Genomic DNA, 42,516 nt, shown 5'->3' with positions numbered 1-42,516 from the left:
GAAAAAGGAATTTTGCAAAGGTCTCAGGCCGTCTAAAACCTATTTCCTAGATTTCAGACGGCCTTTTTTTTATTTAGCCTAATATACTGTCAATCAGATAATTCCAGCATTGGCGGCAACAGCTGTGTCATCATGAACATCGGCCGTATCGACAGACGAGTAGCTCATACGCTCAGTATGCGTATTGACGTCTGACAAATTACTGATATTGCCATTACCTGACAACCTACCCATCAACTCTTGCAGGCTCAATGTACCTTCATCGAAACGGAAGGTATCAATCACGGCATCGTTAATGTTACCGGAAACGAATTGGTCATTGATGGTAATGCTGTCCCCTTCTGACCCCTTAATGGTAATTTTCCAATCGGTATTGCCTCGAATATCAGTGATGGCATCAATATGCAGGTCATTAACAGAGATATTTTGGCCGAATTGCGGTGCATTATGTTCGTCCACATTATCGGTAATCGTATCCTTACCTTCTCCAAGGCTGAAAACATAAGTATCGGCACCCTTGCCGCCTACCAAGTAATCGGTTCCTGGTCCGCCGAACAAGACGTCGTTACCATCGCCGCCATTAAGACGGTCGTCCCCATCATAGCCGAAAATGATGTCATTACCTGAATCACCGTTAATCGTATCATTGCCCAAACCGCCTCTGATACGGTCATTGCCATCGCCGCCGCTGACAAGAGCATGGCTGCTGTCTGTAATGGTGATGATATTATCAGCATCTAAATGATTCGCAGCTTGAGTAAGACTGTGATCATCTACTTCTGCTACATTTTTTGCAGAATTATTTTCTGCTACCGAAAGGCTATGATTATTTTTGATGGTCAATGTAGTCTCGTTTACAGACTCCGGAATATTACCTTCTTTAGGATTACGGGTTTTGGTAATTTCTTGATCGGAAAGATTATTCACAATAGTGTTATTTTCAATTTTGATATTGTTGAGTTCTCCCAAAATATCTTTTTCGGGAGTAGCATAATCCCTGCCTTCTTCCAAATCGATAGAACCTTTAACACGACCATATGTATCTGCATTAGTCCCGTTGTTTACCAGTAAATTATCGTGAACGGAAATACCCGTATCATTGAAATCAAAATTATGGCTTTTTTTGAATACAGTGTTTAAGCGTACACCGCCCCAATTAGCATTATCTTTGATAAGGTTATTGGCTACTTCATGACCTTTGCCGCCAAAGATACCAATACCGGCCGCACGCCAGCCTAATTCAACGGTATTATTCAAAAAGCGGTTGTTTTCAGCAACATGGGCATTAGTATTTTCATGAATGCTCGACCATGTTGCTAAGCCATCATCACCATTGCCACGGATATTGGAATTGATAACGGTGGAATTGCTGGTACCTTGGGCAAAGTTAACTCCGTCTGCAAAGTTGTTGCGAATAGTGGCATTGGAGATAGTCAAACCATCAGTGTAATTTAAAGGTTTGTTTTGAGAATAATCTCCAATCCAAACACCTACTTCAAAATGTTCAATTTTGATATCGTGAATAGAAGAGACAGTACCTAAAGTGCCGGATATCCCTTTGTAATTAGCTTGCTCATTATGTCTTGAATTTAGATTTGAATCCATAGAGAGATTACCCAAATCTATATCTTTACTACCGGGTTCAAAAGTAATACCGCCGCCACCGCTCACATATCCCTTCTCATCATATTTAGCAGCTTCTGTATTCAAAAAATGTAACTTAGTGTGCCATTGCCCTGCACCGGTAATCTTAATGCCATCAGGAACATAAAGAGAAATCGGACGTGAAAAATCAAATTGACCTTCAGGAATGTAAACAGATTTTTTAGACGCTTTGGCAGATTCAATCGCAGACATGAATGCTTGGTAATCATCCGAGCCATCATTGGCGACTGCGCCGAAATCAGTAATGCTGACACTGTTTTCAGGCTGTTTAATGGCATCCGGTGCCTTTTCCAAATCAACCAAATCAATGCCGACTGGCGTGCTGTCGATATTAGTGATGGTAACCTTATCCCCTACCTTGATATTGGCCTCTTTAAATAATTGGCTAACTTCGTCAAATTGGAAGCGGGCAAGCCTATCTGCCGCGGGTGTATCATGAACTTTAACATCGCCATCCGGATGATATTTGTAGTTATCCAAATATTGCCAGTTGGATTTGGAAGATAAATCCAAAGTACCGATCACTGTATTATTGACTTTGACTTCTACTTTACCGCTTTCACCGTCAGGAACGGTATAACGGATGGTTGCGGCATTGGCTTCTGCTTGTGCAACAAATGAAACTGAAGCATTGGTCGGCAAATCGACATATGCCTGACCGCTTGCTTCACGGGCAGTTGCGCGATCTGCTTCTTTAGAAGAAGACTGGTTCTCAACGATACCATTCTTCAACTCGCCTTGTTCTGCCTCGTAAGTCGTATAGGCAAGTTTTGCACCATATTGGGAAGCATTTGGTACTACAGTTTTAAGGTCTACCATTTGATATATTCCTTCAAAAATATCGTATTTTTAAATTAATCTGCGATATAAGCTCCTATTGGTCATAAAATTAGTATAAAAGTTCAGTAATCTATTATTAAGTTTGATAAAAAAAATGCCGTCTGAAAACACAACGGTTTTCAGACGGCATTTCAATACCTTAATAGCTTATCAGTATGGGCTTAAACTAAGCCTTTTTTCTCCAGATAGCTTTCGTAATCACCCGTTTTATATCCATCTTTGTCATCTAATCTGATGAATTATGTGGGCATCTACTACGCGTTAACTTACATTTAGACTACCTGAAACCTTGATTTACTGCGACTTATCCTTCTGCCATGCTTGGTATGAACGAATGGCTAAAAACAGGCAGACAATCCAAATTATACCCAAGAAGCCCCAAACACCGGTTGCACCGAACTCGTTAAATAACCAGGCAACTGCTCGGCCTTTACGAGAAGCGTGTTCAGTATCGACAACATTTACAGTATCTCCAAGCGTAATGTACCAGCCCAGCACTGGCAATACGATTAGCGCAAACAGATTTTGTAGTAGTTTTTTAAGATTTGCATTCATATTGTTTCCTTACAAAACGCCTTTTTTCTCCAGATAGCTTTCGTAATCGCCCAGGTAGTGTTCATATCCGCCTTTGCCATCCAATTCGATGATTTGGGTAGCCAATGAAGATACAAACTGACGGTCATGTGATACGAAAATCAGTGTACCGTTGTATTTTTCCAGCGCCATGTTCAAAGATTCGATGCTTTCCATATCCATGTGGTTAGTCGGTTCGTCCATGACCAAGACATTGGGTTTCAACAGCAACAGTTTGCCGTAAAGCATACGGCCTTTTTCGCCACCGGAGAGAACCTTCACTTTTTTCACGACATCGTTGCTGCCGAAGAGCAAGCGGCCCAAAGTGCCGCGGATGACTTGTTCGTCATCGCCTTCCTGACCCCATTGGCGCATCCATTCGCTCAGGTCCATATCGACGTCGAAGTCGTTTTCATGGTCTTGCGGATAGTAGCCAACACTGGCTTTTTCCGCCCATTTGATGGTACCTTCGTCCGGCAGCAGGCCATCTGAATATTCGGGGTTGTATGCGCCTGCCAAGAGTTTCAGCAAGGTAGATTTACCTGCGCCGTTCGGGCCGATGATGGCGAGGCGCTGGCCTGCTTCAAGGATGAAGTTCAGGTTTTTAAACAACTGGGTTTCAAAACGTTTGGCCAGTTTTTCAACTTCCACAGCCTGGCGGTGCAGCTTGGCTTTTTCATCAGCTTCAAAACGGATATACGGGTTTTGACGGGTAGAAGGTTTGACTTCGACCATCTCCGATTTGATTTTGTCTGCCTGTTTCAGACGGCTGGTTGCCTGACGGGCTTTGGATTTGTTGGCAGAGAAACGGGCGACGAACTCTTGCAGCTCTTGCAGTTTCTCTTTGGCTTTGGCGTTGTCTTTCAGGGCGCGCTCACGCGATTGGGCAGAAGCGAGCATATAGTCGTCGTAGTTGCCCGGATAGATGGTGATGGTGTTGTAGTCCAAATCCGCCATGTGTGTGCAGACTTCGTTCAAAAAGTGACGGTCGTGCGAGATGATGATCATGGTGGAGTCGTATTGGTTCAACACTCCTTCCAACCAGCGGATGGTATTAATGTCCAAGTTATTGGTCGGTTCGTCCAAAAGCAATACGTCTGGCTTGGAGAACAGGGCTTGCGCCAGCAATACGCGCAGTTTGAAGCCCGGAGCGACTTCTGCCATGGTCGCATTGTGCAAATCTTCGGAAATGCCCACGCCGCTCAACAATTCGGCAGCGCGCGCTTCGGCCGTGTAGCCGTCGTATTCGGCGAACTTGGCCTCCAGTTCGGCAGCTTTCATGTAGTCGTCTTCGGTGGCTTCGGGATTGGCGTAAATCGCATCACGCTCGGTCATTGCCGCCCACATTTCGGTGTGACCCATCATCACCACGTCCAGCACACGCATGTCTTCATAGGCAAACTGGTCTTGGCGCAATTTACCCAAACGCACGCCGTTTTCAATCGCTACTTCGCCGGCAGTCTGTTCCAAATCGCCGCCGAGGATTTTCATGAAGGTGGATTTGCCTGAGCCGTTGGCGCCGATCAAGCCGTAACGGTTGCCTTCGCCGAATTTGACGGATACGTTTTCAAACAGCGGCTTTGCGCCGAACTGCATGGTGATGCCGTTGGTAGAAATCATTATTCGTAAAACCTTTATAAATAGAATGTTATAATCGGACGCGATTGTAGCATATTTTTGCAAAGACCTCAGGATTGAGGCCATGGCAAATGTACCCAATGCCGATGTAAGATGAAAACAGGCAACGCTTCACGCAAAAATGAGTTGTAGGCAGCATTTCAGGCCGTCTGAAACGGAGAAACGATATGGAAACGCACAAAATCTATTACGCCGTGATTATTTTGGTATGTGCCGCCTCCATGCTGCTCAGCCCGTTTTTCTATATCCGCCGCACGCGCTCTGGAGCCGAATTACGGCGCGCGCCCAGACAGTGGAAACCCATCCTCTTCGCCAACATCATCATGATTGCGGCTTTGTTTGTTTGGTGGAAATGGTTTTAAGGAAAAATAAAAATGAACAAACTTTGGATCAGCACATTACTGCTCACTTTGACAACTTCGGTTTCCGCCGCGCCCATTTTTGAATGTACCGATTCTGCCGGCCGCAAAGTCTATACCCAAGCCGGCGGCAAAAACTGCAAAGCCAGCAATATCGGCAAACCGTCCGTATATACTTCTGCGCCTGTCTCAACACCGGTAACGCCGACTTCCCCAAGCAAAACCGAGCAAGAAGAAGCTGTCGCCCCGGTCAATCCGTCTGATGTCGGCGCGGCCAAGCGTGCTTTAGATACAGCCAAGAAAAATTTGGAAGAAGGAAAAAAAGTGCGTTATGGCAATGAGCGCAACTATGCCCGCTATCTCGAACGGATCAATGGTTTGGAAAAAGCCGTCCGCTCGGCTCAGGAAAACTATGATGCGGCGCAACACCAGCCTGCATCTCAAGATCCTGTTGCCTATTGATCCTTACCACACCAGCAAGGCCGTCTGAAATTTGATGTTCAGACGGCCTTTTCATCTTTTCAATATAACAAAATCGTCTTTATACCAAACAAAGCATTCTTTCCAGTTTTCAGACGGCCTTGTTAAAGTAAGCGTGTATTAAATTCTGACGGTTGCCATTATGCTGTTACTCAAAACGCCTTCTGTATTGCCGGGTTTCAAGCTCAGCCTGGGTTTGACGGTTTTGTGCCTGTCGCTTTTGGTGGTTTTGCCGTTTGCGATGATGGCGGCCAAAGCGGCGGAAATCGGCTGGAGCGGATTTTGGAACACGATTACCGAACCCAATGTCTTGGCGGCCGTCTGGCTGAGTTTGCGGATGTCGTTTTATGCGATGTTGACCAATATCGTGTTCGGTACGTTGGTCGCCTGGGTATTGGTGCGCTATGAATTTCCGGGCAAAGGGTTGGTAAACGCTTTGGTCGATTTGCCGTTTGCGCTGCCGACGGCGGTAACAGGCATTGCGTTGGCAACCCTGTATGCGCCCAATGGCTGGATAGGCCGTTTTTTCGAGCCTTTGGGTATCAAAATCGCCTTTACGCCCATCGGTATTTGGATTGCGCTGATTGTTGTCAGCCTGCCCTTTATCGTCCGCGCCGTGCAACCGGTATTGGAAGAATTGTCGGGGGAATATGAAGAAGCGGCGGCGACTTTGGGTGCAAGCCGTTGGACTACGTTCCGCCGCGTCCTCTTGCCTGAAATCACACCGGCCCTGTTAACCGGCGCAGGCATGATGTTTGCCCGCTCTACCGGCGAATACGGCTCGGTCATTTTTATCGCGGGCAATATTCCGATGGTGTCTGAAATCCTGCCCTTGATTATTACCGGCAAACTGGAGCAATACGATGCTCAGGGTGCATCAGCCGTTGCTCTGTTTATGCTGATGATTTCGTTTGTCATCCTGTTGATTTTGAACATCATGCAATGGACTTTGAGCCGCCGCGCCGGAGCGAAGGTTTAACAAACAACAGGCCGTCTGAAACATCAAGCAAACATTTTTCAGACGGCCTAAACGGATACAAGAATAAATAGAGGCTTCACTAACATGAAAACCCATTCCACCAATCCAAACCTGAGCGAACCGCGTTGGTTGCGCGTGTTGCTGACTGCTACCGCCTTGGGCTTTCTGCTGCTGATGCTGGTCGTGCCTTTGGTTGCCGTATTCTACGAGGCCTTAAAAGGCGGTTGGGATTTGTACCTGCAATCTCTGACCGATCCCGAAGCATGGTCTGCCATCAAATTGACGCTGATTACCGCGCTGATTGTCGTCCCCGTCAATGCCGTATTGGGTGTGGCGATGGCGTGGCTGCTGACCCGTTTTGACTTCCGCGGCAAGCAGTTGCTGACCACCCTGCTCGATTTGCCGTTTTCCGTATCGCCTGTGGTGGCCGGTTTGATGTTCGTCTTATTGTTCGGCGCGCACACTGCATTGGGCGGCTGGCTCGAAGCGCAAGGCATACAGATTATCTTCGCCATCCCCGGCATTATTTTGGCGACCTTGTTCGTTACCTTCCCTTTTGTTGCGCGCGAAATCATCCCGCTGATGCAGGCGCAGGGCGACAGTGAAGAACAAGCCGCGCTGATACTCGGCGCAAACGGCTGGCAGATGTTTTGGCGCGTTACCCTGCCCAACATCAAATGGGCGCTGCTCTACGGCATCATTCTTACCAACGCCCGCGCGATGGGCGAGTTTGGCGCAGTCAGCGTGGTATCGGGGCACATTCGCGGCGAAACCAACACCATCCCGCTTTTAGTCGAAATCTTCTACAACGAATACAACTTCACCGGCGCATTCGCCCTCTCCGGCGTATTGGCACTTTTAGCCTTGGCCACCTTGCTGGTGCAAAACATCATTACCAAATTACAAGATAAAAAACTCGCCGCCGCCGAAAGGAACGCAGCATGAGCATCACCATCCAAAACTTAAACAAACACTTCGGAGCGTTCCACGCGCTGAAAAACATCAACCTCAACGTCCCCACCGGCAAACTCGTTTCCCTGCTCGGCCCATCCGGCTGCGGCAAAACCACGCTTCTGCGCATTATCGCCGGACTGGAAAACGCCGATGGCGGCCAAATTCTCTTTGACGGCCAAGACGTCACTGCCAAACACGTGCGCGAGCGCAAGGTCGGTTTCGTGTTCCAACACTACGCCCTCTTCCGCCACATGAACGTGTTTGACAACGTTGCCTTCGGTTTGACCGTATTGCCCAAGTCCGAACGTCCGTCCAAAGAACAAATCCGCGCCAAAGTCGAAGAATTGCTCAAACTCGTGCAGCTCTCCCACCTCGCCAAATCCTATCCGCACCAACTCTCCGGCGGCCAACGCCAACGCATCGCCCTTGCCCGTGCGCTTGCGGTCGAACCGAAACTCCTGCTCCTGGACGAACCCTTCGGCGCACTGGATGCCAAAGTGCGCAAAGAATTACGGACCTGGCTGCGCGACATCCATCACAACCTAGGCGTAACCAGCATTCTGGTCACACACGACCAAGAAGAAGCACTCGAAGTTTCCGACGAAATCGTCGTCATGAACCACGGCAAAATCGAACAAACCGGCAGCGCCGAAGCCATTTACCGTAAGCCGGAAAACGCCTTCGTTACCGAGTTTTTAGGCGAAACCGACGCTTTTGAAGGACGCATCGAAAAAGGCATCTGGCATTACAACGGCTTCGCATGGAAATTGGACGCTCACTACAAATGGCAGGAGCAAACTGCTATCGGCTATATTCGTCCGCACGAATGGCAGCTTGCCGCCGAAAATGAAACACCGATGATTCGTGCCAAAATCGAAAAAATCCACGCAGTCGGCGCATTGACGCATATTTTGGTAAAACACGACAAACAAGACGTACATATCACGCTGGCAGGCAGCGATGCAGCGCGTTACCAAATCGCCGAAGGCAAAGAATTGAAGCTGATTCCGAAACAGGTTTATGTCTTTTCTCAAAACGAACTGATTGAATATTCGATTTGAGGCTAAATCATAAGGCCGTCTGAAAATCTGCTTTCAGACGGCCTTTCACTTTATTTAAACCTGCCAATCAATCGGTTCTAAACCATGCGCCTGCAAATAAGCGTTTGCCTGCGAAAAATGTTTGCAGCCGAAAAAGCCGCGATAGGCCGACAAGGGGGAAGGATGCGGCGCGGTCAGTACCAAATGACGGTTGCGGTCGATAAACGCGCCTTTCTTCTGCGCATGGCTGCCCCACAGCATAAAGACCAAATGCTCGCGTTCCTTATCCAATTGTCGGATAACTTCATCGGTAAACGCCTCCCAGCCAAAAGTCGCATGAGAATGCGCCGTACCGGCACGGACAGTCAACACCGTGTTCAACAGCAACACGCCCTGTTCCGCCCAATGCTGCAAATAGCCGTGTTGCGGAATCTGAAAACCCTCAATATCCGTCGCCAACTCTTTATAAATATTGACCAGTGACGGCGGCACCGCAATTTCAGGCTGCACGGAAAACGCCAAACCATGCGCCTGACCTGCGCCGTGATACGGGTCTTGCCCCAATATCACTACTTTTACATTTCCGAATTCAGTCGTCCGAAAGGCATTGAATACATCGCGCTCAGGCGGATAAACGGTTATCCCCGCCTGCCTTTCATGGCGTACCTTCTCCAAAATCGTTTGAAAATACGCCTTTTCTTTTTCCGAACCAATTGCCTCGTGCCAAGTCTGCATTATTTGCCGCTCCGTATTTGAATGGACTTAATTATAACTGAAATAAATTTCAACCTTAGCCTTTTCATTTCAAGCCGCTGCCATTATGATAAGGATTATCAAAAGATTATTAAAAGGATATGCCGCATGACGATATGGTTTGTTGCCGCCGCCGTTGTTCTGATTGTCGAATTGTTTATCGGAACGGTTTATCTTTTGGTTGTCAGCGTAGCGCTGGCCGCTGCCGGAATCATGTACGGATTAAGCGGTCACTTTTCTGCCGCCGTTTTGACCGCCGCCATCATCAGCGCACTCGGTATCTGGCTGGTACACGGCCGTCTGAAAAATCAGTTGTCTCCCCAAGCGCTCAACGATGACTTGGATATTGGGCAAAACGTCCGCATCCTACGCCACCTGCATGACAATATTTACGAAGTCGCCTACCGCGGTACACACTGGCAGGCACAAGCCGAACGGCCTCAAGATACTTTTCAGACGGCCTCAAGCGCTGTCATTACTGCCAAAAACGGCAATCTGCTGATTATCCGCACACTCTCCCAACCATCATCATAAGGAAACATTATGGAATTTCTGCTCAGCCCCATCGTCCTCTTCTTCATCGTCGTTGTTATTTTTGGTTTCAAATCCTTTATTGTCGTGCCGCAGCAGGAAGTTTATGTGGTCGAACGATTAGGCCGTTTTCACAAAGCGCTGACTGCTGGCCTGAACATTCTTATCCCATTTATCGACCGTGTCGCCTATCGTCACTCGCTGAAAGAAGTTCCTTTGGATGTTCCCAGCCAAGTCTGTATTACCCGCGACAACACTCAGCTGACTGTGGACGGCATCATCTACTTCCAAGTTACCGATCCTAAACTCGCTTCATATGGTTCCAGCAACTACATCATGGCGATTACCCAGCTTGCGCAAACAACTTTGCGCTCTGTCATCGGCCGTATGGAATTGGATAAAACCTTTGAAGAGCGCGACGAAATCAACAGCATTGTTGTTGCTGCTTTGGACGAAGCGGCAGGCGCATGGGGTGTGAAAGTCTTGCGTTACGAAATCAAAGACTTGGTTCCGCCGCAAGAAATCCTCCGCTCAATGCAAGCGCAAATTACCGCCGAACGTGAAAAACGCGCGCGTATTGCCGAATCCGAAGGCCGTAAAATCGAGCAGATCAACCTTGCCAGCGGTCAGCGCGAAGCAGAAATCCAACAATCCGAAGGTGAAGCGCAAGCCGCCATCAACGCGTCAAACGGTGAAAAAATCGCCCGTATCAACCGCGCTCAAGGTGAAGCCGAAGCCCTGCGCCTGGTGGCCGAAGCCAACGCCGACGCCATCCGCAAAATCGCCGAGGCTGTCCGCTCCGAGGGCGGTGCTGAAGCCGTCAACCTGAAAGTTGCCGAGCAATACGTTGCCGCCTTCAGCAATTTGGCTAAAGAAAGCAACACGCTGATTATGCCTGCCAACGTTGCCGACATCGGCAGCTTGGTCTCCGCCGGTTTGAAAATCATCGACGGCAACAAGCCTAAAGCCTCATAATAGCGTTCTGACTCAGGCCGTCTGAAAACCCAATACGGCTTTTCAGACGGCCTTTTTATATCGTTCGATTTTTATATGAATACACAAACCATCAAAACCTATCTTGTCGGCGGCGCCGTCCGCGACCATCTTTTAGGCCTGCCCGTCAAAGACCGCGATTGGGTAGTCGTCGGTGCAGATGCACAAACCATGTTGGCTCAAGGCTATCAACCTGTCGGCAAGGATTTTCCCGTCTTTCTCCATCCGGACAGCCACGAAGAATACGCCCTCGCCCGTACCGAGCGCAAAACCGCCAAAGGCTATGCCGGATTCAGCTTTCATGCCGATAAAGACGTTACGCTGGAACAAGACCTGATGCGCCGCGACCTGACCATCAATGCCATGGCTCAAGATTCAGACGGCACGATCATCGATCCTTTTGGCGGACAACAAGACTTGGCGGCCGGCATCCTGCGCCACGTTTCGCCTGCCTTTGCCGAAGACCCTGTGCGTATTTTGCGTATCGCCCGTTTTGCCGCGCGTTATGGTTTTCAAATTGCCGATGAAACCATGTCGCTGATGCGGCAAATGGTAGAAAACGGTGAAGCCGATGCCTTGGTTGCCGAACGCGTCTGGCAGGAATTGGCCAAAGGCTTGATGGAGAAAAATCCGCGCCGAATGATTGAAGTTTTACGCGAATGCGGCGCACTCAAAGTTTTGCTGCCCGAACTTGATGCCCTTTTCGGCGTACCGCAACGCGCCGACTATCATCCCGAAATCGACAGCGGTATTCATACGCTGATGGTTGTACAACGAGCCGCAGAAATGAACCTGTCCCTCGCCGAACGCTATGCCGCCTTATTGCACGACTTAGGCAAGGCAAAAACACCGGCCGACATCCTGCCCAAACACTACGGACACGACGTCAACGGCGTCGAACCCGTCCGCGAAGTCAATCAACGCCTGCGCGCGCCCAAACACTGCGCCGAGCTTGCCGAACTTGTCTGCCGTTGGCACATCATGCTCCATCAAGTCGGGCAGTTCAAAAGCAAAACCATTTTGAATGTTTTGAAAAAAACCGACGCATTCCGCCGCCCCGAACGTTTTCAGACGGCCTTAAACGTCTGCGTGGCCGACAAACAAGGCCGTCTGAACCTTGAAGAAGCCCCCTATCCGCAACGCGAACACTGGCTGGCCTTACTTGAGGCCGCCAACCAAGTAGATGCAGGCAAAATTGCCGCCGAGTGCCGCGCACAAGGCAAAGCCCATTTAATTGCCGAACAAATCGATCACGCACGCTTGGCGCAAATTACACCGCTGCAAAAAGCGTATCAGGCTGAAAAAGTAGGAGGCTATTGATGACATCTTCGCGTTATAAAATTGAACAAACACCTAGCAAAATTACCTTGTCAGCAAAAATTATACGCAACAGACTCAAACTTCTATTAACTTGCAGAGATCTTGTAATCGTACTATTGATATTGGCAAACATTTCAAATTTAAACTTTGAATCAACATTTAATATCATACTCCTCATATTTTTAGGCCTGCTTTCTTGCCAATGTATTTATGACTTACTGTGGCAACTTTTTGGACAAGAATATATCCATGTTCAAAATGGAATACTTTCACACCAATTCGCACTGTTTGGATTGGGAAAAGGTAAAAAATTTTCACTCGTAGAAATATCACAATGGCAGCCACATGAAAACTATGCAAATACTAAAAACACTAAAATCACACTGCGTAACTATTTGAGTCAGAGAAGGAATACATCCACCATCTCCAGCCCCTTACGACAACCAAATAGTAAACAAGGTGCATGGTCATTTGTTTATCATGGGAAAACCATATACATCGGAGAATTTTTTTATAGCGACGATTACCAAGCAATTAACTCTAAATTAAACAACCTAATACCGAAAAAAGCCAAAAAAGGGACACTTTCCGAACCAGAACACGGACTTTGAAACAGCCGCCACAATATCCGCTATAATCCACACCTTGACCATCTTATTTCAACAATAAAAATCATGACTATCCAGACCGATTTACTTCACGAAAAAATCAGCAATGAGGATTATCAACGCCTCATTGTCAAACACAGCGAATCTTTCAGCGATGGCGAAATCCGCCTATTAAACGAAATCCTCGAAAAATTCCGCTTTGATGTCGTACAGGCGCAAGCTTTGGCGCAAGCCGTCATGCAGCAGGTGCGCTTCAATCCGAACGACTACCATATCGACAGCGATGATGAAGATACAACCGGCATCTGTCCGCACTGCATCAATCCACCCATGCCGCCCCTGCGCGATTATTTGGTTTGGCGCGAAACGCGCGGTTGAAAATTTTCCTAATCGATTTTGATAAGTTATTAACTATTCGCTATCGAACAAGGCCGTCTGAACTGGTGTCATCGTTACATTTGTTCAGACGGCCTTTTGTAAATAAATGTTCATGACTAGGATAAATCAGTATAATCTGCGCCGTTTAAATTTTCTTCGGAGCTTTTATGAACCAGCTTAAAACAGCGGTAGCCGGTGCGCAGATTTTGTTTGTCGCATTCGGTGCCATGGTACTTGTGCCGCTACTGACGGGACTGAACCCGGCTTTGGCATTATTGGGCGCAGGCTTGGGCACTTTGTTGTTCCAATTGGTTACCAAACGTAAAGTGCCGATTTTCCTCGGCTCTTCTTTTGCCTTTATTGCGCCGATTATCTACTCCATCGACGAATGGGGCCTGCCTTCTACGATGTTTGGTCTGTTTGCGGCAGGTTTCATGTACTTTGTCTTTGCCGCGCTGATCAGATGGCGCGGTCTGGATGCGGTACACAAGCTGTTGCCGCCCGTGGTTATCGGCCCGGTGATTATGGTAATCGGTTTGTCCGTGGCCGCAGCAGCCAGCAACATGGCCATGGGTCAGGCAGATGGAAAACAGGTCATCGACTATATCGACTCGCTGATTCTGTCGGGCTTTACCTTTGCGGTAACCGTCATCGTTTCCGTATTCGGCAGCAAAATGATGAAGCTGATTCCGATTCTGATCGGCGTGGCTTCCGGCTATGTATTGGCTCTAATTATGGGCTTGGTCGATACCAGCGCCATCATCAACGCTCCTTGGTTTGCCGTCCCTCATTTTGAAACGCCTCAAGTCAACTGGCAGGCTGCTTTGTTTATGTTGCCCGTTGCCATCGCCCCGGCCATCGAACACATCGGTGGCATTATGGCCATCGGTAATGTAACTGGCAAAAACTACACTAAAGACCCGGGCTTGGACAAAACCCTCGCCGGTGACGGCTTGGGCGTGTGCGTGGCCGGTTTGATCGGCGGCCCTCCTGTGACCACTTACGGCGAAGTAACCGGCGCGGTGATGATTACCAAAAACAGCAACCCCGTCATCATGACTTGGGCGGCAATTTTTGCGATTTTCATGGCGTTTTTCGGTAAGTTCAACGCGTTTTTGGCTTCGATTCCCATGCCGGTTATGGGCGGCATTATGTTGTTGCTGTTCGGCACAATCGCCTCTTTGGGCATCAAAACATTGATTGATGCGAAAGTCGATTTGATGCAGCCGAAAAATCTGGTTATCGTCAGCTCCGTATTGACCACCGGTATCGGCGGTATGATTATCAAAGTAGGTACTTTGAGCTTTGCTGGTGTAGGTTTGTGTGCCGTATTGGCGATTATTCTGAACTGCGTTTTGCCCAATACAAAATCAGAAGAAGCATAAATAACTTGTTCAGCGTTCATAAACGCAAAGGCCGTCTGAAAATAAGATTTCAGACGGCCTTTTAATCATTACGCTTTATACAATGAAAAATGCCGGAGACTTAACCATCTCCGGCATTTTTGAATAAGGTGGCGAGCCGAACCCCCGGCACTGGCTCATCAGAGTGGGCTGCTGGCTTCCGCCCCTGACCCGGTGTTCCGAATTACCATGCGGGGAGACCCGCCATAGAAGAAACGCATTATAGCGGTTTTACAGAAAAACTCAAGCGATAAAATCTGTCAGGCCGTCTGAAAACCATTTACACGAAAAGATTGTAAACAATATTACCTAGTTGCAAATCATTCCCATTGAAATGTTTATTGTCTTTTCCGTTGAAAAATATCGAAAATTACACTACATTAACACTTTACGCCATCAATAAGAAATTGCATTTTTCAGACGGCCTTTAATATAAAAACATTACATCCATCAACGGAACACGACCATGACCACGACTACTGCCCCTCAGCGTATTCGAGAAATTCCCTATAACTATACTTCTTATACCGACCGCGAAATCGTCATCCGACTGTTGGGCAACGAAGCGTGGCAAATCCTGCAAGACCTGCGCGGTCAACGGAAAACAGGACGTTCGGCACGAATGCTGTTTGAAGTATTGGGCGATATTTGGGTGGTCGTGCGCAATCCGTATCTGGTCGATGATTTGCTGGAGCACCCGAAACGCCGCGTCGCGCTGGTACGCGAAATGCGCCACCGCTTAAATGAAATCCGCAAGCGCCGCGACGACAATCAGCAAGTGGATGTCTTGGTTGCCGCAGCAGAAAAAGCAGTCGAGCGTTTTGATAGCAGTTTTGATGAAACCAACCAAAAACGCCATCAGATTTTGGAACGCTTAAGCAAAATCACCAAGCCGCACAACATCATGTTTGACGGATTGGCGCGCGTAACGCACGTTACCGATGCGACCGACTGGCGCGTGGAGTATCCGTTTGTCGTCGTCAATCCTGATACCGAGGCAGAAATTGCGCCTTTGGTCCGTGCCCTAATCGAATTGGACTTGGTTATTATCCCGCGCGGCGGCGGTACAGGTTATACCGGCGGCGCAGTGCCTTTAGACGCAAACAGCGCAGTCATCAATACCGAAAAACTCGACAAGCATCGCGGCGTCGAATACGTTGAACTGGCAGGCTTGGACGGCAGACATCCGATTATCCATTGCGGTGCAGGCGTAGTAACCCGCCGAGTGGAAGAAACCGCGCATCAGGCAGGTTTGGTATTCGCTGTTGATCCAACTTCCGCCGATGCGTCTTGCGTGGGCGGTAATGTAGCGATGAACGCAGGCGGTAAAAAAGCCGTACTGTGGGGTACTGCCTTGGACAACCTCGCCTACTGGAACATGGTCAACCCTCAAGGCGAATGGCTGCGTATCGAACGCGTGCGCCACAATTTCGGCAAAATCCACGACGAAGAAACCGCCGTGTTCGACGTACACACGCTGGATTCAGACGGTATTAATATCGTCAATACCAAACGTTTGGAAATCCCCGGCCACAAATTCCGCAAAGTCGGTTTGGGCAAAGACGTTACCGACAAATTCTTGAGCGGTCTGCCCGGCGTGCAAAAAGAAGGCACGGACGGCATCATCACCAGCGTTGCCTTCGTGTTGCATAAAATGCCGAAATACACGCGCACCGTGTGTATGGAGTTTTTCGGTACAGTCGCCACCGCTACGCCGTCCATTGTCGAAATCCGCGATTTCCTGCTTGCCCATGAAAGCGTACGACTGGCCGGTTTGGAACATTTAGACTGGCGTTACGTCCGCGCCGTCGGTTATGCCACCAAAGCGGCAGGTAAAGGCCGACCTAAAATGGTCTTGCTGGCAGATGTCGTTTCCGATGACGAAGCCGCCGTACAGGCAGCCGCCGAACACATCTGCGAACTCGCCCGCGCCCGCGACGGCGAAGGCTTTATCGCCATATCTCCTGAAGCCCGTAAAACCTTCTGGCTAGACCGCAGCCGTACCGCCGCCATCGCCAAACACACCAACGCCTTTAAAATCAACGAAGACGTGGTAATCCCACTCGAAAGGCTCGGTGAGTATTCAGACGGCATCGAACGCATCAACATTGAGCTTTCCATCCAAAACAAACTCAAACTCTGTGCCGCCTTGGAGCAATATCTGTCCGGCAAACTCCCCATCGACAAAATGGGAACAGACCTGCCGACCGCCGAACTGTTGGGCGAACGCGGCAAACACGCCCTAGCCCACGTTTCCGCTGTCAAAGCGCGTTGGGAATGGCTGCTTGCTAACTTAGACGCGCCGCTTGCCGACTATAAAGCACGCTATGGCGCATCCGTCCACGCTGCACCCGAAGCCAAAGACAATGAAAGCTGCTTTATTGCCTTCCGCGATTTCCGCCTGCGCGTGTCTGTCAAAGCGGACGTAATGAAGCCGCTTTCTGAAATCTTCAGCGGCAAAACCGATACCAAAATTATCCAAGGCTTGGGCAAAATCCACGCAAAAACCGTGCGCAGCCGCGTCTTCGTTGCCCTGCATATGCACGCCGGCGACGGTAACGTTCATACCAATATTCCGGTTAACTCAGACGATGCCGAAATGCTTCAGACGGCCTACCGTTCTGTGGAACGCATCATGAAAATCGCCCGTTCGCTCGGCGGCGTGATTTCGGGCGAACACGGCATCGGCATCACCAAGCTCGAATTCCTGACAGATGAAGATTTGCAACCGTTTTGGAACTACAAAAACCAAGTCGATCCGAAACACACCTTCAACCGTCACAAACTGATGAAAGGCTCGGACTTACGCAACGCCTACACGCCGTCTTTCGAGCTTTTAGGTGCGGAATCGCTGATTATGGAAAAATCAGACCTCGGCACCATCGCCGATTCCATCAAAGACTGCCTACGCTGCGGCAAATGCAAACCTGTTTGCTCTACTCACGTTCCGCGGGCCAACCTGCTGTACAGCCCCCGCAACAAAATCCTCGGCGTAGGCTTGCTGACTGAAGCCTTCTTATACGAAGAACAAACCCGTCGCGGCGTTTCCATTAAACATTTTGAAGAACTGATGGACATCGGCGACCACTGTACCGTGTGCCACCGCTGCGTTAAACCTTGCCCTGTCAACATCGACTTCGGTGACGTTACCGTAGCCATTCGCAACTACCTTGCCGATTCCGGTCACAAACGCTTTGCGCCTGCGGCTTCAATGGGCATGGCATTTTTGAACGCCACAGGCCCCAAAACCATCAAAGCCCTTCGCGCCGCCATGATACAGACCGGCTTCCCAGCGCAGAACTTTGCCTACAAAATCGGCAAGCTTCTTCCGATCGGCACTAAAAAGCAAAAAGCCGAACCGAAAGCCACCGTCGGTACCGCCTCAATCAAAGAACAGGTTATCCATTTCATCAACCGTCCTTTGCCCAAAAGCGTACCTGCCAAAACTCCGCGCTCCATGCTGGGTATAGAAGACGACAAGAGCATTCCTATCATCCGCAACCCGGCTTCGCCGGAAGATGCCGAGGCCGTGTTCTACTTCCCAGGTTGCGGTTCTGAGCGCCTGTTCAGCCAAATCGGGCTTGCCGTTCAAGCTATGCTCTGGCATGTCGGTGTACAAACTGTCCTGCCGCCCGGCTATATGTGTTGCGGCTATCCTCAAGACGCAGGCGGCAATAAGGCTAAAGCCGAAGAAATGAGCACCAACAACCGCGTGGCTTTCCACCGTATGGCAAACACCCTCAACTACCTCGACATTAAAACCGTCGTCGTCAGTTGCGGTACCTGCTACGACCAACTGGAAAAATACCGTTTTGAGGAAATCTTCCCAGGCTGCCGTATCATCGACATCCACGAATATCTGCTTGAAAAAGGTGTGCAGCTAAACGGCGTACAAGGTCAGCAATACCTCTACCACGACCCTTGCCACACCCCGATCAAAACCATGAATGCCACACAAATGGCCAGCAGCCTGATGGGACAGAAAGTCGTCTTAAGCGACCGCTGCTGCGGCGAGTCCGGTATGTTTGCCGTCAAACGACCCGACATCGCCACTCAGGTCAAGTTCCGCAAACAAGAGGAAATTGAGAAAAACCTCAAAGAGCTGCCGCAGGGCGAACCTGTCAAAATGCTTACCTCCTGCCCAGCCTGCCTTCAAGGCTTGAGCCGCTACGCCGACGACAACAATATGCCTGCAGACTACATCGTCATTGAAATGGCGAAACACATCCTCGGCGAAAACTGGCTGGACGAGTTTGTAAAAAAAGCCAATAACGGCGGTGTAGAAAAAGTATTGCTCTAAGGACTTAGACAAAAACTTTTGGCTGTAAGAAAGGCCGTCTGAAAATCTTTCAGACGGCCTTTTTATTCAAAAGAATCAAGATAAAATAAACAAATCAAACGCCTTTACAAATAGCGATGTCACACCAGCAGCATTCAATAAAAAATAAAACCTGAGGCCTTTTAATCCTCAGGTTTTATTTATCAAGCCTTATGCCTTTTCTTTCTGGAGTTTCTCTGCCATCAGTTGATGCAGCGTTTTCTTAGCCGGTTTCATCGGAACACGGTTATCCGTCCAGCCCAGCTGTTTGCTAGGCGTCAATGCACGGAATTTAGTGGCTGTCCAACCGAATGCACGATAAGCTTTACTGCCGCTGAAAATACCGTCAAACGTACGCCACGCCATTTGTTCGCCGAAAGTATGCGATGCACCTTGACCGCGGATAGGATGCGGAACGATTTCGGTTGGCGAACGTTGCGCTTCAACACGCAGACGTTGCATTTGTTCGGTAATCGGAATGCGTACCGGACAAACTTCAACACAGGCACCACACATGGTACACGCAGTCGGCAGATCGCGTGTTGCATCCAAGCCCAACAAATGCGGAGAGATAATCTCGCCAATCGGGCCGGGATAAGTCGTACCGTAAGCCGCGCCACCGATACGGGTATAAACCGGACAATGGTTCATACACGCACCGCAACGGATACATTGCAAGGTACGGCGCATTTGATCTTCTGCATACGCTTGGCTACGTCCGTTATCAAGCAGTACCAAGTGCATTTCTTGAGGGCCGTCCAGCTCTTCGCTACGGCGAGGGCCGGTAATCATATTGAAATAAGTGGTAATGTTCTGACCGATGGCAGAACGTGGCAACAGGCTGTACAAAGGCGGAACATCCGACAGCTTCGCAACCACTTTTTCAATACCGGTGATGGCAATGTGCACAGGCGGTACAGTGGTACTCAAGCGGCCGTTGCCTTCATTTTCGACCAGACACAAAGTGCCTGTTTCCGCAACGGCAAAGTTCACACCGCTCAAACCGACATCGGCAGTGCTGTAAATATCGCGCAAGGCTTTACGCGCAAATCCGGTCAGTTGGTCTACATCATCTGTTAATGGCGTGCCGAGGTTTTGATGGAAAAGCTCGCTCACCTGCTCTTTGGTCTTGTGAATGGCAGGCATCACGATATGGGTTGGTTTCTCGCCGGCCATTTGCACGATAAACTCGCCCAAGTCGCTCTCAACTGCTTTAATGCCTTGATCTTGCAGATAATGGTTCAGCTCAATCTCTTCGCTGACCATAGATTTGCCTTTCACCATCAGCTTGCCGTTTTTATCGGTAATGATGTTGTGAATGATTTGGCAGGCTTCGGCAGGTGTTTCCGCCCAGTGGACTTTAACGCCCAACTTGGTCAGGTTTTCTTCCAATTGTTCCAGCAATGCAGGCAATTTGGACAACGAACGTTGACGGACATGTTCACACAAGTCACGCAGGCTTTGCAGCTCTTCTTCATCTGTCAAAACGGCTTTGCGCTTGGTCATCAGCATATCCATCGCCGTGCGCAGGCTTTTACGCAGAGGCTTATCTTGCAAAGAAATTGCAGCGTTTTGCTTGAACGTTTCCGGCTTCATATGGAACTTAATGGTTTGGGAACTCATGCTTTTTCCTCCAAATCGGCAGGGGAAATATGATCAGGCAGAACGGCCAAAACCACCAAATCGCGCGGGCCGTGTGCACCATAGGCCAAAGTCAATTGAATATCGGCAGTCTTAGATGGGCCGGAAATCAAAATAACGTTGGTAGGCATGCCTTTTTCTACCAGTTTTTCGCCTTCAACAGCATTATGGAATTCGTTGTACATTTTGCTGGTGTCAAATAGGCAGAAATGCACAGGCGGAACCAAACTCAAACTGCGCGGCTCAAGAGGGCTGGACTCCAGCATAATCGTACCGGTACGGGCAATACCACATTTAGAGCCGCTAAAACCAGCCTCGATATCGGTAAAGAATTCGTTTTTCCAGTCGTCGATTTTTCGCTCAAAACCACGAGGTTCAATATCGGTATCGGCCAAAGCTGCACGAGCCAGCTGACCATGTTCTGTTTCCAATGGGAGCAGAATGTTTTTCAAGCCTTTGCCTTCGGCTGCTTGACGGAATACTTGCGGCCAGTTGGATTTGGTAACCCAATAGATTTCAGTTTTGACGGCACGCATGGCAGCCGCCCAATGTTTCAAGCGCTCGACATCGTTTGCCCAAGAAACACCCATTTCACGGTAATAATCAAAAACCGGCGGCTCTTCCATCGGCAAGGCATCGGCTTTTTTCAATTTCGCTAAAATATTTTCGCGCGCGCTCATGCTTTACCTCCGGTACGTTCCAACAGGAAAGATGCAATATGTTTCGGACGCGGCATATTGGGTTCGTCTTTGGCAATTTTGCCGCCGATATTCATCATACAGCCGCAATCCGCGCTGATGATTTCAGTTGCGCCTGTTTCTTTTAAGGCTGCAACTTTGTCGGTTACCATCGCGCCGGAAATATCGGCTTGTTTCACAGAGAATGTACCGCCAAAACCGCAGCACTCGCTTTCATGGTCGTGAACGATACGTTCAACATTTTCCATGCCGTCAATCAGCTGCCAGCCTGACAAATGGACATTCATCTCACGACGCGCCGCGCAGGAAGTATGAACGGCCACTTTAACCGGCTCGCCTTTATCTTCAGGTTTGTAACCAATCGCCAGCAGGAAGTGGGTAAATTCAATGATACGGTTGGCGCAATCAATCGCTTTTTGCTCGTACTCGGTGCCTTTGAACAAAGTCGGCCAGTGGTGTTTCATCATGCCGCCGCAAGAACCGGAAGGCACGACAATCGGCCAATTTTCAGGGAATAAATCCAGTTGCGCTTTGGCAACATCAAAGGCTTCTTTAGGATGGCCTGACGAATAGGCCGGTTGGCCGCAGCAGCTTTGCTCCATAGGATAATGGATACGGATGCCCTGTTGTTCGATTAAAGTGATGGCATCCATGCCTGCTTCCGGCATGAAAAGGTCGAGAACGCAAGTACCGAAGAAATAAGCATCGGTTGGCTTGCTGTCGAATACGGTGATTTGTGGTGGTTTGATTGCGCTCATTTTTTTTTGGAACGGGACAACCCGTTTTCTCGTATAAAAATAAGATGGGTACTTTAAGTAATTGCTTGTAATGGGTCAAGTCTAATTTTAAAAAATAATATTAAAAAAGCATGACAAACCAGACAAAAACCTTTTCCTTATTAACTTGATAATCTACATAATAACCACTATCAATAAGAAAACTAATGGATTCATTTTTTAATAAATGAAACTCGTCCATCCTCTCTCTCTTCAAATCAGAATAACTACCTCTTTATCGAGTCTTGATTTACATCAGAAGTCATGAACTTAATCGCTATGACACGTTTTTAGACGAAACAAGCAATCCGCTATGCTTTACATATGTTTCAGACGGCCATATTGGAATAAAAAGATGTCTAAGATAGGAAAAATAAAAGTTTTTCTCACAAAACCAGGCCGTCTGAAAGATAAGTTCGTCAAAAGGCCACTTTCCATATGCTCAACCCTACTTCTAATCAAAATCAAACACTTGAAAAAACTTCTTCCTTAACCTTGAAAACCCTATGCACACTCAAACACTTCCAGTATCATTGGGACAGTTTCTTGACGCAAAATTACAGTCTTAGCCGCCTACAATCGGCATGGATTTGCAAAAGAAGTGAAACCAAGCTTCAAAACAATTTCACCTTAACTTCGGAGTAGGCATTATGTTGACCCAGACTCAACAGGTTGATTTGACCTTGCATCACCTTAAAGAACGCACCCTATCGATTTATACCCCCGAACAGCGTGCAAGCATCGAGGCATCTGAAGACTGGAAACAGTTTGACAGACGACTTGAGGAACACTTCCCAAAACTGATGCATGAGCTGGACAATGTTTACAACAACAACGAAGCCGTCCTCCCCATGCTGGAGCAACTGATTGCCCAAGCATGGCAAAGCTATTCCCAACGCAACTCATCCTTAAAAGACATCGATATTGCGCGCGAAAACGATCCTGACTGGATTTTATCCAACAAACAGGTTGGCGGCGTATGCTACGTCGATTTGTTTGCAGGCGATCTGCAAGGCTTGAAAGCCAAAATCCCTTATTTCCAAGAATTGGGCCTGACCTATCTGCACCTGATGCCCCTGTTTAAATGCCCTGAAGGCAAAAGCGACGGCGGCTATGCAGTCAGCAGCTACCGCGATGTCAATCCGGCACTGGGGACAATAGACGACTTGCGCGATGTCATTGCCGCGCTGCACGAAGCAGGTATTTCCGCCGTTGTCGATTTCATCTTCAACCATACTTCTAATGAACACGAATGGGCAAAAGGCTGCGCCGCCGGCAATCCGCTCTACGACAATTTCTACTACATCTTCCCCGACCGCTGGATGCCCGACCAATACGACCGCACCCTGCGTGAAATCTTCCCCGACCAACATCCGGGCGGCTTCTCTCAACTGGAAGACGGACGCTGGGTATGGACGACATTCAACTCCTTCCAATGGGACTTGAATTACAGCAACCCATGGGTATTCCGCGCCATGGCAGGCGAAATGATGTTCCTTGCCAACTTGGGCGTTGATATTCTGCGCATGGATGCCGTTGCCTTTATTTGGAAGCAAATGGGCACAAGCTGCGAAAACCTGCCTCAGGCACACGCCCTGATTCGCGCGTTTAACTCTGTAATGCGTATCGCAGCGCCAGCCGTGTTCTTCAAATCCGAAGCCATCGTCCACCCTGACCAAGTTGTCCAATACATCAGCCAAGACGAATGCCAAATCGGCTACAACCCTCTGCAAATGGCATTGCTGTGGAACACCCTCGCCACACGTGAAGTCAACCTACTCCATCAAGCACTGACCTACCGCCACAACCTGCCCGACCATACTGCATGGGTCAACTACGTCCGCAGCCATGACGACATCGGCTGGACGTTCGCCGACGAAGACGCCTCACAATTCGGCATCCACGGCTACGACCACCGCCAATTCCTCAACCGCTTCTTCGTCAACCATTTTGACGGCAGCTTCGCGCGCGGCGTGCCTTTCCAATACAACCCCAACACAGGCGACTGCCGCGTCAGCGGTACTGCCGCCGCCCTGGCAGGCTTGGCGCAACACGACCCCCACGCCGTTGACCGCATCAAACTCTTGTACAGCATCGCCCTGAGTACCGGCGGTCTGCCGCTGATTTATCTCGGCGACGAAGTTGGTACGCTCAATGACGACGACTGGTCGCAAGACAGCAATAAGAGCGACGACAGCCGCTGGGCACACCGTCCTCGTTACAATGAGGAGTTGTACAACCAACGCCATGACAGCTCGACCACTGCCGGTCAAATCTTCCAAGGTTTGCGCCATATGATTTCCATCCGCCAAAGCAATCCTCGCTTTAATGGCGGCAGATTGGTCACCTTCAACACCAACAACAAACATATCATCGGCTATATGCGCAACAACGCGCTTTTGGCATTCGGCAACTTCAGCGAACATCCGCAAACCATCAGTGCGCACACCCTGCAGGCCATGCCGTTTAAAGCGCATGATTTAATCAGCGGCCAAACCGTTTCTCTGAATCAGGATTTGGTACTGCAACCCTATCAAGTCATGTGGCTTGAAATTGCATAAGCCGAAATTTTGATACACCACTCAAGGCCGTCTGAACAAATCAGCGTTCAGACGGCCTTTTAAGGCATAAGATGTATTTTGTATTTTGGGCAGTTTCGCTTAGAATGCACGCTTTAATACTAAATGACACACTTAAAGTCAGGAGTAAAAATCCATGTTGAAAAAATTCGTACTTGGCAGCATCGCTGCAGTAGTTTTGGCTGCTTGTGGCGGAGAAGGCAGCAACTCAGCTTCTTCTGCTACGGCACAATCCGGTGCGTCCTCCGGCTCACTGATTGAGCGTATCAACAACAAAGGTACCATCACAGTCGGTACGGAAGGCACTTACGCACCCTTCACCTACCACGATAAAGACGGCAAATTGACCGGCTACGATGTCGAAGTAACCCGCGCAGTCGCCGACAAACTAGGCGTAAAAGTCGAATTTAAAGAAACACAATGGGACTCTATGATGGCAGGTTTGAAAGCCGGCCGTTTTGACGTGGTTGCCAACCAAGTCGGCCTGACCAGCCCTGAGCGTCAAGCAACTTTTGACAAATCCGAACCTTACAGCTGGAGCGGTGCCGTATTGGTTGCCCGTAAAGACAGCAACATCAAATCTATCGACGACATCAAAGGCGTGAAAACCGCACAATCCCTGACCAGTAACTATGGCGAAAAAGCCAAAGCTGCAGGCGCAGAACTCGTACCGGTAGATGGTTTGGCACAATCTTTGACCCTGATTGAACAAAAACGTGCCGATGCAACCCTGAACGACGAATTGGCGGTATTGGACTATCTGAAGAAAAATCCGAATGCCGGTGTAAAAATCGTTTGGTCTGCCCCAGCTGATGAAAAAGTCGGCTCCGGCTTGATTGTCAATAAAGGCAATGATGAAGCATTGGCCAAATTCAGCACGGCCATGACTGAGCTGAAAGCCGATGGTACGCTGAAAAAACTGGGCGAACAATTCTTCGGAAAAGACATCAGTGTTAAATAATTTCCTTGCCTCTCTGCCGTTTATGACGGAAACACGCGCTGATATGCTCATCAGCGCGTTTTGGCCTATGGTCAAAGCCGGCTTCGCAGTATCTTTGCCTTTGGCAATAGCTTCTTTCGTTATCGGCATGATTATTGCCGTAGCCGTTGCTTTGGTAAGAATCATGCCCTCCGGCGGCATTTTCCAAAAATGCTTGCTGAAGCTGGTGGAATTTTATATTTCCGTCATTCGCGGTACACCGCTGTTGGTACAGTTGGTCATCGTATTCTACGGTTTGCCTTCCGTCGGCATCTATATCGATCCGATTCCTGCCGCCATCATCGGCTTTTCGCTCAATGTCGGCGCATACGCTTCCGAAACCATACGCGCGGCAATTTTGTCCGTACCTAAAGGCCAATGGGAAGCAGGTTTCTCCATCGGTATGACCTATATGCAGACTTTCCGCCGTATTGTCGCTCCGCAGGCATTCCGCGTTGCCGTACCGCCTTTGAGCAATGAATTTATCGGCTTGTTCAAAAACACCTCGCTTGCCGCCGTAGTAACGGTAACCGAGCTTTTCCGTGTTGCCCAAGAGACAGCAAACCGTACTTATGACTTTTTGCCCGTTTATATCGAAGCCGCATTGGTTTATTGGTGTTTCTGCAAAGTGCTGTTTTTGATTCAGGCGCGTTTGGAAAAACGTTTCGACCGCTATGTCGCCAAATAAGGAGTTGTCATGATTAAAATCCGCAATATCCATAAGACCTTTGGCGAAAATACCATTTTGCGCGGCATCGATTTGGATGTCGGCAAAGGACAGGTGGTTGTTATCCTAGGCCCGTCCGGCTCAGGTAAAACCACGTTTTTGCGCTGTTTAAATGCTTTGGAAATGCCAGAACAAGGTCAGATCGAGTTTGACAACGCGCAGCCGTTAAGCATCGATTTTTCCAAAAAACCAAGCAAACACGATATTTTGGCACTGCGCCGCAAGTCCGGCATGGTATTCCAACAATACAACCTCTTTCCGCACAAAACTGCGTTGGAAAACGTCATGGAAGGACCGGTTGCCGTACAAGGCAAACCTGTCGCCAAAGCGCGTGAAGAGGCTGTCAAATTGCTTGAAAAAGTCGGTTTGAGCGATAAGACTGACCTCTATCCCTACCAGCTTTCCGGCGGTCAACAGCAGCGCGTCGGCATTGCCCGCGCATTGGCGATTCAGCCTGAACTGATGCTGTTTGACGAACCAACTTCCGCGCTCGACCCTGAATTGGTACAAGATGTTTTAGATACCATGAAGGAATTGGCACAAGAAGGCTGGACCATGGTTGTCGTTACGCATGAAATCAAATTTGCCTTGGAAGTGGCAACCACCGTCGTCGTGATGGACGGCGGTGTTATTGTCGAACAAGGCAGCCCGCAAGATTTGTTCAACCATCCCAAACATGAACGGACACAAAAATTCTTGCGCCAAATCCGTGCGGACAATGCCGATCTTCAAATTTAATTGAAACGACAGACAATTTGAAAGCATTTCCGACTGTCATTTCATAAAGGCCGTCTGAATAAGTGAAATAGAAATCGTTGATTTCGTTTTCATACTTGTTCAGACGGCCTTTTATATATCTTTTCAGGTAAAATAACGCCTTTCGTTTTACTTATCCCCTTGCCTGCCATCATGATAGAAATTAAAAAACTCACCCTCCAACGCGGTTTGAAAGTCCTGCTCGACAAAGCCGATGCCGTAATCAACCCCGGCCAACGCGTTGGATTAATCGGTAAAAACGGTACGGGAAAATCCAGCCTGTTTGCGCTGATAAAAGGTGAAATCACACAAGATGGCGGCGAAATCCTTATTCCCAAAACATGGCGTCTGGCTTCCGTCTCTCAAGAAACGCCGGATTTAGATATTTCCGCTTTAGACTACGTTTTGCAAGGTGATGCCGAATTGCAGGCTTTTCAGACGGCCTTAGCCCAAGCAGAAGCGCAAAACGACGGCATGAAGCAAGCTGAATATCACGCCAAACTTGAAGAAATCGATGCCTATACCGCTCCGGCACGCGCCGCCAAACTGCTTAACGGCTTGGGTTTCTCACAAGAAGAACATACCCGCCCCGTCAAATCCTTCTCCGGCGGCTGGCGCATGCGCCTCAACCTTGCCCAAGCGCTGATTTGTCGTGCCGATTTACTGCTCTTGGATGAACCGACCAACCACTTGGATTTAGAAACCGTACTGTGGCTGGAAAACCATCTCGCCTCCCTGCCCTGTACGCAAATCATCATCTCCCATGACCGCGACTTCTTGAATGCTACCACAACGCAAACCATCGAGCTGTCGCAACAAAAACTGACCCAATACGGCGGCAATTACGATTTCTACCAAGCCGAACGCGCCCAACGTCTGGCGCAACAACAAGCCGCCTACGTCAAACAGCAGGCGCAAATCAAACATCTGCAATCCTTTATCGACCGTTTCAAAGCCAAAGCCACAAAGGCCGTACAAGCTCAAAGCCGCATGAAGGCATTAGCCAAGCTCGAGCGCATCGCCCCTGCGCATTTGGATAGCGAGTTTTCCTTTGAGTTTGCCAATCCGACCCACCTGCCCAATCCATTATTGAAACTCGACCATGCCGACTTGGGTTATGGCGACAATACCGTTTTACACGATATCACCTTGTCTCTGGAAAGCGGCGCACGTTACGGCCTGTTGGGTGTTAACGGCAGCGGTAAATCCACATTTATCAAAGCATTGGCAGGAAAAATCGATTTACTTTCCGGCAGCATCGTCCGCTCCGAAAAGCTCAATATCGGCTATTTTGCCCAGCACCAACTGGATACTTTACGCACCGACCAAAGTCCGGTTTGGCATATCCAGCAACTTTCGCCCGAAGTCCGCGAACAGGAAATCCGCAACTTTTTAGGCGGTTTCAACTTTGTTGGCGATATGGCGATTCAAAAGACCGAGCCTTTTTCGGGCGGTGAAAAAGCTCGGCTTGCCCTTGCCATGATTATCTGGCAAAAACCTAATCTGCTCCTGCTTGACGAACCGACCAACCACCTAGACTTGGATATGCGCCATGCCCTGACACTTGCCCTGCAAAGTTTCCAAGGTGCATTGATTGTCGTTTCGCACGACCGCAGCCTGCTTGAAGTGACTACCGACAGCTTCCTCCTTATCGACAAAGGCCGTCTGAACAACTTCGACGGCGATTTGAACGACTACCGTCAATGGCGATTGGCACAAGAAAACGCCGCAGCATCCCCCGCCGCTTCTGCACAAAGCCAAAGCCGTAAGGACACTAAGCGCATAGAAGCACAAATCCGTCAGGAAAAAGCCAAACGCAGCAAACCGATTCAGCAGAAAATCGACAAAGCCGAAAAAGAAATCGCACGATTGACTGATATTCAGACGGCCTGTGAAGCATTTTTGGCACAAGAATCTGCTTATTCAGAAGAAAATAAACCCAAATTGCAAGAGACACTCGCACAATTAACAGAAACTAAAGTAAAATTAACGCAACTGGAAGAAAACTGGCTGCAATGGCAGGAAGAGCTTGAGCAAATCCAAATTGATGTCGAAGCCGAGTTTTCCCAATAAAAATAGAGCCATCAGGCCGTCTGAAATAAAACACAATACGGAAAAACATGACTTCAATCATCAAACAAGCCGGATACTTCCTCGTATCCTCTTTCCTCTTGGGCATTTCTCTTCACGCAGCCGCCGCAGTTTATTCCTGCGGCAACGGCAGCTATACTTCCGAACCCAAATCCTCCTGCGCACAGGCCGAATTGCCTAAAATCAGCGGCCATCAAGGCAGCGGTTACCACCTCAACATCCGCAGCCTCAATGCCTCCGATGACCGTGCAAGTACAAAGCCTAAGAAAAAGGCACGCGCGGGAAAATCCGATAAACAAGAGAAAAAAGCCGACAAACCGAGCAAAAACAAAAACCGTGCAAAAGCCAAAAAACAGCAGCCCATGCCGTCTGAACAAGAATAAAATGCTCAACTGCAACGCATCAGCCCTACCTGAATCATGAAAAAATACCTGCTTACCCTATCCCTGCTGCCGCTTGCCGTTTTCAACAGCCAAGCCTATGCCGCAAAAATCTACACCTGTGAAGTCAACGGCTCGATCGTCTATACCTCGCGCCCAAGCGGCAATTGCCAAGCCGTCAACGATTTGCCGATTGTCGGCAAATACAGCAGCAGCCGATACGACGCCCCGGTCAGCGATGCACCTACACTCAACGCGCCGACATCACAAACGGCTCCGGCAAAAAGCAAAAATACGGCGGCAAAATCCAATCATAAAGCAACGCCTAAACCTGCCCCCGTCCGCACCGCTTCTGAAACAGCTCCTCCTCCGGTTCCCAAATCCTCCGGCGTCAACAGCCGCCGCTCTATTTTGGAAACCGAGTTATCGAATGAACGCGCGGCTTTGGCCGATGCCAAAAAGCAATTGAGCCAAGCGCGGACAGCCAAAGGCGGCAGCGTCAATCAACAGGCCATCAGTACGCTGCAAGGTGCGGTTTTGGATAGGGAGAAAAACATTCAAGCCCTCCAACGCGAACTGGGCAGAATGTAAGTTCAAATCAATCAAAACATCAGGCCGTCTGAACAGGTGGAAACGAACTCCAAAATTTTCGTCACGCCATACAGACGGCCTGAATCCCATAATGATTACGCCCGTTTCAATTTCTCGTGTCTGGTAAATACGGTATAATTTGCCCTTTACGCACATTACCTCCGGTCTTTTCAGACGGCCTTTATCTCATGACTGCAAAATCTTCTAAAACCCAAACAAAAAAACGTGCCACCACCAAACCGACCACACGCAAATCCGCCAAAACACAAACTCAAGCCGACAATAAAGTCTCCCAACGCCTGAAAGCCGCCAAAGAGCTGCAAAAAAACGAAGAAAAAAAAGCGCGCCCCGAACATGTCGTCAACTTAATTAATGATGCCTTATGGCTGTTTGGTTTGGTTATCACCATTTATCTGGCCATTTCCCTGGCCAGTTTCAGCATGGACGACCCTGCATGGTCGCGCAGCGTTCCCAAAAGCCATGATGTTGCCAACCTCGGCGGCCTTTTTGGTTCCTATCTTTCCGATGTCGGGTATTATTTGTTCGGCCTGTCATTTTGGTGGTGGATCGTCGCCTCTTGCGTTTTCCTCTACAAAAACTTCCGCCCCATGAAAAAGCAGGAAAACCACAGGCCCTACAATCACGGCGTAGCCGCTTTGGCATTGTTCCTCCTGCTGGTGTGCAGCCCGATTATCGAACATTTCTTGTTTGACAACGCATTGAGCGAATCCCTTCCCGTTGGTGCCGGTGGTTTGGTCGGCCTGTTGGCCGGTTCAGGCTTGGCTTGGTTGCTGGGTAAGTCGGGCAGCCTGTTGATTATGCTGGTGATGTTGCTGCTATCCATTTCCCTGTTGGCTCAGGTGTCATGGCTGGAAGTCATGGCCAAATCCGGCAGCCATGTGGGCGGCCTGTTTGGCAGCCTGATGAAAAAACTGTCTCAATTCCAAAATAAAAAAGAAGATGTCCGTTCCGAAGCTTTGGAAACCCAAAATACGCGCCGCATGGTTAAAGAGGCAAAAACCATTACCGCCACTCCGGTTGCTCCGTTGGCAGGCAGCAGCAGCAACCGCAAAACCGTTGCCGTGTCCGTTGCGCCGCCTCCTAAAATCCAAACTTCCCTATTTGACGATACAGAACCTAAAAACAACGGCGAATACCACAAACCCAACATAAACCTGTTGCGTATGCCGTCTGAAGAACCGGTTGCCGTCAATCCGGATGAATTGCAACAAACCGCTGAATTGATCGAAGCCAAGCTGGCTGAATTCGGCATCGGCGTACAGGTTGTTTCCGCCACTTCCGGCCCCGTGATTACCCGCTACGAAATCGAACCGGCACAAGGTGTCAAAGGCAGCCAAATTGTCGCACTGTCAAAAGATTTGGCACGCTCGATGTCCCTGCAAGCAGTACGTATCGTAGAAACCATTGCAGGTAAAAACACCATGGGCATTGAATTGCCCAATGAGAAACGCCAAGACGTGATGTTGAGCGAAATCCTCTCTTCACCCGTGTTTACCGACGCCAAGTCCAAGCTGACCGTTGCTTTGGGTAAAGATATTGCAGGTACGCCCGTTGTCGGTGATTTGGCAAAAATGCCGCATCTTTTGGTTGCGGGTATGACCGGCTCGGGTAAATCCGTCGGTGTGAACGGCATGATTATGTCCATGCTCTTCAAAGCCACGCCTGACGAAGTCCGCTTCATTATGATTGACCCGAAAATGCTGGAATTGAGCATTTATGACGGCATTCCGCACCTGCTCTGCCCGGTTGTAACCGATATGCGCGAGGCAGGACAAGCGTTAAACTGGTGCGTTGCCGAAATGGAAAAACGCTATCGCCTGCTCTCACACGCCGGCGTGCGTAATTTGGACGGTTTCAACCAAAAAGTCGAACAAGCCAAAGCGGCAGGCAAGCCATTGCTCAATCCATTCAGCTTAAATCCTGACGATCCTGAGCCTCTTGAAAAACTGCCGTTGATTGTGGTCGTTATTGATGAGTTGGCTGACTTGATGATGACCGAACGCAAATCCGTTGAGCAGCAAATCGCACGCCTTGCCCAAAAAGCACGTGCGGCAGGCATTCACATGATTGTCGCCACCCAACGCCCGAGTGTCGATGTGGTTACCGGCCTGATTAAAGCCAACATTCCGACACGTATGGCCTTTACCGTACAAAGCAAAATCGACAGCCGCACTATTCTTGACCAAATGGGTGCAGACGAATTGCTCAAATACGGCGACTCATTATTCCTGCAACCGGGCAGCGCAGAACCGACACGCCTGCAAGGTGCTTTTGTTTCCGATGATGAAGTGCATCAGGTCGTCAATTTCGTCAAAGAACAGGCTCCAACCAACTATGTTGAAGGTCTGCTCAGTGGCGAAGCGGCTATCGAAACCACCAATATTGTCAATCCGAACGCAAACAGCGATGAGTTATTCGATCAAGCCGTTGCCTTCGTATTGGAGAGCCGGAAAACTTCCATTTCCGCCCTCCAACGCCAATTGCGCATCGGCTACAACCGTGCCGCCAATTTGATAGATGCGCTTGAAAATGCCGGTGTTCTCTCTCCGGCAGACATCAATGGCAGCCGACGGATTCTGGCACAAAAAGACCAGCTGTAAAAAACAACAATATCGAAACGCAAAGGCCGTCTGAAAAGAATTTCCTACTTTTCAGACGGCCTTTTTATGTTATTCGTGAAACATTGTGTTATACTAAGCAGCTAAATTTTGACCTTATGCACGCTTCCGAAGTTCTTCGGGATACTGAGCATAAGGATAACCGTTTAAACACAACAAATTTAAGGGCTTACGATGAGCGTAACTGTTGAAACTTTAGAAAATCTGGAACGCAAAGTAGTATTGTCTCTGCCTTGGTCCAAAATCAACGCAGAAACTGAGAAAAAACTGAAACAAACCCAACGCCGTGCAAAAATTGACGGCTTCCGTCCGGGTAAAGCACCGTTCAAAATGATTGCCCAAATGTACGGCGCAAGCGCACAAAACGACGTTATCAACGAATTGGTACAACGCGAATTCTACGAAGTTGCCGTTGCTCAAGAATTGAAAGTTGCCGGTTACCCACGCTTTGAAGCCGTTGAAGAACAAGACGATCAAGAGTCTTTCAAAGTTGCCGCTATTTTTGAAGTTTTCCCTGAAGTAACTATTGGCGACCTGTCTGCCCAAGAAGTAGAAAAAGTTACTGCGACTGTTGGCGATGCCGAAGTTGACCAAACTGTAGAAATCCTGCGTAAACAACGCACCCGCTTCAACCATGTTGACCGTGAAGCCCAAAACGGCGACCGCGTCATCATCGACTTTGAAGGCAAAATCGACGGCGAACCTTTCGCTGGCGGCGCGTCTAAAAACTACGCTTTCGTATTGGGCGCAGGTCAAATGCTGCCTGAATTCGAAGCTGGTGTTGTCGGCATGAAAGCCGGTGAAAGCAAAGATGTTACCGTAAACTTCCCTGAAGACTACCACGGTAAAGATGTTGCCGGTAAATCTGCCGTATTCACCATCACTCTGAACAACGTTTCTGAAGCTACTTTACCTGAAGTTGACGCAGATTTCGCTAAAGCTTTGGGTATTGAAGACGGCGACGTTGCCAAAATGCGTGAAGAAGTGAAGAAAAACGTTAGCCGCGAAGTTGAGCGTCGCATCGGTGAACAAACCAAAGAATCTGTAATGAATGCCCTGCTCAAAGCAGCTGATTTGCAAGTTCCTGTTGCTTTGGTCAACGAAGAAGCCGCCCGCCTGGCAAACGAAATGAAACAAAACTTCGTTAACCAAGGTATGGCTGACGCTGCCAACTTGGATCTGCCTTTGGATATGTTCAAAGAACAAGCGGAACGCCGCGTTTCTTTGAGCCTGATTTTGGCTAAATTGGTTGAAGAAAACAAACTTGAGCCAACTGAAGACCAAATCAAAGCCGTTGTTGCCAACTTCGCTGAAAGCTACGAAGACCCTCAAGAAGTTATCGACTGGTACTACGCAGAGCCTTCCCGCCTGCAAGGTCCGACTTCTTTGGCAGTAGAAAGCAATGTTGTTGATTTCGTTCTGAGCAAAGCTAAAGTAACTGAAAAAGCGCTGTCTTTTGACGAAGTAATGGGCGCACAAGCTTAATTGCTCTAAGGCCGTCTGAAACAGACAATCAAAAGCACCGAAGCGCTTTAAATGGCTTTGGTGCTTTTCCATCATTAACAGGAGACAAAAATGTCCTTCGATTTCAATAATTACCTTGTCCCTACCGTTATCGAACAAAGCGGTCGCGGCGAGCGCGCATTCGACATCTACTCACGCCTTTTAAAAGAGCGCATCGTTTTCTTGATCGGCCCGGTGACGGACGAATCTGCCAATCTTGTTGTTGCGCAATTGCTGTTCTTGGAAAGCGAAAATCCAGATAAAGATATCTTCTTCTATATCAACTCTCCGGGCGGTTCGGTTACTGCCGGTATGTCGATTTACGACACCATGAACTTCATCAAGCCTCATGTTTCTACTTTATGCTTGGGCCAAGCGGCAAGTATGGGCGCATTCCTGTTGTCCGCAGGCGAAAAAGGCAAACGCTTTGCCCTGCCAAACAGCCGCATCATGATTCACCAACCGCTCATCAGCGGCGGCTTGGCCGGTCAGGCCTCCGATATTGAAATTCACGCTAAAGAGCTGCTGAAAATCAAAGAGAAACTGAACCGCTTACTCGCCAAACATTGTGATCGCGATTTGGCCGACTTGGAACGCGATACCGACCGTGACAATTATATGTCTGCCGATGAAGCTAAAGAATATGGTTTGATTGACCAAGTTTTAGAAAACCGCGCCTCTCTTCAAGCCTAATCTTTATAGTTTTTAAATTAAAGGCCGTCTGAAAAGTATATATTCAGACGGCCTTTCTTTAATCTTACTTCGTGTTATCTTTGTTATTCACTTGAACCGGATACAGCAAAATCAAAGGATTGGCTTTCACTTGGCTCCAGAAGCTCTTCAGCAGATTACGCATACTGCCCAAACGCGTACCGCGAGAACGAAGCGCAACAGCCAAAGCCAAAGAAAAGCTGACCACCAGATTCACCATACCGATTGCCAATACACTTGCCAAGCCAAGCATAAAAGTGAATATATCTGCATGACCGCTAATCGCGGCATAACCCAAATTTGCCGAAGAGAACGCCACATGGCGAATATCCAGCGGCAAGCCGAAAAGATGGCCAAAATAGCCGGTCATCCCCAAAAGCATACCGAAAATAAAATTGCCCATAAGCGAGCCGTAATGCTTATGAATATAAGCGGCCAAACGGCGGCGTGGCTGTGGACGCATGATTTTTCGTAAAAATGGATTAAAAGGCAGGCGCTGACGCAAGTTCAGATAATCGGAACGGTTGTCAAAGAAACCCGCAATAATCCCCGAACAAAACAACCATACTCCGGCAATAGCGGCGTACCATAAAGTCGGCTGAGTGAAAATTTCAATAGATTTAAGCTGGTAGGCTGTAACCGCTTCGTTCAACAAGGGCTGGCCATGCGTGTAGGCATAACCCCAAGCAATCCCCGCCGCCAACAATACGGCGATCGATACATTGCCAAACACGGCAACACTTTGCGAACGGCACACATCAATCAGCAGTTTTGCCAACTTGTTGTCTACCGCTTTGCTGCCCTCATTTGAGTCTACCTGCTCGGCAAAACTTGCCGCCGTCATGGCAGGTTGCTTAGTCGCAACGGTGCAGTGCAGCATATGAATCAGCATAAAGCCTAAGCCGTAGTTAAGTCCGGCAAGGAAGGAAGTAGTAAACTCGCCGAATCCCAAAGACGCAATATGGATTTTATTCAATGCCATCAAAGCAATAATTACGCCGCCGCCTGCTGCAGAATAAAACATTTTGAAATATTCGCTACGGTTGCGCGTAATGTAATGCTCACCATGATGGCTTTTGTTTTCCGTAATACTGCGCGCCAACATTCGGATACTGCTTTTGCGCAAGTGGCTGGTACTGTATTGCTCTACCGCCGCGTAAATCATCGCATTCATCAGATTGATGGTTAAGCGAGTACGGCTGCCGGTTTCAATTTGAATATTGGTCAACAGTTTCAGACGGCTGATAGTTTGCTGCAAACGCTCCAACAAGTGCGCCACTTTCACTGACGAACCAGACCCTGCTCCTGTACCACGACGACGCAAATACTCAATTTGCTTGTCGCACTGGTCAAACATGACCTCCAAGTGCGCCGTATCGTAAGTTTCTTCGCTGTGACGATAGTGTTCAACCAATTTTGCAATTTCACGTTGCAAAGCAACAAATGCCGAATCCGCTTCCAACAAACGGGGGGCAATCCGTATTAAATCCGGCTCAATCGCTTCGGAAGCAATCCAAATAGACAGCATTTCCACTGCACGCAAACGGGCATCTGTCAACTGTCGGCTGGCCGTCTGAAGCAAAGCAGGATCGGCTTTACCCTGCAACAATTCATACATGCTCAACCATTGGCGCAAACTCAAAGTCTGCAACCATTTATCATCGTTTTTCGAATGAAAAAGATATAAAAATACTTCGCGCAGATTGGAAAAATCTTTATAAGACGGGCTGAAACGCTCGTAAATCCGTATGCCCATCTCCCGAGTAAAACTATGGCGCGAGAAAATACCCAGCTTAATCAGTGCAGGATAGATGTGAACTTTAGACAACCAGGCATAGAAGCGCAGGCTGAATTGACGGCATAAAGCATCATCTTGTTTTAAAGTAGATAAAATCAAATCGAAACGCTCGGAAGCCTGTTTTTTGCCTCCTCGGCGCAAAAATTTGATTAATGCATTGAGAATAAGAACGAAGTCGGTATCGTTTAAGCGCTCCGACAAAATAATGTGAAGATTTTGATTAGTCAGTTTTTGCATTGTAGTATTATTACACAAAATGAGATATTTAGCAAGAACCTCGGCAAACAGGTCGGATTATATCGCATTCTTTATCAACCCATGGCACAAGATTTTCGATTAATATTCTCTAAAATTCAATGAATAATCAAATTACATAACAAATATATGATGTGAATCAATAACTAGGAAAGGCCGTCTGAATTCTTTCAGACGGCCTTTTACAACAGCATACTACATTATTTTAACCTTATGCAAACAAGAGCTTACCATCCTCTTCTTTAACATGGATTGTGCTATCCGGTGCATATTTGCCTTCAAGCAATGCTTTTGCCAACGGGTTTTCGATTTCTGACTGAATGGCGCGTTTGAGCGGACGGGCACCATACACAGGATCAAAACCAGCTTTAGCAATCAGATCCAAGGCAGCATCATCGACTTTCAGATGCAGATGTTGTGCTTCCAAACGTTTTTCCAAACCCTTAAGCTGGATTTTCGCAATGCTGCGGATATTGGCCTGATCCAAACCATGGAACACGACTACTTCATCAATACGGTTGATCATTTCAGGACGGAAATGTTCTTTCACATCCTCCATCACAACTTCTTTCACCGCTTCGTAGTCCTGAGTACCCATTTGTTGGATATGTTGGCTACCGATATTGGAAGTCATCACGATAACAGTATTTTTGAAGTCAACAGTTCGACCTTGTCCATCGGTCAAGCGGCCGTCATCCAATACTTGCAGCAAGATATTGAACACGTCTGGATGGGCTTTTTCCACTTCATCCAAAAGAATCACGCTGTATGGTTTGCGGCGGACTTGCTCAGTCAGGTAGCCGCCTTCTTCGTAGCCGACATAGCCGGGAGGCGCACCGATTAAGCGGGCAACAGCATGTTTTTCCATGTATTCGGACATATCGATACGAATCAGGTGATCTTCGCTGTCAAACAGGAAGCCTGCCAATGCCTTACACAATTCGGTCTTACCCACACCGGTTGGGCCTAAGAACAAGAAGCTGCCATAAGGTTTATTCGGATCGGCCAAACCGGAACGGCTACGGCGGATAGCGTCGGACACGGCACGCACGGCTTCGTCTTGACCAACCACGCGGCGGTGCAATACTTCTTCCATTTTCAACAGCTTGTCGCGTTCACCTTCCATCATTTTTGACACAGGAATGCCGGTCATACGGGAAACGATTTCGGCCACTTCGTCTGCGCCGACTTCAGTACGGAAAAGTTTGTTTTGTTTTTTGCCATCAGGATTGCTTTCTGCCGCTTGCAACTGTGCGCTCAATTTAGGCAACTCACCGTATTCAAGCTCCGATGCACGGGCAAAATCGCCTTGGCGTTTGGCCTGTTCGATTTTGACTTTGATGTCGTCCATCTGTTTCTTGATGTCGGCTGTGCTGGATGATGCCGCTTTTTCGGCTTTCCATATTTCATCCAAATCAGCGTATTCTTTTTGCAGTCCGTCGATTTCTTCGTCTATCAATTCCAGACGTTTTTTGCTGGCATCATCAGTTTCTTTGGCAACGTGCATTTTTTCCATTTTGAGCTGGATAATGCGACGGTCAAGTTTATCCATTTGCTCAGGTTTGCTGTCCAGCTCCATTTTAATGCGGCTGGCCGCTTCGTCGATCAAATCAATCGCTTTATCAGGCAGGAAGCGGTCGGTAATATAACGGTCGCTCAACTCTGCTGCGGCAACGATAGCAGGGTCGGTAATATCGATACCGTGGTGGATTTCATAACGCTCTTGCAAACCGCGCAAAATAGCAATGGTATCTTCTACACTTGGCTCGCCAACCAATACTTTTTGGAAGCGGCGTTCGAGTGCCGCATCTTTTTCGATGTACTGACGGTATTCGTCCAAAGTAGTCGCACCGATACAGTGCAATTCGCCGCGCGCTAAAGCCGGTTTCAACATATTGCCCGCATCCATTGCGCCGTCGGTTTTACCTGCACCAACCAAAGTATGGATTTCGTCAATGAAAATCAGAGTGTTGCCATCGTCTTTAGCCAAGTCGTTCAACACGCCTTTCAAGCGTTCTTCAAATTCGCCGCGGTATTTTGCACCAGCAATCAAAGCCGCCAAGTCCAGAACCAAAAGGCGTTTGTTACGCAGGGATTCAGGTACTTCGCCGTTGACGATACGTTGTGCCAAACCTTCAACAATAGCGGTTTTACCTACACCCGGCTCACCAATCAGCACAGGGTTGTTTTTGGTACGGCGTTGCAATACCTGAATCGCACGACGGATTTCATCATCACGACCGATAACAGGGTCGAGCTTGCCGTCACGGGCGCGTTGAGTCAGGTCGAGTGTGTATTTTTTCAAAGCATCGCGTTGGTCTTCGGCATTCGCATCATTCACGTTTTGTCCTCCTCTTACCGCATCGATCGCGGCATTGATATTTTGTTCGGTCGCACCGGCTTCTTTCAAAATTTTGCCGGTAGCATCATTCTGCTGAACCAAAGCCAGCAGGAAAAGTTCGCTGGCGATATAGGCATCACCGCGTTTGGTTGCAGCCTTGTCCATCAAGTTCAATACAGCTTGCAGCTCACGGCTAGGCATAATATCGCCGCCTTGACCGGATACTTTTGGCAAGCTGCTCAAATGTTGCTGCAAACGTTGTTTTACTTGAGGCACATTCACACCTGCATGAGCCAGTAACGCAGCAGCACCACTGTTTTGATCGTCAAGCAACGCTTTTAAGATAAAGCCGGCCTCAAGGTAGCTGCTGTCCGCAGCCAAAGCCAAACTTTGACCTTCTTGCAGAGCTTGCTGGAATTTAGCAGTCAATTTATCAAATCTCATTTTACGTTCCTCTTCAAATATATTCTGTTAGAGCCTATATAAGCGCAAATGTGGATAACTCAATAGCCATTTACTCCATTAATCAACAATTTTTATTATATTATTGTTTTATAAAGTTTTATTTTTATAATTTATGTGTATAACTTTTATTATCCGGTTACCCTTTACTCAAAAGGCCGTCTGAAAAATCAAGAATAATCAGGTATAATCGGCACCATATTTATTTTCAGACGGCCTTTGTGCCGAAGGATACTTTCATGAGCAAAAAACGAGTTTTAACAGGCGTTACCACAACAGGTATTCCACACTTAGGCAACTATGTCGGTGCCATCCGCCCGGCTATCCGCGCGGCGCAAGATTCCAATACTGAATCATTCCTCTTTTTAGCCGACTATCACGGCATCATCAAATGTCATGAGCCGGAAATGATTCATCAATCTACTCAAGCTGTTGCCGCCACATGGCTCGCCTGCGGACTTAATCCGGAACAAACCACTTTCTACCGTCAAAGCGACATCCCCGAAGTTATGGAGTTGAACTGGATTCTGACCTGTATCACCGCAAAAGGCCTGATGAACCGCGCCCACGCTTATAAAGCTGCAGTACAGACAAATACTGAAAACGGTCAGGAAGATCCGGATCACGGCGTGGAAATGGGCCTGTACAGCTACCCTATCCTCATGACTGCCGACATCCTTATGTTCAATGCCCATGAGGTTCCAGTCGGTCGCGACCAAATCCAACACGTTGAAATGGCACGCGATATTGCCGGCCGCTTCAACCACCGCTTCCAAGAACTCTTCACCCTGCCTGAAGTGAAAATCGACGAAAATGTCGAACTCTTGGTCGGCTTGGACGGACGCAAAATGTCCAAATCCTATGGTAATACCATTCCACTTTGGGAAAACGACAAGAAAACCCAAAAATCAGTCAACAAAATCATCACCAATATGAAAGAACCCGGCGAGCCGAAACAGCCTGATGAAAGTCCTCTGTTTGAAATCTATAAAGCCTTCTCCACGCCGTCTGAAACTGCCGAGTTCACGCAAATGCTGGCCGAAGGCCTTGCTTGGGGTGAAGCTAAGAAACTCTTGGGCACAAAAATCAATGCCGAGCTCGCAGAACCGCGCGAGCGCTACAATGAATTGACTGCTAAACCCTCTCAAATTGAAGACATTTTGCAGGCCGGTGCACAAAAAGCGCGTAAAGAAGCACGCGAATTGTTGGATAAAGTACGCGATGCGGTAGGTATTCGTCCGTTGAAATAATAATAGCAAAGCCGTCTGAATATTTCAGACGGCCATAATATCGTTTATCATTTGAAATATAATCGTTTTTCTAGGGTTTCTCATATGAAAAAAACCTTTCCCCTTATCTTGCTCAGCCTTTCATTGGCTGCCTGCGGCGGTAAATCTGAAGATACTGCAGCCAATGATGCTGCGTCAGGCAAAGCGCCCAAGCCTATCTTCAAAGTTAAATATATCGATGAACAAGCCATAGCCGGTTTGGATTTAGGTACAGCTCAAGAAGGCGAAACGAAAGAAGGTAAAAAACAACGCACCTACCCGATTAACGGCATAGAGGGCAGCGTCATCAATCTGATTGGCAAACACCCTACCGACTTAGAAGTCATCAGCGGCCAATGCATGGAAAAAAATGAAAAAGGCGTTTCAACCGGCTGGTCAGCCAACGGTGTCTGCCACACTGCCTTTGCAAAAATGGTGGACAATATTGCCCAAGACGGCGGCAAACTGACCGACTATCTGATTTCACACGCTGCTTTGCAACCTTATACCGAAGGCAAAAGCGGTTATGCCGCCGTACAAAACGGCCGCTATATTTTAGAAATTGACAGCGAAGGCATGTTCTATTTCCGTCGCCGCCATTACTAAAACCCTGCCCATCCTATTTTCCCCTGACACAAGGACTGAATCATGGCCCAAGTTACTTTCCAAGGCTCCCCTATTTCTACAAACGGCAATTTGCCCGCTATCGGCCAGGTTGCACCTGATTTCACATTGGTAGCGGCAGACCTATCTGAGAAATCATTGGCTGACTTTGTAGGCAAACGCAAAGTGCTGAATATTTTCCCCAGCATTGACACAGGCGTATGCGCCCAGTCCGTCCGCACTTTCAACAAACGTGCCTCGTCTTTGGAGAATACCGTCGTTTTGTGTATTTCTGCCGATTTACCGTTCGCACAAGCCCGTTTCTGCGGCGCAGAAGGTTTGGAAAATGTAGTGACACTTTCTACATTCCGCAGCAGCTTTTCTAACGATTACGGTGTTACACTGACAGAAAGCCCATTACGCGGCCTGACTGCCCGTGCAGTGGTGGTTTTGAATGAGCAAAACCAAGTTCTCCATGCTGAGTTGGTTTCTGAAATTGCGAACGAGCCTGACTACGAAGCTGCTTTGGCTGTTTTGTAATTGACTCAATAAAATCAGGCCGTCTGGAAATTTTCAGACGGCCTTTTGCTTATCTTCAAAATAAAAACGGTAGCTTTAAAGCTACCGTTTTCTGTTTCAAACCTTATACAGATTTATCTGTTTTGTCTGCTTCTACTGACTCAGCATTCTGAACCTCATTTTGCTCAACAGGTTCAACAGCTTCAGCAACAGGCTCTTCAGGCTCTTCTACTTTGTCATCACGGACATTGTGGCTGTAATCTTTAGGCGGACTAGGTTGTTTACCGGCCATAATTTCCAAAACTTGGTCTCGATCGATGGTTTCCCAATCCATCAGTGCTTTGCACATGGTTTCCATCTTATCGCG

Annotated in this window: 35 protein-coding genes and 1 other RNA gene (1 of these 36 running past the window's edge); 25 read left to right on the top strand and 11 right to left on the bottom strand. The window is 48.4% G+C overall.

Annotation, left to right across the window (positions count from 1 at the left end):
• Positions 1–93 precede the first annotated feature (93 nt).
• From HMPREF2700_RS07535 to HMPREF2700_RS07525, 3 genes are all read right to left on the bottom strand, one after another.
• A complete protein-coding gene (locus HMPREF2700_RS07535) occupies positions 94–2,484 on the bottom strand; it encodes a type 1 secretion protein (protein ID WP_070591314.1) in 2,391 nt (796 codons plus the stop codon).
• 315 nt (positions 2,485–2,799) lie between these two features.
• Positions 2,800–3,060, bottom strand: a complete 261-nt coding sequence (locus HMPREF2700_RS07530; protein ID WP_070591312.1) for a hypothetical protein — start codon at positions 3,058–3,060, stop codon at positions 2,800–2,802.
• 9 nt (positions 3,061–3,069) lie between these two features.
• Positions 3,070–4,698, bottom strand: a complete 1,629-nt coding sequence (locus HMPREF2700_RS07525; protein WP_070591311.1) for an ABC-F family ATPase — start codon at positions 4,696–4,698, stop codon at positions 3,070–3,072.
• 185 nt (positions 4,699–4,883) lie between these two features.
• Between HMPREF2700_RS07525 and HMPREF2700_RS07520 the strand changes: the two genes are divergently transcribed.
• The 5 genes from HMPREF2700_RS07520 to HMPREF2700_RS07500 all read left to right on the top strand — a co-directional run bounded on the left by HMPREF2700_RS07520 (position 4,884) and on the right by HMPREF2700_RS07500 (position 8,549).
• Entirely contained in the window at positions 4,884–5,078 is a 195-nt protein-coding gene (locus HMPREF2700_RS07520; protein ID WP_036491242.1) for a hypothetical protein, read from the top strand.
• A 12-nt stretch (positions 5,079–5,090) separates the two neighbouring features.
• Complete coding sequence (locus HMPREF2700_RS07515; protein ID WP_070591309.1) at positions 5,091–5,537, top strand: DUF4124 domain-containing protein; 447 nt, start codon at positions 5,091–5,093, stop codon at positions 5,535–5,537.
• Between the two features lie 160 nt (positions 5,538–5,697).
• A complete protein-coding gene (gene cysT / locus HMPREF2700_RS07510) occupies positions 5,698–6,534 on the top strand; it encodes a sulfate ABC transporter permease subunit CysT (RefSeq protein ID WP_003683475.1) in 837 nt (278 codons plus the stop codon).
• Between the two features lie 84 nt (positions 6,535–6,618).
• A complete protein-coding gene (gene cysW / locus HMPREF2700_RS07505) occupies positions 6,619–7,479 on the top strand; it encodes a sulfate ABC transporter permease subunit CysW (RefSeq protein WP_036490816.1) in 861 nt (286 codons plus the stop codon).
• Positions 7,476–8,549 carry a sulfate/molybdate ABC transporter ATP-binding protein gene (locus HMPREF2700_RS07500; protein ID WP_070591307.1) on the top strand — a complete coding sequence of 358 codons (1,074 nt, stop codon included), beginning with the start codon at positions 7,476–7,478 and terminating at the stop codon, positions 8,547–8,549. Before cysW ends, HMPREF2700_RS07500 begins: the two co-directional genes overlap by 4 nt.
• A gap of 54 nt (positions 8,550–8,603) precedes the next feature.
• Here the strand turns inward: HMPREF2700_RS07500 and ung are convergent, their stop codons facing one another.
• On the bottom strand, positions 8,604–9,263 hold the full coding sequence (gene ung / locus HMPREF2700_RS07495; protein WP_070591306.1) for a uracil-DNA glycosylase: 660 nt from the start codon (positions 9,261–9,263) through the stop codon (positions 8,604–8,606).
• Between the two features lie 126 nt (positions 9,264–9,389).
• Here ung and HMPREF2700_RS07490 point away from each other — a divergent pair, with 126 nt between their 5' ends.
• From HMPREF2700_RS07490 to HMPREF2700_RS07465, 6 genes are all read left to right on the top strand, one after another.
• A complete protein-coding gene (locus HMPREF2700_RS07490; RefSeq protein WP_070591304.1) occupies positions 9,390–9,815 on the top strand; it encodes an NfeD family protein in 426 nt (141 codons plus the stop codon).
• A gap of 9 nt (positions 9,816–9,824) precedes the next feature.
• Positions 9,825–10,787 carry an SPFH domain-containing protein gene (locus HMPREF2700_RS07485; RefSeq protein WP_070591303.1) on the top strand — a complete coding sequence of 321 codons (963 nt, stop codon included), beginning with the start codon at positions 9,825–9,827 and terminating at the stop codon, positions 10,785–10,787.
• Between the two features lie 75 nt (positions 10,788–10,862).
• Positions 10,863–12,125 (top strand): multifunctional CCA addition/repair protein, encoded by a 1,263-nt coding sequence (locus HMPREF2700_RS07480; RefSeq protein ID WP_070591301.1) that lies wholly within the window; start codon positions 10,863–10,865, stop codon positions 12,123–12,125.
• Positions 12,125–12,736: a hypothetical protein gene (locus HMPREF2700_RS07475; protein WP_070591299.1), complete on the top strand. Its 612-nt coding sequence runs from the start codon at positions 12,125–12,127 to the stop codon at positions 12,734–12,736. Before HMPREF2700_RS07480 ends, HMPREF2700_RS07475 begins: the two co-directional genes overlap by 1 nt.
• 63 nt (positions 12,737–12,799) lie before the next feature.
• Positions 12,800–13,111 carry a hypothetical protein gene (locus tag HMPREF2700_RS07470; RefSeq protein ID WP_070591297.1) on the top strand — a complete coding sequence of 104 codons (312 nt, stop codon included), beginning with the start codon at positions 12,800–12,802 and terminating at the stop codon, positions 13,109–13,111.
• Between the two features lie 167 nt (positions 13,112–13,278).
• On the top strand, positions 13,279–14,496 hold the full coding sequence (locus HMPREF2700_RS07465) for a uracil-xanthine permease family protein (RefSeq protein WP_070591296.1): 1,218 nt from the start codon (positions 13,279–13,281) through the stop codon (positions 14,494–14,496).
• Between the two features lie 127 nt (positions 14,497–14,623).
• Here the strand turns inward: HMPREF2700_RS07465 and ffs are convergent.
• Positions 14,624–14,720: signal recognition particle sRNA small type (gene ffs / locus HMPREF2700_RS07460), an RNA gene on the bottom strand.
• 260 nt (positions 14,721–14,980) lie between these two features.
• Between ffs and HMPREF2700_RS07455 the strand changes: the two genes are divergently transcribed.
• On the top strand, positions 14,981–18,814 hold the full coding sequence (locus HMPREF2700_RS07455) for a DUF3683 domain-containing protein (RefSeq protein WP_070591294.1): 3,834 nt from the start codon (positions 14,981–14,983) through the stop codon (positions 18,812–18,814).
• Between the two features lie 189 nt (positions 18,815–19,003).
• Here HMPREF2700_RS07455 and HMPREF2700_RS07450 read toward each other — a convergent pair whose 3' ends face one another.
• Genes HMPREF2700_RS07450 through HMPREF2700_RS07440 form a run of 3 tightly spaced genes read right to left on the bottom strand, consistent with a single transcriptional unit; the run spans position 19,004 to position 21,929 of the window.
• A complete protein-coding gene (locus HMPREF2700_RS07450) occupies positions 19,004–20,455 on the bottom strand; it encodes a LutB/LldF family L-lactate oxidation iron-sulfur protein (RefSeq protein WP_070591292.1) in 1,452 nt (483 codons plus the stop codon).
• Positions 20,452–21,153 carry a LutC/YkgG family protein gene (locus tag HMPREF2700_RS07445; protein ID WP_070591291.1) on the bottom strand — a complete coding sequence of 234 codons (702 nt, stop codon included), beginning with the start codon at positions 21,151–21,153 and terminating at the stop codon, positions 20,452–20,454. The genes HMPREF2700_RS07450 and HMPREF2700_RS07445 overlap by 4 nt, the downstream gene beginning before the upstream one ends.
• Positions 21,150–21,929, bottom strand: a complete 780-nt coding sequence (locus HMPREF2700_RS07440; RefSeq protein WP_049323225.1) for a (Fe-S)-binding protein — start codon at positions 21,927–21,929, stop codon at positions 21,150–21,152. Before HMPREF2700_RS07440 ends, HMPREF2700_RS07445 begins: the two co-directional genes overlap by 4 nt.
• Positions 21,930–22,597: 668 nt before the next feature.
• On the opposite strand from HMPREF2700_RS07440, the gene HMPREF2700_RS07435 reads away from it, so the two are divergent.
• The 10 genes from HMPREF2700_RS07435 to clpP all read left to right on the top strand — a co-directional run bounded on the left by HMPREF2700_RS07435 (position 22,598) and on the right by clpP (position 34,885).
• Positions 22,598–24,508, top strand: coding sequence for an alpha-amylase family protein (locus tag HMPREF2700_RS07435; protein ID WP_070591289.1), 1,911 nt, complete (start codon positions 22,598–22,600; stop codon positions 24,506–24,508).
• 154 nt (positions 24,509–24,662) lie between these two features.
• Positions 24,663–25,487, top strand: a complete 825-nt coding sequence (locus HMPREF2700_RS07430; protein ID WP_070591287.1) for an amino acid ABC transporter substrate-binding protein — start codon at positions 24,663–24,665, stop codon at positions 25,485–25,487.
• Positions 25,477–26,193: an amino acid ABC transporter permease gene (locus HMPREF2700_RS07425; protein ID WP_049336124.1), complete on the top strand. Its 717-nt coding sequence runs from the start codon at positions 25,477–25,479 to the stop codon at positions 26,191–26,193. Before HMPREF2700_RS07430 ends, HMPREF2700_RS07425 begins: the two co-directional genes overlap by 11 nt.
• A 9-nt stretch (positions 26,194–26,202) precedes the next feature.
• Positions 26,203–26,970 (top strand): amino acid ABC transporter ATP-binding protein, encoded by a 768-nt coding sequence (locus tag HMPREF2700_RS07420; RefSeq protein WP_070591286.1) that lies wholly within the window; start codon positions 26,203–26,205, stop codon positions 26,968–26,970.
• A gap of 171 nt (positions 26,971–27,141) precedes the next feature.
• Positions 27,142–29,061: an ATP-binding cassette domain-containing protein gene (locus tag HMPREF2700_RS07415; RefSeq protein ID WP_070591285.1), complete on the top strand. Its 1,920-nt coding sequence runs from the start codon at positions 27,142–27,144 to the stop codon at positions 29,059–29,061.
• A gap of 47 nt (positions 29,062–29,108) precedes the next feature.
• Complete coding sequence (locus HMPREF2700_RS07410; protein ID WP_070591283.1) at positions 29,109–29,462, top strand: nucleolar protein; 354 nt, start codon at positions 29,109–29,111, stop codon at positions 29,460–29,462.
• Between the two features lie 36 nt (positions 29,463–29,498).
• The gene (locus HMPREF2700_RS07405) at positions 29,499–30,050 is read left to right on the top strand and encodes a hypothetical protein (protein ID WP_049344808.1); all 552 of its coding nucleotides are present in this window, start codon (positions 29,499–29,501) and stop codon (positions 30,048–30,050) included.
• 188 nt (positions 30,051–30,238) lie between these two features.
• A complete protein-coding gene (locus HMPREF2700_RS07400; RefSeq protein ID WP_070591282.1) occupies positions 30,239–32,671 on the top strand; it encodes a DNA translocase FtsK in 2,433 nt (810 codons plus the stop codon).
• A 192-nt stretch (positions 32,672–32,863) separates the two neighbouring features.
• Positions 32,864–34,174, top strand: coding sequence for a trigger factor (gene tig / locus HMPREF2700_RS07395; RefSeq protein WP_070591281.1), 1,311 nt, complete (start codon positions 32,864–32,866; stop codon positions 34,172–34,174).
• A 90-nt stretch (positions 34,175–34,264) separates the two neighbouring features.
• Positions 34,265–34,885: an ATP-dependent Clp endopeptidase proteolytic subunit ClpP gene (clpP, locus tag HMPREF2700_RS07390; protein ID WP_003683589.1), complete on the top strand. Its 621-nt coding sequence runs from the start codon at positions 34,265–34,267 to the stop codon at positions 34,883–34,885.
• 64 nt (positions 34,886–34,949) lie between these two features.
• Here the strand turns inward: clpP and HMPREF2700_RS07385 are convergent, their stop codons facing one another.
• Complete coding sequence (locus HMPREF2700_RS07385; RefSeq protein ID WP_070591279.1) at positions 34,950–36,938, bottom strand: site-specific recombinase; 1,989 nt, start codon at positions 36,936–36,938, stop codon at positions 34,950–34,952.
• 229 nt (positions 36,939–37,167) lie between these two features.
• Positions 37,168–39,741: an ATP-dependent chaperone ClpB gene (gene clpB / locus HMPREF2700_RS07380; RefSeq protein WP_070591277.1), complete on the bottom strand. Its 2,574-nt coding sequence runs from the start codon at positions 39,739–39,741 to the stop codon at positions 37,168–37,170.
• Positions 39,742–39,998: 257 nt separating this feature from the next.
• On the opposite strand from clpB, the gene trpS reads away from it, so the two are divergent.
• The 3 genes from trpS (at position 39,999) to tpx (ending at position 42,170) form a co-directional block, all read left to right on the top strand.
• Entirely contained in the window at positions 39,999–41,009 is a 1,011-nt protein-coding gene (trpS, locus tag HMPREF2700_RS07375; RefSeq protein ID WP_070591275.1) for a tryptophan--tRNA ligase, read from the top strand.
• A gap of 84 nt (positions 41,010–41,093) precedes the next feature.
• A complete protein-coding gene (locus HMPREF2700_RS07370; protein ID WP_070591274.1) occupies positions 41,094–41,633 on the top strand; it encodes a hypothetical protein in 540 nt (179 codons plus the stop codon).
• A gap of 42 nt (positions 41,634–41,675) precedes the next feature.
• Complete coding sequence (gene tpx / locus HMPREF2700_RS07365; RefSeq protein ID WP_070591272.1) at positions 41,676–42,170, top strand: thiol peroxidase; 495 nt, start codon at positions 41,676–41,678, stop codon at positions 42,168–42,170.
• A 103-nt stretch (positions 42,171–42,273) separates the two neighbouring features.
• Here the strand turns inward: tpx and ftsH are convergent, their stop codons facing one another.
• Positions 42,274–42,516: the final stretch of an ATP-dependent zinc metalloprotease FtsH gene (ftsH, locus tag HMPREF2700_RS07360; RefSeq protein WP_070591271.1), read on the bottom strand. The gene runs 1,719 nt beyond the window's last position; the window shows 243 of its 1,962 coding nt (coding positions 1,720–1,962); the start codon falls outside the window, past its right edge — the gene reads right to left on this strand; its stop codon occupies positions 42,274–42,276.

Source organism: Neisseria sp. HMSC068C04, assembly GCF_001810105.1.
Classification (GTDB): domain Bacteria; phylum Pseudomonadota; class Gammaproteobacteria; order Burkholderiales; family Neisseriaceae; genus Neisseria; species Neisseria flavescens_B.
The sequence above is the reverse complement of the archived record's forward strand: the minus strand, read 5'-3'. Positions and strand labels throughout refer to the sequence as shown.

Coding starts and splice junctions, on each gene's coding strand:
- HMPREF2700_RS07535 (WP_070591314.1), bottom strand. CDS start 2,484: ATGGTAGACCTTAAAACTGTAGTACCAAATGCTTCCCAATATGGTGCA.
- HMPREF2700_RS07530 (WP_070591312.1), bottom strand. CDS start 3,060: ATGAATGCAAATCTTAAAAAACTACTACAAAATCTGTTTGCGCTAATC.
- HMPREF2700_RS07525 (WP_070591311.1), bottom strand. CDS start 4,698: ATGATTTCTACCAACGGCATCACCATGCAGTTCGGCGCAAAGCCGCTG.
- HMPREF2700_RS07520 (WP_036491242.1), top strand. CDS start 4,884: ATGGAAACGCACAAAATCTATTACGCCGTGATTATTTTGGTATGTGCC.
- HMPREF2700_RS07515 (WP_070591309.1), top strand. CDS start 5,091: ATGAACAAACTTTGGATCAGCACATTACTGCTCACTTTGACAACTTCG.
- cysT (WP_003683475.1), top strand. CDS start 5,698: ATGCTGTTACTCAAAACGCCTTCTGTATTGCCGGGTTTCAAGCTCAGC.
- cysW (WP_036490816.1), top strand. CDS start 6,619: ATGAAAACCCATTCCACCAATCCAAACCTGAGCGAACCGCGTTGGTTG.
- HMPREF2700_RS07500 (WP_070591307.1), top strand. CDS start 7,476: ATGAGCATCACCATCCAAAACTTAAACAAACACTTCGGAGCGTTCCAC.
- ung (WP_070591306.1), bottom strand. CDS start 9,263: ATGCAGACTTGGCACGAGGCAATTGGTTCGGAAAAAGAAAAGGCGTAT.
- HMPREF2700_RS07490 (WP_070591304.1), top strand. CDS start 9,390: ATGACGATATGGTTTGTTGCCGCCGCCGTTGTTCTGATTGTCGAATTG.
- HMPREF2700_RS07485 (WP_070591303.1), top strand. CDS start 9,825: ATGGAATTTCTGCTCAGCCCCATCGTCCTCTTCTTCATCGTCGTTGTT.
- HMPREF2700_RS07480 (WP_070591301.1), top strand. CDS start 10,863: ATGAATACACAAACCATCAAAACCTATCTTGTCGGCGGCGCCGTCCGC.
- HMPREF2700_RS07475 (WP_070591299.1), top strand. CDS start 12,125: ATGACATCTTCGCGTTATAAAATTGAACAAACACCTAGCAAAATTACC.
- HMPREF2700_RS07470 (WP_070591297.1), top strand. CDS start 12,800: ATGACTATCCAGACCGATTTACTTCACGAAAAAATCAGCAATGAGGAT.
- HMPREF2700_RS07465 (WP_070591296.1), top strand. CDS start 13,279: ATGAACCAGCTTAAAACAGCGGTAGCCGGTGCGCAGATTTTGTTTGTC.
- HMPREF2700_RS07455 (WP_070591294.1), top strand. CDS start 14,981: ATGACCACGACTACTGCCCCTCAGCGTATTCGAGAAATTCCCTATAAC.
- HMPREF2700_RS07450 (WP_070591292.1), bottom strand. CDS start 20,455: ATGAGTTCCCAAACCATTAAGTTCCATATGAAGCCGGAAACGTTCAAG.
- HMPREF2700_RS07445 (WP_070591291.1), bottom strand. CDS start 21,153: ATGAGCGCGCGCGAAAATATTTTAGCGAAATTGAAAAAAGCCGATGCC.
- HMPREF2700_RS07440 (WP_049323225.1), bottom strand. CDS start 21,929: ATGAGCGCAATCAAACCACCACAAATCACCGTATTCGACAGCAAGCCA.
- HMPREF2700_RS07435 (WP_070591289.1), top strand. CDS start 22,598: ATGTTGACCCAGACTCAACAGGTTGATTTGACCTTGCATCACCTTAAA.
- HMPREF2700_RS07430 (WP_070591287.1), top strand. CDS start 24,663: ATGTTGAAAAAATTCGTACTTGGCAGCATCGCTGCAGTAGTTTTGGCT.
- HMPREF2700_RS07420 (WP_070591286.1), top strand. CDS start 26,203: ATGATTAAAATCCGCAATATCCATAAGACCTTTGGCGAAAATACCATT.
- HMPREF2700_RS07415 (WP_070591285.1), top strand. CDS start 27,142: ATGATAGAAATTAAAAAACTCACCCTCCAACGCGGTTTGAAAGTCCTG.
- HMPREF2700_RS07410 (WP_070591283.1), top strand. CDS start 29,109: ATGACTTCAATCATCAAACAAGCCGGATACTTCCTCGTATCCTCTTTC.
- HMPREF2700_RS07405 (WP_049344808.1), top strand. CDS start 29,499: ATGAAAAAATACCTGCTTACCCTATCCCTGCTGCCGCTTGCCGTTTTC.
- HMPREF2700_RS07400 (WP_070591282.1), top strand. CDS start 30,239: ATGACTGCAAAATCTTCTAAAACCCAAACAAAAAAACGTGCCACCACC.
- tig (WP_070591281.1), top strand. CDS start 32,864: ATGAGCGTAACTGTTGAAACTTTAGAAAATCTGGAACGCAAAGTAGTA.
- clpP (WP_003683589.1), top strand. CDS start 34,265: ATGTCCTTCGATTTCAATAATTACCTTGTCCCTACCGTTATCGAACAA.
- HMPREF2700_RS07385 (WP_070591279.1), bottom strand. CDS start 36,938: ATGCAAAAACTGACTAATCAAAATCTTCACATTATTTTGTCGGAGCGC.
- clpB (WP_070591277.1), bottom strand. CDS start 39,741: ATGAGATTTGATAAATTGACTGCTAAATTCCAGCAAGCTCTGCAAGAA.
- trpS (WP_070591275.1), top strand. CDS start 39,999: ATGAGCAAAAAACGAGTTTTAACAGGCGTTACCACAACAGGTATTCCA.
- HMPREF2700_RS07370 (WP_070591274.1), top strand. CDS start 41,094: ATGAAAAAAACCTTTCCCCTTATCTTGCTCAGCCTTTCATTGGCTGCC.
- tpx (WP_070591272.1), top strand. CDS start 41,676: ATGGCCCAAGTTACTTTCCAAGGCTCCCCTATTTCTACAAACGGCAAT.